The following is a 56,149-nucleotide window of genomic DNA, read 5'->3' as shown; positions in this document are numbered from 1 at the left end:
TAGAACGCCCAGACCATGCCAGCCGAATTGGATGACAGGAACTGCACTTTCACCTGACGCGTTTCATCGATGACTTGCGTGCCCTGATACTGATCGCCGGTCTTGCCATTGATGCCAAACGCCTTGCACATCACGTCGTAAAGCGGCACCAGCGCGAAGCCGAAGGCGAACATGACCAAAGCCATCAGCAGCAGGCGGGTGATGAGTCGTTTGAGAGGCAATGTCTGGTTCATGCGCAACTCACTTCACGTCCGGCGGTGTACTGAAGGTGTGATACGGCGCAGGCGAGGGCAGGCTCCACTCCAGCCCCTCGGCGCCGTCCCAGGGCTTGGCCGGTGCCGGTGCGCCGCCCCGGATGGTTTTGATCACGATAAACAGAAACAGTAGCTGGGTTGCGCCAAAGGTGAAGGCGCCAACCGACGAGAGCATGTTGAAATTGGCGAACTGCAGGTTGTAATCCGGAATACGGCGCGGCATGCCCGCCAGGCCGACGAAATGCATAGGGAAGAACGCTAGGTTCATGCCCACGAAAGACAGCCAGAAATGCAGTTTGGCCAGGGTTTCGTCGTACATGTGCCCGGTCCACTTCGGCAGCCAGTAATACGCCGACGCAAAGATCCCGAAGATCGCTCCGGGCACGAGCACGTAATGAAAGTGAGCCACCACGAAGTAAGTGTCCTGATACTGAAAATCCGCAGGCGCAATCGACAGCATCAGCCCGGAAAACCCGCCGATGCTGAACAAAATCACGAACGCCACGGCAAACAGCATCGGTGCTTCAAACGTCAGCGACCCTTTCCACATGGTGCTGACCCAGTTGAACACCTTCACGCCGGTCGGCACGGCGATCAGCATGGTGGCGTACATGAAGAACAGCTCGCCCACCAACGGCACGCCGACCACGAACATGTGATGCGCCCAGACTATGAACGACAGAAACGCAATGGCCGCAACTGCATAGACCATTGAGGTGTAGCCGAACAGCGGCTTGCGCGAGAACGCCGGGATGATCGAACTGACTGCGCCGAAGGCAGGCAGGATCATGATGTACACCTCGGGATGACCGAAGAACCAGAACACGTGCTGGAACAGCACCGGATCACCGCCGCCTGCTGCGTTGAAGAAACTGGTGCCGAAATGAATGTCCATCAGCATCATGGTCACGCACCCGGCCAGCACCGGCATCACAGCGATCAACAGAAACGCGGTGATCAGCCAGGTCCAGACGAACAACGGCATTTTCATCAGTGTCATGCCGGGCGCGCGCAGATTGAGAATGGTCGCCACCACATTGATCGCCCCCATGATTGAGCTGATACCCATCATATGAATAGCAAAAATGAAGAAAGTCACGCTTTCGGGTGCATAGGTCGTGGACAACGGGGCGTAGAAGGTCCAGCCGAAATTGGGTCCGCCGCCGGGCATGAACAGGGTTGAAACCAACAGCAGGAATGCCGCAGGCAGCAACCAGAAGCTGAAGTTGTTCATGCGCGGCAGTGCCATGTCCGGCGCGCCGATCATTAACGGGATCATCCAGTTGGCCAGGCCGACGAAGGCAGGCATCACGGCGCCAAAGACCATGATCAGGCCATGCATGGTCGTCATCTGGTTGAAAAACTCCGGCTCGACGATCTGCAGACCCGGCTGGAACAGCTCGGCGCGAATCACCATGGCGAACGAACCGCCCAGCAGGAACATGGTGAAACTGAACCACAGGTACATCGTGCCGATGTCCTTGTGATTGGTGGTCAGCACCCAGCGCATCAGGCCCTTGGCAGGACCGTGGGCATGCTCATGGCCAGCGTGGCCATGATCGTCAATCACTGCACTCATGTCGGTCTCCCGAGACAAAGAATGTGCTGAATGGACACTGCTCTTGTGGGAGGCGGCTTGCCGGCGATGAAATCAATGCGGTGTATCAGAAAAATCACGTCATCGTTCATCGCCGGCAAGCCGCCTCCCACAGTCCGGTTTTTGCTGTGCGAGAGCGCTACGTCGAAGACGTGGTGGCGCCTCCCACGGTCTCCTTCGCTGCGAAACGGCACCCCATTCATGGCTGCACCTGCTTGAGCGTCAGCACTTCCCTGGGCGTGACCATGTCGCCCTTGTTGTTGCCCCAGGCGTTGCGCTCGTAGGTCACGACGGCGGCGATATCCACCTCTGACAGCTGTTTGCCGAACGCCGCCATGGCTGTGCCCGGCTTGCCGTTGACGACGATGTTCAAGTGATCGGCAATCGGGCCGGTAGCTATCTTCGAGCCCTTGAGAGCCGGGAACATCGGCGGCAGCCCTTGGCCTTCGGGCTGATGACAGGCCACGCAAACGGTGTGATAGACCTTGTCGCCTTGGGCGATGAGCTCTTCGCGGGTCCAGTCCTTGCTGGTCAGCTCCTTGAGCCTCGCGGCCTCCTGCTTGCGCTCGGCTAGCCAGTTTTCATAATCGGCGGGCGAGCGGGCATCGACCACAATGGGCATGAAGCCGTGGTCCTTGCCGCACAGTTCGGTGCATTGGCCTCGGTAGATGCCGGGCTTTTCGATACGCGTCCAGGCTTCGTGAATGAACCCTGGGACCGCGTCACGCTTGACCGCAAACGCTGGCACCCACCAGGAGTGGATCACGTCCGCTCCAGTGACCAGAAAGCGGATCTTTTCACCGACGGGCAGCACCAGAGGCTGATCCACTTCCAGCAGGTAGTGCTCGCCCTTGTCGTCACGGTTATGGATCTGATGAGTGGTGGTAGCGAGGTTGCTGAAGAACTCGACGTCCTGCCCCAGGTACTTGTAGTGCCATTTCCACTGATAACCGGTGATCTGGATATCGACGTCCGACTCGCTGGCGTCGTACATGCTGATCAGGGTGCGGGTGGCCGGAATCGCCATGGCGACCAGTATCAGGAATGGGACGACGGTCCAGAGGATCTCGACCGTGGTGTTTTCATGGAAATGCGCAGCCTTCTGGCCTGAGGAACGACGATGCGCAACTATCGACCAGAGCATGGCGCCAAACACCACCACGCCGATCACCACGCAGATCCAGAAGATGGTCATGTGCAGATCGAACACAGCTCCGCTGACCACTGACGCGCCGGGTGACATGTTGGTCGTCCAGTCTGCGTGTGTCTGCTCGAACGCTGACCACAGCAGCAGGCCCATCCAGACCCTTGGATGCCGCATTTCGGGCTCCCCCCACACACTCTTGTTCTACGCGGATCACGCCGCGGGCAAGGCAGTGGGCTACCGACTGCAGGACCGTGACCAGAGGCCACAAGCCGACTTCCTCAGACATCGAGTATAGACACGGCACGAGGAACGCAACGCAGCGCCGGATGAGTGCACCGTGCCAGACAGCGGGCGCGGTGACCGGTCGAACCTTCCGAAAACGCTCAAAAAGAGGGTTTTTAGAGCGAAAGCATATAAATGTGAATCGGTTATGACAAAAACGTCTGAGGTATTTAGTTAATCAAGCTAACGTATGACTTTGATCAATAACACCCACCTGGTTATATGCTTTCAGGAGCCCATACCGTCATGAACACGGCCGCATTGCGCGAGCAGATCCAACGAGCACAACAGCACGAGGCCGAGACAGGCCAGCTGCTGCAACAGCTGAAAACTCAGCTTCCGCACCTTCATCCTGCCATCCACCTGCCCGAAGTTGACGCACAGGGCGCACTGACGCGTTTTGTCACCGCTTATATCGACCTGGTCCCCGATCTGCTGGACGCCGCTCACGAAGTGGCGATCGAGGCAGGCATCGAAGGCCAGATCAAACCGGTACTCAAGATTGCCGAGCACTTTTTCACCGCACCCCCTGAAATCATGCAGGGCCACGAAGGACTCGACAGCCTGCTGGATGAGGCCTATCTGGCGCATCGTCTGGTCGAGGAAGTAAACGATCTTTACATCAAGCACTTCGGCCAGCCGCTGATTCCGTCCAATACGACGGTTGCCAGCGTGATTGCTCACCAATTGATCGGCGAACAGTTTGCCAATCAACTGGACGAGGCTGTCCATCACGCGGTTGATCAATTGCTTGATGATGAGGATTTCGCGCTGGACTCGGTCGAAGCCTATCGCGAAAAACTGAGCAGCCCCGACACCGAAGCCGCCTGGAAGCGCTGGCCGAGTCTTTCACGTCAATTGGGTATCGGTCTGGAACTGGAACGTTCCGCGGGCTGATTCGCCACCGAATTCATGTCTTCGCCGCAAAGGAAGGAGCCGGATGATGCTCCGCTGCTACGCGAAGACCCATCCGGCTCCCTTGTGTCGATCAATATTTGCGCCGATCAACAGCAGACTGAATCAGGCGGCGCCTGAGCCAATCCCCGTGTTGGTGTACACCCTTCCTTCGAGTCGACGCTTCAAGCCGCGAGGTTCAATCACCAGCTTCGTCCCGTGAGCGGCATTCGCACGCCCCCAGTCCTCAAGCAGCTCCAGACAGGAGTGATCGATGTAGGACAGGTTGTTCAACGGCACATGCAACGTGGTACCGACCGGAACAGTGCCCAGCACCTGAGTCAGCGCCGGCACTTTCAGGAACGTCGCAGCACCCACCAGACGCAGCTCGTACTCGTTCTTGCCCGGCAGCTCGACCAGATTGATCTTCAGTCGCGACGCCTTGAGCGCCAGCTTGACCAGTGTCAGACCGAAGCCCACCAGAACGCCCGTCAACAGGTCGGTAAAGATGATCGCGCCGGCGGTGGCGGCGTACGTGAACATCGGCATGCGACCGTAGCGACCGAGCCCCTTGAACGTCTTAAGATCGACCAGCTTCAGACCGGTGTACACCAGCACACCTGCAAGGCTCGCGACCGGAATGCTCTGCAGCACGCTGGACAGCAGCAGGACGAACGCCAGCAGCCACAGGCCGTGGAAAATCGTCGAAAAGCGAGTTGTCGCACCAGCCTGAACGTTGGCCGAACTGCGCACGATCACACCCGTCATAGGCAGGGCACCCAACAGGCCGCACAGCATGTTACCCACGCCCTGGGCACTCAGTTCCTTATCGAAGTCCGACCGCACGCCGCTGTGCATGCGGTCCACCGCTGCGGCAGAGAGCAGTGTTTCGGCACTGGCGATGAAGGCCACGGCGATGGCCGCGATCAGGATCGCAGGATCGGCCAGGTTCATCAGGTCGGCAGGGCGCAGCCAGTCGATGGCGTCGGAGAGGTTTTCAGGTACCTGGACCCGCTTGACGTCCAGCGCCATGAACAGGCTGATGGCGGTCGCGATACCAACACCCAGCAGCGCACCTGGAACGAAGCGCAGCGACGCAGGGCGAATCTTGTCCCAGCCCCACATGATCAGGATGGTACCCAGGCCCAGCATACCGGCCTGCATGCCCGATCCCGGCCCAAAGGCCTGGACCAGCGTCGTCGGGAAGCCGATCAGGTTATCCAGCCCGGAGGGTTTCGGTCCACTGTCGAACATCACATGGGCCTGTGACAGCACGATCAGAATGCCGATACCGGCGAGCATGCCGTAGACCACGGCCGGTGCCGTGACACGGAACCAGCAGCCGAGCTTGAAGCGACCGGCCAGCAACTGAAGCAGACCTGCCAACAGCAGAATCGGCCCCAACATCGCCATTCCATGCTCGCGCACCACTTCGAAGACCAGTACCGCCAGACCTGCGGCCGGACCGCTGACCTGCAAGGGCGAGCCGGCCAGCCAGCCGACGACAAGACCACCGATGATGCCGGTGATCAGACCCTTGGCTGGTGGCATGCCGGATGCGATTGCGATCCCCATGCACAAGGGCAGGGCTACCAGGAACACGACCACGGAAGCGAGCAGCTCCCGTGGTAAAACGGATTTCAATGCTGTAGCACCCATGACACTTCTCCGGGATTCTTCAGACGAGGCAAAGCTGGCGGCGCGCTCCATGCGCAGCCGCCACCAGCTAAAGAAGGGTGTGCCGTCAGTCGTGACTGATATCAGTCAGCTGAAAAGCGTGCTTTCGGGGAAGCCATCGGTGTCGGGCCCGAGCCGTCGAGCGGCACGAAGCGGTCACTTTCAGCGTCATAGGCCAGGATTTCACTGGTTTCGATGCTGTAGACCCAGCCGTGAATGAACAGCTGACCGCTGGCCATCTTGGCTGCAACCGAAGGGTGCGTGCGCAAGTGATGCAACTGGGAAATCACGTTTTCCTGAGTCAGGACCTGCATGGTTTCCAGCTCGCCACTGCAACTGCAATTCTGTTCAACGACGGTACGGGCAACCTCAGCGTGGCGCAGCCAGGCTTTTACCGTCGGCATCTTGTCCAGGCTGTCGGGATTGAGCACCGCTCGCATGGCACCGCAGTCAGAGTGACCGCAGACGATGATGTGTTGTACGCCCAGCGCAACGACCGCGTATTCCAGAGCCGTGGATACACCACCGTTCATCTGGCCGTACGGCGGAACGACGTTGCCGACGTTACGGGTCACGAAAAGGTCGCCTGGCGAGCTCTGAGTGATCAGCTCGGGAACGATGCGCGAATCCGCGCAGGTAATGAACATGGCTCGCGGCGATTGCGCGGTAGCCAGTTTCTTGAAGAGTTCTTCCTGTTGGGGGAAGACTTCCTTACGAAAATGTACGAAGCCATCGACGATATGTTTCAACGCTACGTCGGCGCTATCCGAGTGGCTATGTGTGCTGGCCGACGTAGCCGACGGCTGTTTATCCATGTCTCTCATGTCTTCATCCTCTCTGACGGATTGATGTGGATTTCTCATGCGTGCTTAACCAGAGCCGGATGTGATCCCTGTTGTTTGGCCTCACGAACAAATCCTTTGAACGCTACCGCTGGTGTCACTCCGAGTTACAGACTAAACGCCCAAGCTTAAGTGAAACTGAATGCGACCGCTCTGGAATGCGGGTTTGCACGATAGTCCCAAGTTCGTTACAGCAATGACATCTGCCCGCCCGGAGGGCAAAACGCGTCGCAATCGAGCACGAAACTCTCACGCCTGTTCAATCCCAATCGCTTGATCGACATCGCATAACGTTGAGCAAGCAGGTCTGCAAATGGACCTTCACCGCGCATGCGAGTGCCAAACTGGCTGTCGTACAGCGCACCGCCCCGGCTCTGGCGGATCAGACTCAACACATGATCGGCGCGCTGGGGGTAATGCGTCTTCAGCCACTCGTCGAACAAGGGCGCCACTTCAAGTGGCAGACGCAGCATCACATAACTTGCGCTCAAGGCACCTGCCGCTTTCGCCTCGCTCAGCATGGCTTCCAGCTCACTGTCGTTGATCATTGGAATGATCGGCGCGCACAGCACGCCAACCGGCACACCGGCCTGACGCAACACCTTGATCGCCCTCAACCGTGCCTTGGGTGCTGCGGCCCTCGGCTCGAGGATGCGCTTGAGCTCGTCGTCCAGCGTCGTCAGGCTGATGAACACCGACACCAGCCGCAGCCTGGCCATTTCCGCCAGCAGATCCAGGTCACGCAGGATCAGCGAGCCTTTGGTAATGATGCTGACCGGGTGACGATAGCGCAGCAATACCTCCAACGTGGCCCGAGTGATTTTATGCTCACGCTCGATGGGTTGGTAAGGATCGGTATTGGCACCCAGCGTGATTGGCGCGCAGCGGTAACCGGGCTTGGACAGCTGTTGTTCCAGCAACGCCGCCGCGTTGGTCTTGGCGATCAGCTTCGTCTCGAAATCCAGGCCCGGCGACATGTCCCAGTACGCATGGCTGGGCCTGGCGAAGCAGTAGATGCAGCCATGCTCACAGCCTCGATAAGGATTGATCGAGCGATCGAACGGAATGTCCGGAGAGCTGTTGCGAGTGATGATGCTCTTGGCGGTCTCGAACGTGACCGTGGTGCCCTGAGTCATCGGCACTTCCTGATACCAGCCATCATCCTCGGCAACGGAACGACTGGGTGCAAAGCGGTTGTGCGGGTTGGTGGCGGTTCCGCGGCCGCGAATCGGAGAGGAACTGGACATGGATTGACGCCTGAAATACTGTTTTTATATACAGTACAGCACCGCGCAAATGGCCACTCATCAAATACCCGTCACCCTGACAAACGGCACAGCGGGCAGTTGATGGGCGACGCCCGTTTTCAAATCCGGTAACAGGAAAGCGTTTCCCTTGCCGACGCCATTCCGTTATCACTCGTCCCCGGACGGCTTATGGAAAAGCCCGTCCAGTCTCACTATCCGCACTGAAAAGGATTTCAGGCATGCACACTGTTTTTTCCGTAGCGGCCCTGACAGGCGCTTCAATGTTATCGCTCTCCTTCATGCAGGCCCATGCGGCCGGGCTTTCTGACGGCAGCAAGCCATTTGATCAGTACCACTGGGTCACGACCCACAATTCGTACGAAAAAATAAACCAGAACCTCAAGGAAATGCCCCAGCAGTTATCAGATGGCGTGCGGGGCTTCATGCTCGACCTTTACACGGATCACAAGCAGAAGGGTTTCAACCGAATAATCGTGTGTCACAAGAGCCTCGCCTGCTATGGACCTTGGGGCAACCATCTGAAAAATGAATTCATTCCATTCCTCAAAGCCAATCCAGCTGAAGTGGTCACGCTGTTCCTGGAAAGCTACGTAACCCGCGACGACCTTCAGCAGGTCTTCGCCAGCGTTCCTGAACTGGCCGATTACTCATTCGATCCTGACAACTTCGCGAACGAACAGTGGCCGACGCTGGATGAAATGGCGCGTAGCAACAATCGCCTGATTCTGCTGACAGACCGATCGGAACTGGAAGGCAACTACGCCGTGGGGAACAAAGCCGTCAAAGTGCTTTATGACCAGGACTGGCTGGTACAGAACCGCTGGGATACGCTGGGGGCGGTGGCCACAAGTCTGTTGGCTTTTCATGACTTTTCGTGCCCGACACGCTGGAGCGATGTGCCGCTGAATACCCGAACAGTGGCTCGGGAAACAGGCAAGCGCTGGAACCGGCTGTTTCTGATGAATCAGTTCCACACCGCCACCTCCACGACCTTCGACTCTGGCTCCTTCGACAACAACCTGACCTACCTCAGGCACCGCACTGATAACTGTGGCGTCACGCCAAACTTCATTGGCATCAACAACTATCAGAATGGCGACACACTGGCCTACACACAAGCGCTGACCCAGGGCGGGATCTACTTGTGGGAAGGCCATGGTGCCGACAGGACGCAAGACACGGTGTGCGTGATCCCCAACGGTACACAAACACTGCTTCTGCCCGAAATGGGTTGCGAGAACGATGAGGCTCAATCGCTTTCGCTGTCGGGTATCGCAAAAGGCACACGGATTACCGTTTTCGACAGTCCCCACGCCAGCACTGACGACGACTACGCCACGGTCGACGTCAAACGGGACATCGGTATTTCCGAGCACGTTATCGTTCATGAGTTTGAACGTACGCTTGAGACCGACGACTATCGCGTGAACTACTTCAAGTACAACGGGCTTAATGGCAAGGTTTCCCGGGTGGAAATCCAGGTGCCTTGAAGTGGGTGCTGGAACAAAGGCTCGTCTGATCAGGCGAGCCCTTGATACATGAAAACCAGACTGGCAGCCGCGTACATATTGCCACCTGTCACTTTTGTCAGTAGACGTTCTTTTGAATGAGGACTAGCGTAACTGGACGCCAGATTCAATCCGACGCTGGCCCTTTACCTGACAGCGAGGTGGGTAATGGCCAAGTATGAAATTCGCCTGTCTACCGAGAATATCGAAACGCGAGGTTCCGTCAAAATAGCGATCCGGTTTTATGAAGAAGATGAGCTTCAAGACAAAGCCTTGATCACGTTGGTTACCCGAGAAGATTACAAAATAAAAGGCAGTCTGGGCCAGGATGAGCAAGCGCTCATTGATTTGGCGACGGCATTTGAAAGAAAGATTCTTGAGTTGACTGATGGCTGATAAATACACCATCCAATACATTTTATGCTGCAAGACCAGATAACATGGAGAAAAAACTATGGCCAGCCGTGAAGTTCGACTTTCAGTCGAAGATTTTGAAAACGATAAAATCCCGGAAGTCGTTATAGAGTTCTATAAGGAAGACGAGCTTCAGTACGCGGCGTATGTCACTTCGTCTGGCAAGCTCGACACCGTCGGAAGTCCGGCTGATGTAGACGGCCAGGCGGGGACTGATCAACGAGATGACGCCATCCTCATTGAACTGGCCAACGCTTTTATAAAAATGAAGCTCGATTGATGCGTTTACCTGCCATGAACAATGAGCGCTTTTCTTCACGTTTGTTCATGGCAGATACCGTTCCACTCAGCTCGGATCAACCGGCTTCTTCAACTTCGGATTCGGAAAGAACTGCACGCCCTGCACCTTTGGATCAGCCGGCTTGACCACCACCTTGTTGACCCGAGTGCCCAGTTCTTTCGGCACCGAAAGCCCCTGCTCGTTGAGCGTATCGCTATAGCCGCAGTGCACGCACTCGCGGTGCGGCACGTCGTCTTCGCTCCACATCATCAGCTTGTCAGGCTCGCTGCACGCTGGGCAGACAGCCCCGGCGATGAAGCGCTTCTTGGTAACGACCGCAGGTGTATCGGTCATGCTGCCGCGTCCTCACTCAGACCACTGTGGCGCAAGAGTGCGTCAATCGACGGCTCGCGTCCTCGGAAGTCGACGAACAGCACCATCGGTGCCTGTGAACCGCCACGGGCCAGAATGGCTTCGCGGAAAGCACGACCGGTTTCGGCATTGAGCACGCCGTCCTCTTCGAACTTCGAAAACGCATCGGCCGACAGCACTTCAGCCCACTTGTAGCTGTAGTAACCCGCTGCGTAGCCGCCCGCGAAGATGTGCGCGAAGCTGTTCGGGAAACGGTTGTAGGCCGGTGGACGCATGACCGACACTTCGTCACGAATGCCCTCCAGCACCTGCAGCACACTGCGGCCATCGCCGTGGGTGGCGTGCAGTTCGAAGTCGAACAGCGAGAACTCCAGCTGACGCACCATCATCAGGCCGGAATGGAAGTTGCGCGCAGCGAGCATCTTTTCCAGCAAGTCCTGGGGCAGCGGTGCACCGGTTTCGTAGTGACCGGAAATCAGCGCCAGGCCTTCCGGCTCCCAGCACCAGTTTTCCATGAACTGGCTTGGCAGCTCGACCGCATCCCATGCCACACCATTGATCCCGGATACACCCGCGTGATCGATACGGGTCAGCAGGTGATGCAGGCCGTGGCCGAATTCGTGGAACAGCGTGGTGACTTCGTCGTGGGTCAGCAGTGCAGGCTTGCCACCGACTGCCGGAGTGAAGTTGCAGACCAGATTGGCAACCGGGCTCTGCAGAGTGCCCTCAGCGGTGCGACGACGGTCGCGAGCGCCGTCCATCCAGGCGCCGCCACGCTTGTTGGCGCGGGCGTACAGGTCGAAGAAGAAGCGGCCGACGTGCTGACCGTTTTCCTTGATTTCGAACAGACGGACGTCCGGATGCCAGGCGTCGAAGCCTTTCTGCTCGGCGATTTCAATGCCGTACAGACGCTGAACGATGGCAAACAGGCCGCTCAGCACCTTGTCGATCGGGAAGTAGACACGCAGGGCTTCCTGGGAAACGCTGTAACGCTGCTCACGCAGTTTTTCGCTGTAAAAGCCGCTGTCCCAGCTTTGCAGATCCGGGCAGCCCTGTTCGGCGGCGTAAGCCTTGAGCTCTTCCAGATCCTGCACGGCAAACGGCTTGCTGCGCTTGGCCAGGTCGCGCAGGAAGCTCAGCACCTGATCGCTGGACTCGGCCATCTTGGTCGCCAGGCTCAGTTCCGCGAAGTTCGCGTAACCCAGCAGTTGGGCCAGTTCCTGACGCAGGTCGAGGATCTGTTCCATGACCGGGCCGTTGTCGTTCTTGCCGGCATTCGGGCCTTGATCGGACGCGCGCGTGCAGTAGGCCGCGTAGAGTTCTTCACGCAGCGCGCGGTCTTCGGCGTAGGTCATTACCGCGTAGTAACTCGGGAACTCCAGGGTAATCAGGTAGCCGTCCAGATCCTTGGCCTTGGCGGCGGCGGCCATCTGCTGCTTGGCCGAATCGGTCAGGCCGGCGAGGGCGGATTCATCGGCAACCAGCTTGGTCCAGGCTTGAGTGGCGTCCAGCAACTGGTTGGAGAACTGGCTGCCCAGTTCCGACAGCTTGCTCTGCACTTCGGCATAACGTTTCTGCTGCTCGGGCGGCAGGTCGATACCGGACAGGCGGAAGTCACGCAGCGCCTGCTCCAGAATGGTCTTCTGGCCGACGTCAAAATTCGCTGCTTCCGGGCTGTTGGCCAGCGCTTCATAGGCTTGGAACAGCTCGCGGTTCTGGCCCATCTCCGTGGAGTAGGCGCTCAATGCCGGCAGGCAGGATTCATAGGCTTCGCGCAGTTCGGCGCTGTTGCACACGGCATTCAAGTGGCTGACCGGGCTCCAGGCAGCGCCGAGACGATCATTCAACTCGTCCATGGTCAGCACCAGTCCGGCCCAGGTCGGTGTCGATCCCTGTTTGGCGAGAATGTCGGCAATTGCAGCGCGGTTGTCCGCCAGAATCTGTTCGATGGCAGGTTTGACATGCTCGGCACGGATCGCCGAGAAGGGTGGCAGGTCGTACGATTGCAGAAGCGGGTTGTTCGCGCTCACGGTTTTGCACCTTGGCTGGAAGAAACACTCCTGCATCTTAATTACAATCGACGCCGACCGCAGCATCGAAACCCGCTTCACTCACCTATCACTGCCAAAGAAGGAGCCTATCGTGGCCATTCGCAAGTTTCAGGACCACACACCATCGCTCGGCGAACGGGCCTTCGTCGACCATTCGGCGGTGGTGATCGGCGATGTGGAAATCGGTGCCGATAGCTCCATCTGGCCGCTGACCGTGGTGCGCGGCGACATGCACCGCATTCGCATCGGTGCGCGCACCAGCGTGCAGGACGGCAGTGTGCTGCACATCACCCACGCCGGGCCGTTCAATCCCGACGGTTTTCCCCTGCTGATCGGCGATGAAGTGACCATCGGCCACAAAGCCATGCTGCACGGCTGCACCATCGGCAATCGGATCCTGATCGGCATGGGCTCGACCATCATGGACGGCGCAGTGGTGGAAGATCAGGTGATCATCGGTGCGGGCAGCCTGGTGCCGCCGGGCAAGGTGCTGGAAAGCGGCTTTTTGTATGTAGGCCGCCCGGTCAAACAGGTGAGGCCGTTGACCGAAAAGGAAATCGCATTCTTCCCTTACAGCGCGACCAACTACGTGAAACTCAAGGATCAGCACCTGGCGGAAGGCTTTGACCAGCCATGCTGAAGAATCTGCAGTTCGAGGCCCCCATGCATTACCAGAACATTCTTTTCGACCTCGACGGTACGCTGACCGACCCGCGTCTGGGTATCACCCGCTCGATCCAGTTCGCGCTGGCAAAACTGGGTATCGACGAGCCGGATATCACCAGACTGGAACACTTCATCGGCCCACCGTTGTTGCAGGCGTTCATGCAGTTTTACGACATGGACGAAGCGCGTGCATGGGAGGCGGTCGGCTTCTACCGCGAGCGCTTCCGTGTGACCGGGCTGTATGAAAACGAAGTGTTCGACGGCATTGCCGAGCTGCTGGAAACCTTGGGCGGGCAGGGCAGACGTCTGTACATCGCCACGTCCAAACCGTGGGAGTTCGCCCGGGAAATCGCCCGGCACTTCGATTTCGCCAGACACTTCATCGTGATCCACGGCAGCGAACTGGACGGCACCCGCACCGACAAAGTCGAACTCATCGCCCACCTGCTCGCCGAAGAAAAACTCGACCCGGCGCACACCCTGATGATCGGCGACCGCAAACACGACCTGATCGGCGGCATCCGCAACGGGCTGGACGTTGCTGCGGTGGGATACGGGTTTGGCAGCCATGAAGAACTCACGGCGGAAAACCCGACGTATCACTTTGCGACCGTGGCCGAGTTGCATGAGGCCTTTGTGGGCAAGTAAGGCGGCACTGCGCGACTGGCGTTGAAGTGACGCAGATGTGTGCCCAAGCTTCAGCGTTATTCACGTCATGCGCTCGGCTCACTGAATCCTCAGTCTGTGCCATTTGTGACGCGGAGCGTCACGGGAGCATGCCCACGCGAAGCGATGGGCACGATCATTCCTCCATGAGGCCTTGTGCACAACGACGAGTGCGGAGCATGGGCATAATCGGTGTGCATAAGATCCCCGCTCGTTCACACGCTCCAGCGTGGTAACGCCGCTCAGGACGCTCTGCGTCCGGCCGTGATGCGAAGCAGCGCGGCATGGCGCGCTCACGGCATCAATCGCTGCAGAGCCGCCTTGCGTGAATCGGCAGGCAAGCCACCGAGCTTCTCCACTGCCTGGAAGAACGCTTCCCAGTCGCCATTCACTTGCTTGAACAGCGCCTCGAATGCAGGCACCCACTGGTCATAGAGCCCGAAGGGCAGCAGCTTGGCGTTGTTCATCGGGCTGTTGATCCAGCCATCGAAGCGTTTGTCGCCGCCCCATTGCTCATCGCGCAACGTCCGATAGTCACGGCGCATGCGCTCGAACTCGGCCGCCTTGCGTTCGCGCATGACGTCAGGCGCCAACGGCTGGCGATAAAGCGCTTTCAGACGCTCACGCGTATCGAGCACCAGTTGAATGAACTGATCGCGCCGTCTGGACTGCGAAACGCTCTCAGGCGGCAGCCCACGGGCAGCACGCCACTGACGCGTGCCTTCCTGCTCGACGAAGCTGGCGTACGATTCGTTGAATTCCGTATCGTCCTTCACATAGAAACGCTGATGCGCCAATTCGTGAAAAATCAGCGTGGCCAGCCTTTCATCGCCCCAGCCCAGCATCGAACTGAGGATCGGGTCGTTGAACCAGCCCAATGTCGAATACGCTTCTACGCCACTGAGGTACACATCCTTGCCTGCCTGACGCTGCAAGGCTGCTTCACCGCGAGCGCCACCCGGGCTGTAATAGCCGCGATAAGCCACACAACCGGCAATCGGAAAACAGTGGGTCACCGGATCCAGAGAGAACTCATCTGTGGCAAACACGTTCCATACCACGTAAGGACGGCCCAGATCGGCATACAGGCGATAGCTCTTGTTGTCCGGCAGGTGCAGGTGTTCGCTGGCGAAGACTCGGGCCTTTTGCGACTGGGCCAGGTGTGCCCGAAGCGTTGGATCGCGACCGGGATCGGCAATGATCTCCTCAACCGGTTCGCGGGCCTGCAACAGCTGCCATTGCCCCTGCGCCAACTGACCGTAATAGGCCACGCTGGAACAGCCACTCAGCAACATGACCGCCACTACCGGCAAAGCCTGCCAAAGGCGTAAAACAATGAGTCGTGGCATACACAGCCTTAAAGTCGGAACACAGTGCTGTTATGCAGGACAGACAAGACCGACGCAACTATCATCGCCGCCGGTTCAGAAATGGAGCACAGCATGCGCGTCATGACACTGATTCTCGCCCTGACAACCCTTGCAGGTTGCGCCGGTCCATTGCCTGCCGTTGACCCGAACATGGCCTGGGTCGATCTGCGCACCATCACCGGCAAAGTGGTCATGGCCGACAAGCTCGACGGCAAGAACACCTATGACGGTCGCTACTTCCAGGTCACACCCGGCAGCCATTCGCTGCAAGTGCGTTACGACTATGAGTATCGATACGGAAGTCTCGGCCTGATGGGCGACGACTACACCGAAATCACCTGCTTCGTTGAAGTCGACTACGCGCATTTCGCTGCAGGGCAGCGCTACGTCCTCGAGGTGAGGTCACTGACCAACGATGTCGATGCGTGGCTGTACGACGCCGAGCGAAAAACGGTCGCGCAGGAGGGGAATGTTCACTGCATCTGATCAGCGATCATTGCGCTGATAAATGATTTTTTTGGTGCCGTTCTCGCAGCTACCCACGACCATGTTCTGGTCCGTGACTTCGTCATTGGTGACGATTTCCAGCGTGTAGGACGTAACATTGTTCGCCTGGATGCGCGCCTCGATTTCGTCCTTGAGTTCATCACAGGACTTCGGGGCCGCCACAGCATTTACAGCCAGCAGGGTACAGGCCACTGCCAAAGCAAAACGTTTCATGCTTGACCCTCTTCCAGAACACATAACCGGCGAAAGGAACACTGTTGTGGGAGGCGGCTTGCCGGCGAATCAATAGCCCATCCAACCTGGCAACGACTGGAACAACGCTATCGTCGGCCAGCCACCTCACACGAAATCCGAACTACCGAATCAGCTCAGCAGGGTAGCTTCGAGCGTGATGTTGGCGTTCAGCACCTTGGACACCGGGCAGCCTTCTTTGGCTTTAGTGGTCAACTCGTTGAACTGCTCCTGAGTCGCGCCTGGCACCTTGGCTTTCAGTATCAGATGCACAGCAGTGATCGCGAAACCGCCTTCCACCTGGTCGAGCGTGACTTCAGCCTGGGTATCGATGCTGTCGGCTGTGAAGCCTGCGTCGCCCAGAATCATCGACAGCGCCATCGAGAAGCAACCCGCATGGGCCGCGCCGATCAGTTCTTCGGGATTGGTGCCTTTGCCGCCTTCAAAACGAGCCTTGAAGCCGTATGGATGCTCGCGCAGTGCTGCGGTTTCAGTCGAGATGCTGCCGATACCGGTTTTCAGATCACCAGCCCAGTGTGCCGATGCTTTCTTGACGATGCTCATGGTCGCTCCTTGAAGGAATGGATTGAGTCTTTTGCACGTGACAGGATTCTGAGGATAGACGGCACCGGAAAGTTCAAATCGACTAAAGACCTAGTATTTAAGTAGGTTTTTTTCCGCGTCATCTATTGAAACACCAGGCTTGTGCCCGCACTGTTGTTTCATCGTGGGCAGCTCCTTGAGCCGACCCAACACAATTCGAGGAGCTACCCTGGCCTATGAAACGTCTGGCAGATGTAAAGATTTCCACCCTTGATCTGGTGCCCGTGCGCCACGATAAAGGCCCCGCCGACTCTCTGCGCAACTCGCTGAATCTGGCGCAACACGTCGAAAAACTGGGCTACAACCGCTTCTGGGTCGCCGAACACCACAACATGGACGGCATCGCCAGTTCGGCAACGTCGGTGCTGCTGGCGTATCTGGCAGGCGGTACTTCGACCATCCGGGTCGGCGCGGGCGGCATCATGCTGCCCAACCATGCGCCACTGGTGGTGGCCGAGCAGTTCGGCACCCTGGCGAGCCTGTATCCGGACCGCATCGATCTGGGCCTGGGCCGTGCGCCCGGTTCCGATCAGATGACCGCCCGCGCGCTGCGCCGCGAACGTTCCGGCAGTGCCGATGACTTCCCGGATGACGTGACCGAACTGATGGAGTACCTGGGACCGCGTACACCTGATCAAAAAGTGATCGCCGTTCCAGGTTCAGGCACCAATGTGCCGATCTGGCTGCTGGGCTCAAGTCTGTTCAGCGCTCAGCTGGCAGGGATGCGCGGTTTGCCTTACGCCTTCGCCTCGCACTTCGCGCCGCGCTACATGCACGAAGCGATTCGCGTCTACCGCAATCACTTCCAGCCTTCGGCAGTGCTCGACAAGCCTTACGTGATGCTGGGCGTGCCGCTGTCGGCCGCAGAGACGGACGAGAAGGCCGAATACCTGGCGACGTCGGTGTACCAGCGTATTCTGGCGCTGATGCGTGGTCACAGTCTGATGCAGCGTCCACCGGTGGAGTCCATGGACGGCCTGTGGCTGCCGCACGAACGTGAAGCGGTGGCGAGCTTTCTGGGGCTGGCGATGGTTGGCGGCCCGGACAAGATCCGCGCCAAACTGGACGTGCTGCTGGAGCAGACCGATGCCGATGAGCTGATCTTTACCTGCGACATGTACGAGCATGAAGACCGTCTGCGGTCCTACGAGATCCTGGCTCAGGTCGCACACGGCTAAACGCTTGCTGCACAGACACGAAAAAGCCCGCACCATTCGCTGAATCACTGTTCAGCGTAGGGTGCGGGCTTTTTTTTACAGCTTGAACACGGGGTCTGGCACGGGCTGGATTTACATCGAGCCGGCCTGACTATCAACCGCGCTTATAAACGATTTCCTTGGCGCCACCTTCGCAGGTGCCAACCACTTGCAGATCAGCAGCACTGCCTTTCTCGACCACTTCAAGCGTGTAGGAAGAAACACCCTTGGCCTGAAGCTTGGCGTCGATTTCGCTTTTCAGCTCTTCACATGGCTTGCCTGCCGCCAGGGCGGTGCCCGCGATGCTCAACAAACCTACTGCCAACAAAATCTTCTTCATGGGTATCCCCTTTCGTCCGGCCAAATGCAGACGCCATCGGAACAGGCGCCCATTGAACATCCCTACGCCCACCTGTGAGCCATGATGGCTCATGTCAGTGTGTAGCGCAGGTTATGGCAATCGGCCAGCCGAAAGGTTCAAGGACGATCAGCTGCGTTCGATGCGAAAGCCCACTTTCAAGGTGACCTGATAGTGGCCAACCTTGTTGTTGTCCACGATATGGCCGCGGGTTTCGGTCACTTCGAACCATTCAAGGTTCTTGATGCTTTTGCTGGCTTCGGCCAAAGCGTTCTGGATAGCGTCTTCAACGGTGGTGGTGGACGATCCGACGATTTCGACTTTCTTGTACGTGTGATGATCACTCATGGCAGTTCTCCTGAAGGTCTTTGAACACGTCGTTAAAACCAACGCTCCAGACTTCTGTCAGGAAAAAGCAGGTAAAAGTTCAGACTTTGCAAAATGGCATCGCACTTTCCAATGAGCCCGCAGTCGGAATCATCACACGCCCACTCACCATTGCAGGAGAAACACCATGGCTAGTACTTCACTTCGCAAGGCCTCGTTGCAGAGTATGGAAGCGGAGATCGAGAGTCTCTTGAAGTCGCTCGAGGGCCTGAAAGCCGATGCTTCCGACGAGTCGCGCAAAACCCTGAAAAACCTCAAGGCCAATGCTGAAAGTGCTCTGAGCCATTCGCGCAGCCTGCTCAGCGATGTCTACGAAGACGTCAAAGAGAAGACCCGTGAAAATGCGCTGGCCACTCGTGACTACGCTCAGGAACACCCTTGGACCACCGCAGGCGTTGCTGTGGGTGCCCTCGGCCTGCTGGCAGCCTACCTGCTGTGCAAGCGCGGCAACTGATCAGTTTCTGATCGGGTCTTCAGACCGCAGCAGCTCATTTTTCAACCATTGAGCCAACTGCTGTGCGCGGCCATCGGCCATACGTCTGGGCACCCATAACGCCAGTTGCGCCGGGGTTTCGCTGAAACCCCATGGCGCAACCAGGCGTCCGGCCCTGAGGTCATCGACCACCAGCGGCTCGGGCGCAATCGCGATCCCAAGGCCTGCCACGGCCGCCTCCAGCAAATAATACAAATGCTCGAAGCCCTGTCCGAACCGCAATGACTGCGGGTCGATGCCGTTGTGTTGCGCCCAGCTTGGCCATGCCTGCGGCCGCGAGGTGGTCTGCAGCAGGGACTCGTCCAGCAGCGCTTCGGCGGGCGCATTGCACAGGCTGTCGAAACGCGCAAAGCGTGGGCTCAGTACCGGGCCGATTCGTTCGCTGGCCAGCTCGAACACCTGCATGTCGGCAGGCCAGGGCGGTTCGGCGAACACCAGCAGGGCATCCAGACCGGGACGGCGAGGGTCCAGATCGCCCTCGCCTGCCGACAGGTGCAGGCGCAGATCCGGCAACTCCGCATTCAAGCGACTCAGGCGTGGAATGAACCAGCGCGCCAGCAGGCTCCCGGAACATCCGAGCACGAACGGCGCATCGGCGCTGCCCTGGCTCAGCTCGGCACAGACACTGCGCAGCCGGTCGAACGCTTCACCACTGGCGTCACGCAGCCGGATACCCGCATCTGTGAGTTTCAGGCCGCGTCCATCCTTACTGAACAGATTGACGCCCAGGTGCTCTTCAAGAAGCTTCAACTGACGACTGACGGCGCCATGTGTCACGTGCAGATGCTCGGCAGCCTGACTGACACTGCCAAGCCGGGCAGTGCTTTCAAAGGCACGCAAGGCATTCAACGGGGGAAGATCGCGGCTCATGATCTGTGAGTTTTCCTGACAGGTTGTGGCGATCTTATCGGTTTTCATCCGGGCGTGCGCTGGTTAAAGTGGACTCATTGCCAGACCGGCTCACCTCATTCGTTCGATATACCCACTGGAGCACTTCATGACCCAGACCAATTTGCGCAACGGCCCTGACGCCAACGGCCTGTTCGGCTCGTTCGGCGGCCGCTACGTCGCTGAAACCCTGATGCCGCTGGTTCTCGACCTGAACCGCGAGTACGAAGCCGCCAAGGCCGATCCTGAATTCATCAAAGAGATGGCGTACTTCCAGCGCGATTACGTGGGCCGTCCGAACCCGCTGTATTTCGCTGAACGCCTGACCGAGTTCTGTGGCGGCGCGAAGATCTACTTCAAGCGCGAAGAGCTGAATCACACCGGCGCGCACAAGATCAACAACTGCATCGGCCAGGTGCTGCTGGCCAAGCGCATGGGCAAGAAGCGTCTGATCGCTGAGACCGGCGCCGGCATGCACGGTGTTGCCACGGCGACCGTGGCTGCACGTTTCGGTCTGCCTTGCGTGATCTACATGGGTGCGACCGACATCGAGCGCCAGCAGGCCAACGTATTCCGCATGCGGCTGCTGGGTGCCGAGATCGTTCCGGTCACTTCCGGCACCGGCACCCTGAAAGACGCCATGAACGAAGCTCTGCGTGACTGGGTAACCAACGTCGACGACACCTTCTACCTGATCGGTACTGTGGCTGGCCCACACCCGTACCCGGCGATGGTGCGTGATTTCCAGGCCATCATCGGCAAGGAAACCAAAGAGCAGATGCTGGAGAAGGAAGGGCGCTTGCCCGACAGTCTGGTCGCCTGTGTTGGCGGCGGTTCCAACGCGATGGGCCTGTTCCACCCGTTCCTGGATGACGCCAGCGTGGAAATCATCGGTGTGGAAGCGGGCGGTCATGGTGTCGAGACCGACAAGCATGCGGCCAGCCTGAACGGCGGTGTGCCGGGCGTGCTGCACGGTAACCGCACTTACCTGCTGCAGGACAAGGATGGGCAGATCACTGATGCACACTCCATTTCCGCAGGCCTGGACTACCCGGGCATCGGCCCGGAGCACGCGTTCCTGCATGAAGTGAAGCGCGTCGAATACGTCAGCATCACCGATGAAGAAGCCCTGGACGCTTTCCATCAGTGCTGCCTGCTCGAAGGCATCATCCCGGCGCTGGAAACCGCCCACGCCCTGGCTGAAGCCATGAAGCGCGCCACCAACCTGCGCGACGATCACTTGATGGTCGTGTGCCTGTCCGGGCGCGGCGACAAAGACATGCAGACCGTCATGAGCCACATGGCCGCTGCCGAAAAGACTCAGGAGATGCTGGTATGAGCCGCCTTGAACAACGTTTCGCCCAGCTGAAAACCGAAGGTCGTGCGGCGCTGGTCACCTTCGTCACTGCGGGCGATCCCGGCTATGACACCTCGCTGAAAGTCCTGAAAGGCCTGCCGGCTGCCGGTGCCGACGTGATCGAACTGGGGATGCCGTTCACCGATCCGATGGCCGACGGCGTTGCCATTCAGCTGGCGACCCTGCGTGCGCTGGATGCAGGTCAGACGCTGCCGAAAACCCTGCAGATGGTTCGTGAGTTTCGTGTCGACGACCAGACCACGCCTATCGTGCTGATGGGTTACTACAACCCGATCCACCGTTTTGGCGTCGAAGCGTTTGTGGCTGAAGCGAAGGAAGCAGGCGTAGACGGTCTGATCATCGTCGACCTGCCGCCTGAGCACGACGCCGAGCTGGCAACGCCTGCACAGGCTTCGGGCATCGACTTCATTCGTCTGACCACGCCGACCACCGACGACGCGCGCCTCCCGCGCGTGCTGGAACGCAGTTCTGGCTTCGTTTACTACGTGTCGGTTGCAGGTGTGACGGGTGCAGGTTCGGCGACCACTGAACACGTGACCGAGGCCATCGCACGCCTGCGTCGTCATACCGATCTGCCGATCAGCGTCGGGTTTGGTATTCGTACCCCTGAACAGGCAGCGGCCATTGCACGTCTGGCAGACGGCGTGGTGGTGGGTTCGGCACTGGTCGACCAGATTGCCAACGCAGGATCGCCGGAGCAGGCCGTCGATGGCGTACTGACCTTGTGCGCGGCGCTGGCCGAAGGCGTACGTAACGCCCGCGTCAGCTAAGGGTAAAGTTTCTGGTACAGAGGAATCAAAGCGCCAGCAGCGGTTCTATCATGCAGTAAGACACGAGGGGTTCATGACCAGGTCATGAACCCCTTTTTGCTGCATCGCGTAGTGCTGAGGAGCACCCCCATGAAACTGCCAAACCGCATCATCACAGGCTTGGGCATCCTGATGATCAGCGCCAGTCCGCTGCTCCAGGCCGCGCCGCCCGATCAGCGCGGCAACGGCCCGGACGACAACCGTGGCGGCCACCAGCAAGGCCCGCGCGACAATGACGGCCCGGGCAATCGCGGCAACGGCAAAGGTCCGGGGCCATCCCATCAGGACAATCGCCGTGGCCCGCCTCAGGACTTCGGACCGGTGCGCGAGACGTTCCAGCAACACCGTGACGTCATTGGCCGTGGTCAGCCGTTGCCGCCGGGTATTCATATCGTCAAAGGCCGGCCATTGCCACCGGGTTACGGCAAACGACTGGACCGTCGCTCGCTGCAATATCTACCGCATTACGAGGGATATGAGTGGCGTCGCCTTGGCACCGATGTCGTGCTGATCGCCGTCGGCACAGGGATTGTGTACGCGATTCTGGATGGCGTGCTGAATTGATTATCGCCTTGCCGGATTGCCGCTCAGAATAAGTCGGCTATCGACAAGCCCTGCGCAAACCTGTTGAAAATCGCGGTTTTTGTGGGAGGCGGCTTGCCGGCGATTCGGTTTTCTCAGGCGCCATCTCAGCGACTGACATGCCGCCATCGCGGGCAAGCCCCCTCCCACAGTTTGGTGTTTGCTGCCCGACTGCGGGGTGTCGGAAACGCAGAGACTTTAAGCCGTCCTCTGATGCAACCCGGCCAGAAACGCCATCAGGGCACCTGACACAAACTCCGGGTTTTCCAGATTGGCGATATGCCCGGCCTCGGGCACCAGCACATAGGGGCAGCCAATCAGGCGAGCCATCTCGCGGGTTTCCGTTGGCGGCCTTGGAATGTCGGCATCGCCGCACATGATCAAGGTGGTGTCGGCGTCCAGTTGATGCAGAAGCCCAAGCCGGTCCTCGCGTCCGAAAATGATGCGACCGACCGGCACAACAGTCTGGCGCAATTGTTCGGAGCTCATGCTGGCCAGCGCCGTTCGCAGTCTCTGGCAGACAGGTGACTGCGGGTCGATGCCGGGACGGAAGAAGATCGGCACCACCACGTCCAGCAGCTGTTCGGAAAATCCTCCTGCGGCTTCCACCTTGTCGAGCAGAGAGAAATAGTAGGCTTTCATGGCCTCTGATTCATTGCCCAGATAGGTGTCCATCAGCACCAGCCCGTTGATACGTTCAGGCGCGGAAAGCGCAGTGATTGCGCCCCACATGCCTCCGACTGACAGGCCGATGATGGTGCAGCGTCTGATGTTCAAGTGGTCGAGCAACGCCAGCGCGTGGCGGGCGAAATCGCTCAGGTTCCGGGTTTCGTCAGGAAACGCACCGGATTCACCATGCCCCCAAAGGTCCGGCACGATCACACGATAATGGCTGGCAAGAAGGTCAATCTGCGCGCTCCACATGTTTCGGTCCCAGAGATAGCTGTGTCCGAGTAAAAGAACCGGCCCGCTGCCCTGATCAGAATAGTGAAGCTTCTTGCCTTCGATGATTAGATCCGGCATCTCTCATGATCCTCTGTCTTGGTCTCTCAGCATTCAGTGCAAGCCCGAAAACGCGAGCTGCGACTGCATCTGATGCCTGATATTCAGGCAAATGAATGATCACTTTTCGCTGATCTGCACTTCAACGGACCAATCGGTCACGTTTTGGCGGGGCAATGTTACACCGCTGATTTTGCCTGTCGTTCGACATAGCATCATGCGGAGGAGGCTGGGTGAGGCTTGTCAGTCTTAGAAGACACTCCCTGAATACCCGACATGAGGTCCTCACTGACCTGGAAATAATCCGATCACACTGCAATGGACGGTAATGGTCTGCCCGCCAGTGAAACGCCGCTCAACGCCTGCTCGCTGGCCAGCCAGTCGACAAACTGCTGAACGATCTGCACGCGGCGTTTACGCTGGGGCAGCACCACGTAATACCCGTAACCGGAAACTGCCGAAGCTGCGACAGGACGGCACAGAAGGCCTTGCTCGAGCAGATCATCGACCAGATGCCGCCAGCCGATGGCCACGCCCTGACCGCCGATCGCAGCCTGGATCAACAGCGTGTAATTGTCGAAACGCAATTGTCCGGGTGCCGGTGACTGAGGAATGTCCAGCGCCCGAAATACGCCGCCCCAGTCGAACCAGTTATTGTTGCTTTCACCGCGCAAGTGCAGCAGCGGAAACTCACGCAAGACATCGTTGGGCAACGGCAGTGCTCGCCCCGCAGTCAGTTGCGGACTGCACACAGGAAACACTTCTTCGCTGAACAGCCAATGGCTTTCGCCCTGCTTGAAGCGCCCGTCCCCAAACAACACCGCGACGTCGATATCCGGGCGCAGCATGCTGTGGGTGCGCTCGCTGGTCACCAGGCTGACGTCCACATCCGGGTTGAGCTTGTGAAAACGGTGCAGCCGGGGCATCAGCCAGTAGGAAGCAAAGGCAAAATCCGTGGCGACCTGAAGCACCTCATGCTGGCGCTGGTCGGTGATCGCCACCAGACCGCTCTCGATGGACTGCAGGCCGGTCTGCACATGACTGAACAGGACCTCGCCCGCTTCGGTCAGCTCGATACCCCGGTAGATGCGGTCGAACAGCCGCGTTGCCAACTGCTCCTCAAGCCGCTTGATCTGCTGGCTGACGGCGGGCTGCGTGGTGCCCAGTTCGATGGCCGCTGCCGTGAAGCTGCGCAAGCGGGCAGCCGCCTCGAACGAGCGCAACAGATCCAGTGACAGCTCACCGAGGGATTCATACATAAGCGCAGCTTATCCTAGGTATTTCTTCATATGGGCTTTACCACAGCTACTATGGCCTTCATTCTCGTTACCAGCACTTTCGCATAACTGTTCACTATGGGATGCCGCGATTACATGAAGCGCAAAAATATTCTGTTCATCATGGCCGATCAAATGGCCGCGCCAATGTTGCCGTTCTACGCCCCCTCTCCGATTCTGATGCCGAACCTGTCCCGCCTTGCCGCTCAAGGCGTTGTGTTCGATTCGGCGTATTGCAACAGCCCGCTGTGCGCACCCTCGCGGTTCACGCTGGTCAGCGGCCAGTTACCCAGCAAGATCGGTGCGTACGACAACGCCGCCGACTTTCCGGCGGACATTCCGACCTACGCTCACTACCTGCGTGCCGAGGGCTACAAGACTGCACTGGCCGGCAAGATGCATTTCTGCGGCCCTGACCAGTTGCACGGCTACGAAGAGCGCCTGACCAGCGACATCTACCCGGCGGATTACGGCTGGTCCGTAAACTGGGACGAGCCGGACGTACGCCCGAGCTGGTACCACAACATGTCGTCAGTGCTGCAGGCAGGGCCATGCGTGCGCACCAATCAGCTGGATTTCGATGAGGAAGTGGTCTTCAAGGCCCAGCAGTACCTGTACGACCATGTTCGCGAAGACGGTAATGCGCCGTTTTGCCTGACGGTCTCGATGACTCACCCCCACGATCCGTACACCATCACCCGACCGTTCTGGGACCTTTACGACGACGTCGAGATCCCGATGCCGCCCCTGCACGCCAACCAGAACGCGCTGGACCCGCACTCGCAACGTCTGCTCAAGGTCTACGATTTGTGGGACAAGCCCATGCCGACGCACAAGATTCGTGATGCGCGGCGTGCGTACTTCGGCGCCTGCAGCTACATCGATCTGAACGTCGGAAAACTGATGCAGACGCTGTCTGAAGTCGGACTGGCCGAAGACACCATCGTCGTGTTCTCCGGCGATCACGGCGACATGCTGGGCGAGAAGGGCCTCTGGTACAAAATGCACTGGTTCGAGATGGCCGCACGTGTGCCGCTGGTGGTTTACGCGCCGGGCCAGTTCAAACCGCGTCGCGTGAAGGCCTCAGTGTCCACCGCCGACCTGTTGCCGACCTTTGTCGATATGGCCAATGGCAAGCTGGACAAAGGCCTGCCGCTGGACGGCCGCTCCCTGATGCCGCATCTGAAAGGCAAGGCCGGTCACGATGAAGTCTTTGGCGAGTACATGGCCGAAGGCACGACGAGCCCGCTGATGATGATCCGCCGCGGCGCCTACAAATTCATTTATTCGGAGCAGGATCCCTGCCTGCTGTTCGATGTGAAGAACGATCCGAAGGAACTGGAGGACCTGAGCCAGTCACCCGACTATCAACAACTGTTCAACGACTTCCTGGCCGAGGCTCGGGCCAAATGGGACATACCGGCGATACACCATCAGGTGCTCGCCAGCCAGCGCAGACGGCGCTTCGTCGCCAAATCGCTGGCAACCGGCAAGCTGAAGAGTTGGGATCACCAGCCACTGGTCGACGCCAGTCAGCAATACATGCGCAACCACATTGATCTGGACGATCTGGAGCGCAAGGCACGTTATCCACAACCCTGACACTGCCCACACCAAAAAAACCAAAAGGGGTAAACCGAATGAGAAAGCTATTCACCGCACTGGCGGTCAGTGTCATGACGTTGGGCAGCGTTGCGGTACACGCCGCAGATGCCAGTTGCAGCACCGTGCGGATGGCAGACCCGGGCTGGAGCGACATCGCAGCCACTAACGCAATCACCAGCGTTGTGCTCGAAGGCCTAGGCTACAAGACCAAGATCGACACCCTGGCGGTGCCGATTGCCTACGGTGGCCTGAAAGACGGGCAGCTGGATGTGTTTCTGGGCAACTGGATGCCGGCGCAGCAGGGCTTCTACGACAAATTTGTAGCCACCGGTGACGTCACGCAACTGGCGAAAAACCTGGAAGGCACCGAATTCACTCTGGCAGTGCCGGACTACGTCTGGGACGCGGGTGTGCACACCTTTGCCGACCTGAACACATTCGCCGACAAGTTCAGCAAAAAGATTTACGGCATCGGCTCCGGCGCGCCCGCCAACCTGTCGTTGCAGGAAATCATCAAGAAGAACGAGTTCGATCTGGGCGGCTGGAAGCTGGTGGAGTCCAGCGAGCAGGCGATGCTGGCCGAGGTCAATCGCAACGTGAAGCGTAAGTCCTTCGTGGTGTTCCTGGGCTGGACGCCACACCCTATGAACGTGCAGATCAAGGGCATGCATTACCTCAAGGGCGGCGAGAAATACTTCGGTGACACCGGCTCGGTCTTCACCCTGACCCGCAAAGGCTACGCCGAAGCCTGCCCGAACGTGGGCAAGCTGCTGACCAACCTGAGCTTCACCCTGGACATGGAAAACACCATCATGGCCGATGTGGTGAACAAGAAAGTCAGCAATAACCAAGCCGCCAAGGCGTGGATCAAGGCCAACCCGGCGGTGCTGGAGAAATGGCTGGATGGGGTGAAAACCATCGACGATAAGGAAGGGTTGGCAGCGGTGAAGGCGAAGCTTTAAGCAGGGGTTTTCGCTGCGTCACAAGGCAGGTAGCGACAGATTAAGTTTTCCTCACGTTTCTTCAGCGTGCGCGGGTACGTGCTAAATACGGTCGTCGCTGTACTCCATGGACACTCATGAGCCGTACGGCACCTAACGGCTGAACTGGAGAATACTGATGAATAAACTACTGATGTCGCTTCCGCTGGCTTTGGTCCTGATCACGACTTTTGCCTCGGCAGCGGGCTGGCCGCCAGAGACCGGGGCCAAAGTGGTGGGCAACGCACTGGAAGTTCCGACCAAGCTGGAAGCGACCGACGTTTCGCTGGAGAAGATGCTCAATGACGGCGCCCACGTGGTCTCTTCCTACGTAGCACAGGACGGCCCGGTGGTGACGGTGCTCAACAAGAAACACTATGCCATCTGCATGCTCAAAGGTGCCGGCATGGGCTCGGACCAGAACGTCGCGACGTCGAAGTGCTATGTGATGAATTAGGTTGTGGCAGTTGCTACCCGTCCACGGTTTATGAAACATAGGAGCGGACCGGGCGGCGTTCCGCTTGTCCGCGAAGAGGCCGGTACATCCGACGCATATGCAGTGGCTGAAATACTGCATTCGCGGACAAGTCCGCTCTTATCAAACAACCTGTAAGCCACTGAAGAAACTGGATTTTGTGGGAGCGGACTTGTCCGCGAAAGGCCAGTACATCCGACGCATATGCGGTGGCTGAAATACTGCATTCGCGGACAAGCGGAACGCCGCCCGGTCCGCTCCCACCTAGTTTGCTGCGCGACAGCGCTACGTCGAAGACCTGGTGAGGCATCCCACAGGCTCCGCAGTCATGCACTGAAAACGAACACAGGATATGGGTACAACCGGGTCCAGCCACAGACGTGTAATCTGACGGCAACCCACCAATCACGAGGGACCGATGCGCTGGCTCAACCGCCATAAATTCCTGCCTTTTCTGGCCTGGCTTCCTCAGCAGACCCGCGCCAGCGTCGGACGTGATGCGCTGGTGGGGTTGAGCGGTGCCATTCTGGCCCTGCCGCAATCCATCGCCTACGCGCTGATCGCCGGATTGCCTCCCGAGTACGGTCTGTATGCCGCTATCGTTCCGGTGATCATCGCCTGTCTGTGGGGCTCTTCCTGGCATCTGATCTGCGGCCCGACCGCCGCTATCTCAATCGTGCTGTATGCCAGCGTCAGCCCGCTTGCGGTTCCGGCCAGTCAGGACTACATCACCCTGATCCTGTTGCTGACGTTCATTGCCGGGGTCTTCCAGTTGTTGCTTGGCATGGTGCGCTTTGGCGCACTGGTGAATTTCGTCTCGCACTCCGTTGTGATCGGATTCACGCTGGGGGCCGCTGTCGTGATTGCGCTGGGGCAGATGCCTAACCTGATGGGCATCGACCTGCCCAGCCAGACCACCGCCCTCGACAGTCTCACAGCGCTGCTGGAACACCGGGGCGAGGTTGACACGGTGTCGCTCGCGCTGGGCCTGATGACGCTGACACTGGGCATCGTGCTGAAATCGCTGGTGCCGCGCTGGCCCACGCTGTTGATCGCGCTGGTCGCGAGCAGCCTGCTGGTCTGGTTGTGGCCTGCAATGTTCGGCCACGTCAGGCTGGTCAGCGCCTTTGCCGGAAGCCTGTCACCCTTCGCCCCTCTGCCGCTGGATGCCGAGTTGATCCTCAAACTGCTGCCGACGGCCGTGGCAGTCGGCATGCTCGGGCTGGTCAACAGCCTGTCGATTGCCCGCTCGCTGTCGACGCGCTCGCAGCAGATGCTCAACGCCAACCAGGAAGTTCGGGCACAGGGTCTGTCGAACATGATCGGTCCGCTGTTCTCGGGCTATCTGTCGGCAGGCTCGTTCACCCGCGCGGCACTCAACTACGAAGCCGGTGCCCGCTCGCCACTGGCCGGTGTGTTTTCGGCTTTGTGGGTCGCGTTGTTTGCAGTGGTCGGGGCCTCGGTGATCGCGCACATCCCGATCCCCAGCATGGCGGCGTCCATTCTGCTGATCTGCTGGGGCCTTGTTGATCGTCGCGGCATTGCGGCGCTGTTCCGGGTCAGCCGGTCGGAGTTCTTCGTGATGGCGCTGACTTGTCTGGCCACCTTGCTGCTGGAGCTGCAGACCGCGATTTATGCAGGCGTGCTGGCGTCGCTGTTCTTCTACCTCAAACGCACTTCACAACCTCGCGTACAGCAATTGCGTGAAGGTGACGAGGACATTCTGCGGGTCGGTGGCTCGATCTTCTTCGGCGCCAGCCACTACCTGCAAACCCGCCTGCAACGCACCCAGGGCCAGCGCGTGGTTATCGAAGCGCAACAGATCAACTTCATCGATTACTCGGGCGTTGAAATGCTGCATCAGGAAGCGCGTCGACTGAACAGACAGGGCAGGGCGCTGGTGCTGCGCCACGCAAGACCGCAAGTGATCGAGGAACTGCACAAGCTGGAAGGGGCTGATCAATGCCCGATTGTGTTTGAGGACTGAAGTCGATTCGTGTCGGGATCATTACGTGCCTCAGCCCGCCAACTGCCTGCGCAACTCAGCCAGCACCGGTGCTGAATCCGGGCGCACACCGCGCCACAGCAGAAAGGCTTCGGCAGCCTGTTCGACGAGCATCCCCAGGCCATCGACCGACTGCGCAGCGCCCTGCTCGGTGGCCCAGCGGCAGAATGCGGTAGGCTCCTTGCCGTACATCATGTCGTAGCAGAAGGTCTTGCCCGGCTCGATCAGGCTGGGCGAGATCGGCGGCAGTTCACCGGCAAGGCTGGCGGAGGTGGCGTTGATGATCACGTCCACCGACTCCTGAAGCCAGTCGAAACTGCTGGCAAACACCGGGCCGAGGTCCGCGAATTCCTGAGCCAGTCTTTCGGCTTTTTCCACCGTGCGATTGGCGATTACCAGCGCCAGCGGCTGCTGTGCAAGCAGCGGCTCCAGCGCGCCTCGAACGGCCCCGCCCGCGCCCAGCAGCAGAATACGCTGCCCGCGCAGAGTGACGCTGCAATTGACGGTCAGATCGCGCACCAGACCGGCGCCGTCGGTGTTGTCGCCCAGTACCGAGCCGTCGTCGAGCTTGCTCAACGTGTTAACCGCGCCTGCCCGCTGGGCACGCTCGGTCAGACTGTCGGCAAGGCGAAAGGCTTCCTCCTTGAACGGCACCGTGACATTGGCGCCACGTCCCTGCTGAAAAAAAGCCTGGGCAAACGCAGTGAAATCGTCCAGCGGTGCAAGCGACGCCTGATAGTCAAGCGCCTGCCCGGTCTGCTCGGCAAACAGACGATGAATCAGCGGCGACTTGCTGTGGCCGATGGGATTACCGAAGACGACGTACTGGTCCATTGGGGTTCCTGTTGATGTATTGCAGCGCTCGATCTGGCAAACCACGTCCAGCCTGCTGAAGAAACGCTATCTGACGTGGGAGGCGGCTTGCCGGCGAAGGCGTCGTGTCAGTCACTGAAGGGGCGCCTGGAGATTGCATCGCCGGCAAGCCGCCTCCCACATTTTCTGTTTGCTGCCAGACACCGCTATGTCAGAGAAAAAGAGGCATGTTCCACAGTCTTTCACTCACTGCACCGTGCAATCACTCGTCCGCCAGCCAGTCCCGATCCGTCAGGAAGTACTCGGTCAGGCGAGCCTCTTCGCTGCCCGGCGCGGCTTTCCAGTCGTAGCCCCAGCGCACTTGCGGCGGTAACGACATCAGGATCGATTCGGTACGACCGCCTGATTGCAGACCGAACAATGTGCCGCGGTCGTACACCAGGTTGAATTCCACATAGCGCCCACGGCGGAATTCCTGAAATTCGCGCTGCTGCACGGTGTAGGCGTTGGCCTTGCGGCGACGCACGATCGGCAGATAGGCGTTGATGAACGCATCGCCAATCGCCCGGATGAACGCAAAACTGGTGTCGAAATCCCATTGGTTCACATCATCGAAGAACAGACCGCCAATCCCGCGCGGTTCATCGCGGTGCTTGAGGTGAAAGTAGCTGTCGCACCAGGCCTTGTAGCGCGGGTAGACGTCTTCGCCAAACGGCGCACAGGCCCGCTCGGCAACCCGGTGCCAGTGAATGCAGTCTTCTTCGACGCCGTAGTAGGGCGTCAGGTCGAAACCGCCACCGAACCACCAGACGGCCTCTTCGCCTTCTTTCTCGGCGATGAAAAATCGTACGTTGGCGTGGGACGTTGGCACATGCGGGTTGTGCGGATGGATGACAAGTGACACACCCAACGCCTCGAAACCACGTCCGGCCAATTCGGGACGATGCGCGCTCGCCGAAGGCGGCAGGTTGCTGCCAAAGACGTGGGAGAAATTCACGCCGCCTTTCTCGATGACCGCGCCGTTTTCTATCACACGCGTACGGCCACCGCCGCCTGCCGGGCGAGTCCAGGCGTCTTCGACGAAGTGCGCGTTGCCATCTTCCTGCTCAAGCGCAGTACAGATGCGATCCTGCAGGTCGAGCAGGTAAGCCTTCACGGCCTCGGTACGGGTACTCATGGCGATCCCTTACGGCTGACTTCAAACGGCTGAGCCCATGGAACACAAGCGGCGCAGGCAAATTGGCGCGTAGCATACCATCGGCGGGCGGGCGTGGCAGTTGACGAGGGTCTGGGGAAGGAGTTGGATAGGCGCTTTGCAGTCAGTTTAATCATCATGGAGAGAACAATGGCAAAGCGTATCCAGTTCAGCACCGTCGGAGGACCCGAGGTACTTGAATACATCGACTTCGAGCCCGAAGCGCTCGGTCCGAAGGAAGTGCTTGTGCGCAACAAGGCCATCGGCCTGAACTTCATTGATACCTACTACCGCAGTGGTCTGTACCCGGCGCCCGAATTGCCATCTGGCCTGGGCACCGAAGGGGCTGGCGTGGTCGAGGCCGTGGGCGATGAAGTGACGCGCTTTGCGGTCGGTGACCGGGTTGCCTACGGCACGGGACCGCTCGGCAGTTACAGCGATGTTCATGCGCTGCCGGAAGCCAATCTGGTGAAGCTGCCCGACGCGATCAGCTTCGAACAGGCCGCCGCCGTGATACTCAAGGGACTGACCGTTCAATACCTGCTGCGCCAGACGTATCAGGTCAAACCGGGCGAGATCATTCTGTTCCATGCAGCCGCTGGCGGCGTGGGCTCGCTGGCCTGCCAATGGGCCAAGGCGCTGGGCGCAAAACTGATCGGCACCGTCAGCACGCCGGAGAAAGCGGCGCACGCCAAAGCGCTGGGCGCCTGGGAAACCATTGATTACAGCCATGAAGACGTTGCCAAACGGGTATTGGAGCTGACCGATGGCCAGAAATGCCCGGTGGTCTACGACGGCGTGGGCAAGGACACTTGGCTGACGTCGCTGGATTGCGTTGCACCGCGCGGCCTGATGGTGAGCTTCGGCAATGCCTCGGGAGCGGTCTCCGGGGTGAACCTGGGCATTCTCTCGCAGAAAGGCTCGCTCTACGTCACGCGCCCGACGCTGGGCAGCTACGCCAACAACGCGCAGAACCTCCAGACCATGGCCGACGAACTGTTCGACATGCTCGCCAGCGGCAAACTCAAGGTTGGCGAGATCAAGCAGTACGCGCTCGCTGATGCTGCCCAGGCGCACATTGAGCTGTCTGCCCGCCGCACCACGGGATCGACCATTCTGATCCCGTAAAACGTACCGCCGTTCGTGCCCGGCTCAGCCTGCGCGAACGACCTGCGCTGTCGCAATATCGCGAATCACGCTGGGGTTTCGGCGGCCGCCCAGGCTGCCGCCGAGCACCAGATCGATCTGGCCACGGAAATACTGCTCAACGCGCAGCCGCGACTTGGCAGCAGGCCGACCCGCAGGGTTGGCGGACGTAGAGATCAACGGACCGACCAGCGCACACAGCTCACGCACCGTAGGGTGATCCGTCACGCGCAAGGCGACAGTTTCATGAATACCAGTGATCCACTCCGGCAACAGATTCTGATGGGGAACCAGCCAGGTGTTCGGCCCGGGCCAGGTGCTGGCCATGCGGTCCAGCCACAGTTCGGGAAAGTCTTCGAACAGAAAGTCGAACTGGCGAATGTTGTCGGCGATCAGAATCAGGCCTTTTTCCACAGGCCGTGACTTGATTGCCAGCAGGCGATAGACCGCCTCTTCGTCCCACGGGTCGCACCCCAGCCCCCAGACTGCCTCGGTCGGGTAGGCGATGACCGCTCCGGCTCGAATATCACGAGCGGCTTGTTGCACACGCCAACTGCTGACCATTGTCATCTCTCCACGAAATCCTGGCGGCAGTTTAACCTCAGGGCGCTCTGGCGAACCATCGTCCGGCTTCACTGCTGATCCGTCCGTCGAGTTCAAGCTCGGTCAGTGCCGCCAGCACCTTGGGCAGCGGCCAACCGATCGAGACCGACAAGCCTTCGCTGGTGTGAGGAGCCGCATGCAGCAAATCGAGCAGGGGATGATCGCAAACGGGGAGCGAGGCAGACTCAGCGGTGTCGGGTGCGGTCACATGCCAGTGCTGCAAGCCTTCCAGAATGTGATCGACCGTTTCGACCAGTGTCGCGCCATCCCGAATCAACTGGTGACAGCCTTTGGCACCCGGGTGATGGATCGAGCCCGGAATCGCATAAACCTCGCGCCCATGTTCCGCCGCAAGACGTGCCGTGATCAGCGAGCCGCTGGCGACACTGGCTTCGACCACCAGCACACCAAGAGACAAACCGCTGATGATCCGGTTGCGCCGCGGGAAGTTGCTGGGCTGCGGTCCCGCGTCCAACGGAAACTCGGAAATCACCGCCCCGCCCTGCGCGGCCATCTGCGCGGCGAGTGTCCGATGCTGCTGTGGATAAAGTTTTTCGAGTCCCGTGCCCAGGACGCCGATTGTAAGGCCTCCGACATCCAGCGCGCCCTGATGCGCGGCACCGTCGATGCCACGTGCCAGACCGCTGGTGATCACAAAACCGGCGCCGGCCAGACTTCGGGCAAACGCGGCGGCGGTGTCCAGCCCAGGTCTGGACGCACGCCGACTGCCGACCATTCCCAGCTGCGGGCGATCAAGGATCGAAGGGTCTCCAACAATGAACAGCAGAGGCGGCGGATCAGCGATCTGCGCCAGCAGGGCGGGGTAGCCAGGGTCGTCCCACATCAGTAAATGCTGGCCGGGACGCTCCAGCCAGGCCAAAGCAGCGCTTGCACCATCGCGTACCGACGGGTCGCGGCGAGCCTCCGCGCTGGCGGTAGGAAGACCCAGTGCCCGCCATGCGCTGGCCGGTGCAGCGAGTGCCGCTGAAGCACTGCCGAAGGCATCAATGAGGCGGGAGAAGCGCTTCAGCCCGACCTCTGGCAAGCGATGCAGGCGAAGACGCGCTTCCAGCTCCGAGGGCGACGGAACGGCTTTTTCGAACAGCGGCATGAGATCGTCCTTGATCAATTGTGCGCCTCAAGCAGCGCACAAAACCTGTGGATAACTCTGTTGACAACAATTTGATAAGTGAGCGCCTCTCAGGAAAATTCCGTATCAAAACTGCAACATGGCGCTATGGGTTACGGACCTTGTCCATAATGGCCAAAGATCGGTTCGCGTGCAGGACCAAGGCGTAACTAAGCTTGTCGTAGGTGCGGAACACCATCAGCAGCCCCGACCGCTCGTCCGGGATTTTCACCGACTCGCCGGTTACCCGGTCACGTACCTTTTCGCCGGTCTTGTAGATCGCCAGCACGTTGCCTTCGGTCAGGCCGTCGCGCCGTCCTCTGTTCAACGTAACCACGTCCATGACACCGATCTGGGTCACGCCGCGTGGCACATCCAGAATCAATCCTTCGACCTGCGTTTGCGGCGCGCTGGGCATGAAGGTCGAATTGATCGCGCGCTCTTCGCTGGCAAACAGACGGTCACCCAGCCTCACTTCCTGCGTTGAACGCTGAAGCATCAGGGTGGAGACATCGCCCTCGGTGGCCACGACTTCGCCGCCGCCGATGTCGTCGGCGTTGATGCCCAGCACTTCGTCAGTATCCGGGTCGGTGTAGACCTTGCCCTGACGAAAAATGCCGTAAACGGTATGGGCCGGATCCAGCGTGCCGCGTGCGTAAACCCGGTCGCCACTGCCGCTGAGCACACGCTCGGCGTTACCGGCAACAATGTAAGGGGCCTGCTGGAACTGCTCGGCGTTATCGACGATCCGGTTGCTGATCAAAAAGGCATTGATGGCGCCCAACGGGATGCTGGGGATCGCTTCGACCACGGGCGTGCTGCGCACACGCGGTGACAATTTGATCGTGCCGCGGGATTCGCCCCGGTTCAGAGTCACGCGTGGCTGACCATCGACGTAGGAGAGCGACAGCGTGTCGCCCGGATAGATCAGGTCAGGGTCACGCACCTGCGGGTTGGCGCGCCAGATCTCGCGCCATTTCCACGGTTCACGCAAAAACTTGCCGGAGATATCCCAGAGCGTATCGCCTGCGGCGACGGTATAACTCTGCGGATGGCCTTCCCTGAGCTGCACCTGCGCCTGGACAAGACCGCTGGCGGTCAACAGCAGCAAGGCGAGTAGTGATTTCCTCATGCGGTGAATCCCTTTATCATGTTGCCTCGCGTGAACAATAGAGTCCCATCATGGGCTGCCCGCTTTGACGTCCGAGCCCGCAGCCGACATTGACTTTACCTTAACAGTGCAGCTCTTACGTATATGGCTATTTTAAACATCCTCGAATTTCCCGATTCGCGCCTGCGCACCATCGCCAAACCTGTGGCGATAGTAGACGACGGCATTCGCCAGTTGGTCGACGACATGTTTGAAACCATGTACGAAGCGCCAGGCATCGGGCTGGCAGCGACCCAGGTCAACGTCCACAAGCGTGTGGTCGTCATGGACCTGAGCGAAGATCGCAGCGAACCCCGCGTGTTCATCAACCCTGAAATCGAAATGCTGACCGATGAAATGGATCAGTATCAGGAAGGCTGCCTGTCGGTGCCCGGTTTCTACGAGAACGTCGACCGTCCGCAGAAGGTTCGCGTCAAGGCGTTGGGCCGCGATGGCGAGCCTTACGAACTGGTAGCTGAAGGTCTGTTGGCGATCTGCATTCAGCACGAGTGCGATCACCTGAACGGCAAGCTGTTCGTCGACTACCTCTCCAACCTCAAGCGTGACCGGATCAAGAAGAAGCTGGAAAAGCAGCACAAGCTCAACGCCTGATCCGTCATCACCCCGAAAAGGCCTGTCGAAGGCCTTTTTCTTTTTTCAGAACGAGAAAGTCCATGACTGAGCCACTGCGCATCGTCTTCGCCGGCACTCCGGAATTCGCCGCCGAACACCTCAAGGCCCTGCTCGACAGCCCTCATCGGATCGTTGCGGTCTACACCCAGCCTGATCGCCCGGCCGGTCGCGGACAAAAACTGATGCCCAGCCCGGTCAAGCAGCTGGCGCTCGAGCACAACGTGCCCGTCATGCAGCCACCGACGCTGCGAGCCCCCGAAGCTCAGGCAGAACTGGCGGCCCTCAAGCCGGACCTGATGGTGGTGGTCGCCTACGGCCTGATCCTGCCGCAGGTGGTGCTGGATATCCCGCGTCTGGGCTGCATCAACAGCCACGCTTCGCTGCTGCCACGCTGGCGCGGTGCCGCGCCTATCCAGCGCGCCGTTCAGGCGGGTGATGCCGAAAGTGGCGTGACGGTGATGCGCATGGAGGCCGGTCTCGACACAGGCCCCATGCTGCTCAAGGCCGTCACGCCGATTACGGCGCAGGACACGGGCGGCACGCTGCATGATCGTCTGGCTGAGCTTGGCCCGCCTGCGGTGCTGCAAGCCATTGCCGGTCTGGCAGACGGTTCGCTGATCGGCGAGGTTCAGGACGACAGCCTGGCCAACTACGCCCACAAACTGAACAAGGACGAAGCGCGTATCGACTGGACCCGTCCGGCCGATGAGCTGGAGCGTCTGGTGCGTGCATTCAATCCATGGCCGATCTGTCACAGCACGTTGAACAGCGAAGCGCTGAAAGTCCTGGCCGCCGATCTGGCTGAAGGGCAGGGCGCACCGGGCACGATTCTGAGCGCCAGCAAGGACGGTCTGATCGTCGCCTGCGGCGAGAACGCCCTGCGCCTGACCCGTCTGCAACTGCCGGGCGGCAAGCCATTGAGCTTCACGGATCTGTTCAACAGCCGACGCGAGAAATTCGCCGTTGGCACGGCGCTCGGTCAATGAACCCGCGTCTGGCCGCCGCCAAGGCTCTGGCTGCCGTACTCAGCGGCAAGGCATCGCTCAACAGCTCGCTGCCCACGCAACTGGACAAGGTCGAGTTGCGTGATCGCGGCCTGACTCAGGATCTGGCATTCGGCACCGCACGCTGGCAGCCACGCCTGTCGGCGCTCGCGGCCAAACTGCTGCAAAAGCCGTTCAAGGCTGCCGATGCTGATGTCGAAGCCTTGCTGCTGGTCGGCCTGTATCAACTGTTCTACAGCCGCATACCTGCTCACGCCGCCATTGGCGAAACCGTGGGCTGTGCCGACAAGCTGAAAAAGCCTTGGGCGAAGGGTCTGCTCAACGCGGTATTGCGCAACGCCCAGCGCGAAGGCGAGGCGCTGCTGATCGAACTGGAACACGACCCCGTCGTCCGCACCGCTCACCCGCGCTGGCTGCAGAAAGCCTTGAAAGCCGCATGGCCCGAACAGTGGGAAGCGATCTGCGCTGCCAACAACGCGCATCCGCCGATGATCCTGCGCGTCAATCGTCGCCACCACAGCCGCGATCAATACCTTGAGCTGTTGAAGGCAGAAGGTCTTGAAGCCAGCGCCTGCACGTTCAGTCAGGACGGCATCGTGCTGGCCGAGCCTTGTGATGTGCGTTCACTGCCCGGTTTTGCCGAAGGCTGGATCAGCGTTCAGGACGAAGCCGCGCAACTGGCCGCCGACCTGCTGGAACTTGCGCCCGGCCAACGCGTGCTCGACGCCTGCTGCGCACCGGGCGGCAAAACCTGTCACATGCTGGAAGTCCAGCCGCAGTTGAGCGGCGTGGTCGCCGTGGATCTGGAGGCCAAGCGTCTGGTGCGTGTTCGCGAGAATCTCGACCGCCTCGGTCTGGATGCCGAATTGATCGCCGCCGATGCGCGGGAAACCGCGCAGTGGTGGGACGGCAAGCCGTTCCAGCGCATCCTGCTCGACGCGCCCTGTTCGGCAACCGGCGTGATTCGTCGCCATCCGGACATCAAGCTGACGCGTCAGCCAGACGACATCGTCGCCCTCGCGACACTGCAAGGCGAGCTGCTCGACGCCCTGTGGCCTACGCTTGAGGTGGGCGGCATGCTGATCTACGCGACCTGCTCGACATTGCCGACGGAAAATACCGAAGTGGTCGAAGCCTTTCTGGCACGCACCTCAGGGGCAAGGGAGCTGGACATCGCCAGCGAGGCAGGTATCAAGCAGCCGCATGGTCGCCAACTGCTGGCCCAGCAGGGCGGTCATGATGGTTTCTACTACGCCAAACTGATCAAGATCGCCGCAACGCGGGCTTGAAGATGCAACGGGCAACAGTGCCCAGGAATTTCCACGGAGTGAACGGTTGAAAATCATCATCCTGGGTGCAGGTCAGGTCGGCGGCACGCTGGCCGAGCATTTGGCAGGCGAAGCCAACGACATTACCGTGGTCGACACGGACGGTGACCGGTTGCGCAACCTGGGCGACCGGCTGGACATTCGGACCGTGCAGGGCAAAGGCTCGTATCCGGCCGTGTTGCGCCAGGCCGGGGCCGACGACGCCGACATGCTGGTTGCCGTGACCAGCAGTGATGAAGCCAACATGATTGCCTGTCAGGTCGCGTACACGCTGTTTCATACGCCGACCAAGATCGCCCGAGTGCGTGAAGCCGCGTACCTGACGCGCTCTGAACTGTTCGACAACAGCGCCATTCCGGTGGACGTGCTGATCAGCCCGGAGCAGGTGGTCACCAATTACATCAAGCGTCTGATCGAGTACCCCGGCGCGCTGCAAGTGATCGACTTTGCCGGGGGCAAGGCTCAGCTGGTCGCGGTCAAGGCGTACTACGGCGGGCCGCTGGTAGGTCAGCAACTCCGCCAGCTCAAGGCGCACATGCCAAACGTCGAAACCCGCGTCGCCGCCATTTTCCGCCGCGACCGTCCGATCCTGCCGCAGGGCGACACCGTGATCGAAGCCGACGACGAAGTGTTCTTCGTTGCCGCCAAGGCTGACATTCGTGCGGTGATGGGCGAGATGCGCCGTCTGGACGAGAGCTACAAACGCATCGTGATCGCGGGCGGCGGCAACATCGGCGAGCGCCTGGCAGAGGCCATCGAGAGCCGCTATCAGGTCAAGATCATCGAGATGAACCCGGCACGCTGCCGTTACCTCTCGGAGAACCTGGACAACACCGTCGTGCTGCAGGGCAGCTCCTCGGATCGCGATCTGCTGATCGAGGAGAACATCGGCAATACCGACCTGTTTCTGGCCCTGACCAACGACGACGAAGCCAACATCATGTCATCGCTGCTCGCCAAACGGCTGGGCGCACGCAAGGTGATGACCCTGATCAACAACTCGGCGTATGTGGATCTGGTGCAGGGCGGGGAGATTGATGTCGCGGTAAGCCCGCAACTGGCAACGATCGGCACCCTGCTGGCCCACGTGCGACGCGGTGATATCGTCAGCGTCCACTCCCTGCGCCGGGGTGCAGCCGAAGCCATCGAGATCGTGGCCCACGGCGACTCGAAATCCAGCAAGGTCATCGGCCGCGCCATCAAGGACATCAACCTGCCGACCGGCACCATGATTGGCGCAATCATCCGCAACGAAGAGGTGCTCATCGCCCACGACATCACCGTGATCGAATCCGGCGATCAGGTGATCATGTTCCTTGTGGATAAAAAGTACATCCGCGACGTAGAGCGGCTGTTTCAGGTGGGGTTGAGCTTTTTCTGATCTGGCAGATATTTCGCTGCAGATGTCGCCGGGACGCGGAGCGTCCCAAGCTTCATTCCCACGCTGGAGCGTGAGGAACGATCACCTATCCTCCGAACACTGATCGTGCCCATGCTCCGCGTGGGCATGCCGCCCGGGACGCTCCGCGTCCCAGTGGGTCGGATCACGCAAATCTGCGAAGTTGAAGCGCCAGATCAATACCAGCGCTTCTCACCCTCAGGACGCTTCTTGAAGCGCTTCATGGTCCACATGTACTGGCTCGGGTAGGCGCGCACGTACTTCTCGACCACTTTGCTCATGGCCGCTGCCGAGGTTTCGGTATCAGTGCTGTACATGGCTTCAGGGGCAGCTTCCAGGACGACCTTGTAACCGGAGCCGTCCGGCAGGCGCATGGCGTGCAGGAAAACACCAACGGCCTTGCCGCCTGCCAGCATGTTCGGCACGAACTTGCTGGTCAGCGCCACGGTGCCGCAGAAGGGCACGAAGATGCCTGCGGACTCTGCCGGTTCAGGGTCAGCCGGAATACCCACCGATCCGCCCTTACGGACTTCCTTGATGACGCTGAGGATGCCTTCCTTGGTGGACGCCGCCACGCGGTTGCCCAGCTGAACCCGCTGTTTGCGCAGCAGGTCATCGACGGCCTTCAACTTTGGCGGACGGTAGAAAATGATCGGTTTGCACTGGCTGCAGTAGAAGTGATTGAGCACTTCCCAGTTGCCCAGGTGGCTGGTGATGCCGACCACGCCCTTGCCGGATGCCAGCGCGTCCTTGAGCACGTGGAGGCCTTCGACCTCGCGCACCAGATTGATGGATTTCTGAGCAGGCCAGATCCACGCACAGGCGCTTTCGGTCAGCGTCTTGCCGATGTCCATGAGGCTTCTGCCCACCAGCTTTTCAAGCTCGGGCTCGCTCAGTTCGGGAAAACACTTGGACAGGTTGATCCGCGCCACTTCGCGCGAACGGTTGGGAAGCTTCCACATCAGCCAGCCGATGGCGGTGCCGACCCACTGCACGGCACGCCAGGGCAGGAGGGCAAACAGGCGTAACGCCCCGACCATCATGGCGCCTTTGAACTTTTCCACAGATCACTCCCGGATTCTTGAGGCAGGCATTGTACCGTCAGCGGCTCAGGATCGCGTACCGATCACAGTCAACGGTGTGGTCCATGACCATTCCACTGGCCTGCATATAGGCATAACAGATGGTCGGACCGACGAAGGTGAAGCCGGCTTTTTTCAGTGCCTTGCTCATGGCTTCGGCTTCAACGGTGATGGCGGGCACCTCGCTGCGGTCCTTGAAATGGTTGATCTTCGGCTGACCGCCGACAAACGACCAAAGCAGATCAACCGGGTCCTTCAGCGCCAGCCAGGCTATGGCGTTGGTGCGCACGGCCCTGAGCTTGAGGCGATTGCGGATGATGGTCGGATCAAGCATCAATGCATCGATTTCAGTGTCGGTCAGTTGCGCCAGACGCTCGGCATCGAAACCGAACAGCACCTCGCGATATCGGGCCCGGCGTTTGAGAATCGTGATCCAGGAAAGGCCGGCCTGGAACCCTTCGAGCAAAAGCAACTCGAAGAGCTTCTGCGCATCGCGCAGCGGCACGCCCCACTCCTGATCGTGATAAGCGATGTAAAGGGGGTCTTCGTTGCACCAAAAGCAGCGTGTCATAGGGCTCCCAAGGGTGGACGTGCAGCCGAATCGGGTATACTCCCGCTCTTTGAATCGCAGCCCAGCACAGGTGAAATTTGTGAGCCAGCCTACGCCAGCCGTGCGTACCTTCCAAGACTTGATCCTCGCCCTCCAGCAATACTGGGCAGAACAAGGTTGCGTGGTACTTCAGCCCTACGATATGGAAGTAGGCGCCGGCACCTTCCACACCGCCACGTTTCTGCGCGCCGTAGGCCCGGAAACCTGGAATGCCGCCTACGTTCAACCAAGCCGTCGTCCTACAGACGGCCGTTATGGCGAGAACCCCAACCGCCTGCAGCACTACTACCAGTTTCAGGTGATCCTGAAGCCGAACCCGGACAACTTCCAGGAACTGTACCTGGGCTCGCTCAAGCACATCGGCCTCGACCCGCTGGTGCACGACGTACGTTTCGTCGAAGACAACTGGGAATCGCCGACGCTGGGTGCCTGGGGTCTGGGCTGGGAAATCTGGCTCAACGGCATGGAAGTGTCGCAGTTCACTTACTTCCAGCAGGTCGGCGGTCTGGAATGCTATCCGGTGACCGGTGAGATCACCTATGGTCTGGAACGTCTGGCCATGTATCAGCAGGGCGTGGACTCGGTCTACGATCTGGTCTGGGCTGACGGTCCGTTCGGTAAAGTCACCTACGGCGATGTGTTCCATCAGAACGAGGTTGAGCAATCGACCTACAACTTCGAACACGCCAACGTCGACAAGCTGTTCGAGCTGTTCGATTTCTACGAAAGCGAAGCGGCCCGCCTGATCGAACTCGAGCTGCCATTGCCGGGTTACGAGATGGTCCTCAAGGCCTCGCACACCTTCAACCTGCTGGATGCCCGTCGCGCCATTTCCGTGACTGCGCGTCAGCAGTACATCCTGCGCGTGCGCACACTGGCTCGCTCGGTGGCTCAGGCTTATCTGCAAGCCCGGGCAAAACTCGGCTTCCCGATGGCGCCGCCCGATCTGCGCGACGAAGTGTTGGCTAAGCTGGAGGCTGCACAATGAGTGCTCAAGATTTTCTCGTAGAACTGGGCACCGAAGAGCTGCCGCCCAAGACCCTGAGTTCGCTGGCCGACGCGTTTCTGGCCGGCATCGAAAAGGGCCTGCAGAGCGCTGGCCTGACTTACAGCGCCAAACAGGTCTACGCCGCACCGCGTCGTCTGGCTGTGCTGATCACCGAGCTGTCCACACAGCAACCGGATCGTGCAGTCAATCTGGACGGCCCGCCACGTCAGGCGGCGTTCGATGCTGATGGCAACCCTACACAGGCTGCCCTGGGCTTCGCCAAGAAGTGCGGCGTTGACCTGAGCGAAATCGATCAGAGCGGCCCGAAGCTGCGTTACAGCCAGAACATCGTCGGCAAGCCGACCGTGTCGCTGCTGCCAACCATCGTCGAAGACTCGCTGAATGACCTGCCGATTGCCAAGCGCATGCGCTGGGGTGCTCGCAAGGAAGAGTTCGTGCGTCCGACCCAGTGGCTGGTGATGCTGTTCGGCGATCAGGTCGTCGATTGCACAATCCTGGCTCAAACCTCGGGTCGTCATTCGCGTGGCCACCGCTTCCATCATCCGGAAGACGTGCGCATCTCCTCGCCTGCCGGCTACCTTAGCGACCTGCGTGCAGCCAATGTACTGGCTGACTTCAACGAGCGTCGTCAGATCATCAGCAAACGCGTCGAAGAGCTGGCCACCCAACAGGAAGGCACAGCCATCGTGCCGCCAGGCCTGCTGGACGAAGTGACCGGTCTGGTCGAATGGCCCGTGCCGCTGGTGTGCTCGTTCGAGGAACGTTTCCTTGAAGTGCCTCAGGAAGCGCTGATCACCACCATGCAGGACAACCAGAAGTACTTCTGCCTGCTGGATGCCGACGGCAAGCTGCTGCCGCGCTTCATCACGGTCGCGAACATCGAGAGCAAGGACCCTGCACAGATCATCGCCGGTAACGAGAAGGTGGTTCGCCCACGCCTGACCGACGCCGAGTTCTTCTTCAAGCAGGACAAGAAGCAGAAGCTGGAGACGTTCAACGAGCGTCTGAAGAACGTCGTGTTCCAGGCTCAGTTGGGCAGTGTCTATGACAAGGCCGAGCGCGTTTCCAAGCTGGCCGCCTACATCGCACCACGCATCGGCGGCGACGCTCAGCGTGCAGCGCGTGCGGGTCTGCTGTCCAAGTGCGACCTGTCGACCGAAATGGTCGGCGAGTTCCCCGAGATGCAGGGCGTGGCGGGTTACTACTACGCCAAGGCCGACGGTGAAGCCGAAGACGTGGCTCTGGCGCTGAACGAGCAGTACATGCCGCGTGGCGCAGGTGCCGAGCTGCCGACCACCCTGACCGGTGCCGCCGTTGCCATCGCTGACAAGCTCGACACGCTGGTGGGTATCTTCGGTATCGGTATGCTGCCCACCGGCAGCAAGGACCCCTATGCACTGCGTCGCGCAGCGCTGGGTATCCTGCGCATCCTGATCGAGAAGAAGCTGGACCTGGACCTGATCGAGACCGTGAAATTCGCAGTCACTCAGTTCGGTGCCAAGGTGAAGTCGGCCGGTCTGCCGGAGCAGGTGCTGGAGTTCATCTTCGACCGTCTGCGTGCGCGTTACGAAGACGAAGGCGTCGAAGTGGCCGTGTACCTGTCGGTGCGTGCGCTGCAGCCAGGTTCTGCGCTGGACTTCGATCAGCGTGTGCAGGCGGTTCAAGCCTTCCGCAAACTGCCACAGGCGGCCGCACTGGCAGCGGTGAACAAGCGCGTATCGAACCTGCTGAGCAAGGCTGAGGGCAACATTGCCCAGACCGTCGAGCCGAAGTACTTCGACAACGCCAACGAGTTCTCGCTGTACTCGGCGATCCAGCAGGCCGACCACGCTGTGCAGCCAATGGCCGCCGAGCGTCAGTACAGCGAATCGCTGGCGCGTCTGGCCAGTCTGCGTGAGCCGGTCGATGCGTTCTTCGAAGCGGTGATGGTCAACGCTGAAGACGCCAACGTACGTGCCAACCGCTATGCGTTGCTGGCCCGCCTGCGGGGCCTGTTCCTCGGCGTTGCCGATATCTCGCTGCTGGGCTGACAAGGAGTCCATGGTGAAACTGCTAATACTGGATCGGGACGGGGTGATCAACCAGGACTCCGACGCTTATATAAAGTCGGTGGAGGAGTGGATTCCAATTCCCGGCTCGATCCAGGCGATCGCAGCGCTGAGCAAAGCCGGCTGGACAGTGGCGATTGCCACCAACCAGTCCGGCATTGCCAGAGGTTATTACGACCTGGCCACTCTGGACGCCATGCACGCGCGATTGCGCGAGCTGGTGGCAGAGCAGGGTGGCGAGGTTGGTTTGATCGTCTATTGCCCGCACGGGCCAGACGAAGGCTGCGACTGCCGAAAGCCACGGCCCGGCATGTTGCAGACCATCGCCCGACATTACGCAGCCGACCTGAAGGGTCTATGGTTTGTGGGCGACAGCAAAGGTGACCTGCAGGCGGCTTTGGCCGTCGATTCTCAGCCTGTTCTGGTGAAGACCGGCAAAGGTCAGAAGACCCTGGCCGGTGGAGTGCTGACCGGCACTCTTGTTTTTGACGATCTGGCGGCGGTTGCCGCAGAACTTATCCACACCAGCGTTGCGCAGAACAACCACTGAGTTCGGTCCGCAGCGCTCAAGGAGCGGGCACCTGCCCGTACGGTAAACGTAACTATGTCGATCATGCAGGCAATCAGGACTTTCTTCTTCTACCTGTTGCTGGGCACCAGCTCGCTGCTGTGGTGCACCTTGAGCTTTTTCATCGCACCGTTCCTGCCGTTCAAGGCTCGTTATCGATTCATCAACGTCTACTGGTGCCGCTGCGCTATCTGGCTGACCCGTGTGTTCCTCAACATCAAGGTTGAAGTCACTGGCGCCGAGAACGTCCCGAAAACCCCGTGCGTGATCATCTCCAACCATCAGAGCACATGGGAAACCTTCTTTCTGTCGGCGTACTTCGAGCCACTGAGCCAGGTGCTCAAGCGCGAACTGCTCTATGTGCCGTTCTTTGGCTGGGCCATGGCCATGCTTCGTCCTATTGCGATTGACCGTGATAACCCCAAGGCTGCGCTCAAGGCAATCGCCAAGAAGGGCGACGAACTCCTCAAGGACGGAGTCTGGGTCCTGATCTTCCCGGAAGGCACCCGCGTGCCGTATGGCCAGGTCGGCAAGTTCTCCCGTGGCGGCACGGCGCTGGCAGTCAATGCCGATCTGCCTGTACTGCCGGTAGCTCATAACGCAGGCAAATACTGGCCGAGAGACGGTTGGGCGAAAAAGCCTGGAACGATACAGGTTGTGATCGGCGAACCCATGTACGCTGAAGGCACAGGCCCCCGCGCCATCGCCGCACTGAATGAGCGCGTTCAGACGTGGAATGAAGAGACTCAGCGTGCACTGGGTTCGCCGGCTGCACCGGTATCGAGCGGCGAAAAAGTCCCGGCCTGATTTTGTGGATAACCTGTGTACGCTTTTTCGAGAAACGGCAAAAAACGCACGTAACGTATTGATCGGGCTATTTATTTCTTTAAGCCATTAACAACCCCAAAACGTGCATAAGTTTTGGTGATATAAAAAAACCGACCTGTTTCAGGTCGGTTTTTTATTGCCTTTCAAATGACGATTTTCATAAAAGCCAAGCGTCCCTGGTTTCTGCAAACAGTTGCCGACTTTCGCCTCGAATGACGCCTGTGTACTATCCCACACAGGCCGATGCTGCCCGCCGCTCGCTCCGCAAGGAAAGGTGAAAGCATTGCGACTCCCAACTCCACTGCATCGTTATCGACCGGTCGAGGCTTGGCAACGCGGGCACCAGCATGCTTCGACTCAGGGAGAAATGATGTCATCCATCGAGAACGCCAAACAGCTGGCCAAGGCGCTACGTACCGCGCTGGCAGCGCACGATCAACACGTGTCCCACTCTGAAGCACTGGAACTGGTTTCCCGGCAACTGGGCTACAAAGACTGGAACACAGCCTCGGCCCTGCTGCCACGTGAAACGCCTCAGCCCACAGCCATTACCTTCAAAAGCCCCATACCGATATTGCGGATGTTCGACGAAGCCAAGGCCCGTGAGTTTTACCTGGACTTTCTAGGCTTCAGCGTCGAGTTCGAGCATCGCTTCGAAGCTGATCTGCCGTTGTACCTGGGCATCATCAGGGACGGTTTGCGGCTTCACCTCTCCGAGCACCACGGCGATAGCAGCCCTGGCTCGACAGTGTTTGTCCCCATGCAGAATATCGAAATGCTGCGCGATGAGTTACAGGCCAAACGTTACGGGTATGGACGTCCCGATATCGTGGAGCAGGGGTGGGGGAGAGTGCTTGAGGTTTATGATCCGTTCGGGAATCGGATTCGGTTTTGTGAGAGTTGAAGTGGCGCTTGCCTGATCCTGTAACCCCGTAACCCGTCCAGAACGCGTACAAACAAAAACCCCGGCTTTCGCCGGGGTTGATGGTGAAGCATGCGTTCTGGATGTCGAGGGGGGCATATTAAGTGCCGTGGCTATTCTAGGTGGAAGCAGGGTTCCACGTGGAACATGTGCGCCATAAATGTTGGAGATGATCCGCAACTAGTGTCGCACTGAAGGTTTTGAGCTTATTAAAAGCCCAGAGGGTCTTTGGAGCGAGATGACAGTTCGGCACGATGTTCGCTAATAATTTCGATCAAATTCCCCGAGCTTGATGCAGACATTACTGCGTAATCGCAGCGAAGATCACTCCTAGAAATGTTGTTCTAGTATGACGGTAGATCACATAGGCATCAGGGGAGGTGCTTATGCATCGCATCGCATCGCAGGACGGATTTTATACTCAACCCCAGCTCTGTGGGCCGAAATTTGAGTCACGGTGGATGACGACAGCATTTGTGCCGTAGGTGATTTCGAGCGCATGACCCTTCAATGCTGCCCGCAGATCGTCCTGAAATGCATCCTTGATACGCTCACGGGAAGCAACCTCGTAAAGCTGGGCCCAGGGTAATGTCCACACATTCAACGTTTTCTTTTTCATAAAACCGTCAATATCGGTGGCAATAACATGAGCACTTTTAGCCATTTCCAAGCGTTCCTTTGCGATTGATTTTTTTCGTATCGATTTCTAGGTGATCGTACTGGCATTATCAGGAGACCTCAATATGCCATCAAAACTATAAAGGTGATCGAGTTCTACAAGCGCTGGTCGCTTCCTGACATTGAATAGCCTAAAGTCTGATGGACCGGACAAAAGCCTCATTACAAACACAGGAAGGAATCATGTGTAATGCATGGAATCATCCAAAAAACTGCAGTTGCGGATGGGGTGGTGATGGACACACAGGGCGATCCCCTAATGCTATTGGCGCGGCTGTGATCCAGAATAGCTGGTTGATTTCGCTTACAAATACCTACCACAGCTACGTCGATCCCAACGCCAGCTGCCCGGTGTGTGGGGGTGCAGTATTCTTCTATCAATCGGCCACGGGTGGCCGAGTTTTCTTCGACGAATTGGGCCCACCCTGGCCAAAACATCCCTGCACCGACACTACCAGTCGACCTAGGAAAGCTCCTCCCGTTTCGAGGGAGAAAAGTCAGTTGGACGGGTATGCTTGGCAGCGTGCCGGCTGGCAACCGTTCGTTATCGAATCGGTTGTAGGCATCGACAAAGACTATCTCAAGCTAATCGGTGTGAAGCAGGGACAGGGACTGCGCCTATCCCTCTACTTGCGTCGAGTCGTAACCCACCATCAACACCAGCAGGTGCTATCCGAGCATAACTTGGCGCATATTAGGGCCCTAAGCGGTAGCCACTTTCAGCTGTCGATCCTGCTCCCACAGGGCTCATCGACCACTCTCGACGCGCACAGTCTGCTTGCGCAAGCTAGAGATGCGCAAAGTACACCGGCTGATTCGACGAAACCCAACCGTTCAGGTGGCCAAACCGCCCCGTCAATTAAGTCACCCAATCCGCGCCGGGACAAAGCTCAGCGTGAGCCGAAAAAACCATCTGGGCGTGTGGCAGCGACCACGATCATGGCCCTCGCCTTTCGCAAAGCTCAGGACATCCAAACTGACCCCTGATCGATCTGCTGCTTAAACTGCGCATAAATCTGTTGATATGTTAAACGATCAACGGCCCCGCATTCGTAGCCAATGGGTAATAGGTAATCTGAGAACCAGGCGTATTCCTGGCAACAAAACTAATAAAGCCTCAATGAATTCGACGTTCAGCAGGATAAAATCAGCTGGAATCGTTGAGGAAGTACAAGAGCAAACATCGCCTTACTGATGTCTTTTGTGTCTGACTGGCAAGCTGATCAGTAGCTCAGACGATCATCTAGAACGAGAAAGCCCCTGCTGAATTACATCAGCAGGGGCTTTCTATTTCAGGTTATCGCACAAATGACTCTGTCCGCACCCTTTAACTCCGGCCGAAAGGGCAAATAACTTTGCCCCCGCCTACAGCTGGCTGGCTCAGCATGCAGTTTGTCTTAATGAATCCGCAAGCGTATCTCAATAGACCGCCCATCAACGGTGGTTTAGGGGGCTGATGGGCGATGCTGTTTTGATTGCCATAAATTGCCTCGTCTCAGATACCCCTAAATCTCCCAGGTTTTTTGCCTTTATCAACACGAGATTTTCCGAACAACCCTTGTAGCTTCGCTACAAAATGGACTCGACGGATACCGCCCAGCCATCCCTATAGCTCTCAGCCAGAAAGAAAAACCCCGGCGCTAAGCCGGGGTAGTGACGTTTTTTGTCATGACAATAATCTGCCACTTGCGACACTTAAAGCGCCCATCGATGACTGGATCAGAAATCCAGGTTCGAAACCGCCAACGCATTGCTCTCGATGAAGTCACGGCGTGGCTCGACCGCATCACCCATCAGGGTGTTGAAGATCTGATCAGCGCCAATGGCGTCTTCGATGGTGACCTTGAGCATGCGGCGCACGCTTGGGTCCATGGTGGTTTCCCACAGCTGATCCGGGTTCATCTCGCCCAGACCTTTGTATCGCTGGATGGTGTGGCGCTTCGTGCTTTCGGCCATGAGCCAGGCGAGGGCGTCCTTGAACTCCGTAACCTGCTTCTTGCGCTCGCCACGTTGCACGTAGGCGCCTTCTTCCAGCAAGGAGCTGATCTGCAGGCCCAGGGCAGTGACGGTCTTGTAGTCGTTGCTGCCGAAGAAGTCGCGGTTGAAGGTGACGTAGTTCGACAGACCATGGGAGATCAGTTCGACCTCTGGCAGCCAGACGTTACGTTCACGGTCTTCGCGCAGGCTGGCCTTGTAGACCAGACCCGACTTCTCACCGGTGCGCAGGCGCGCATCGAATAGGTCTAGCCAGGACTGCATGGCAGCGTGGTCGGAAAGCTGTTCCAGCGTGACAGGAGGCAGATAGACGAAGTGCTCGGTCAGTTCCTGAGGGTACAGGCGCGACAGACGCTTGAGCGTCTTCATAACCATGCGGAAGTCATTCACCAGACGCTGCAGCGCCTCACCGGAGATACCCGGAGCAGACTCGCTGAGGTGCAGGCTCGCGTCTTCCAGAGCCGACTGGGTCATGTACTCTTCCATGGCCTCGTCGTCTTTGATGTACTGCTCCTGCTTGCCTTTCTTAACCTTGTAGAGCGGCGGCTGGGCGATGTAGATGTAGCCACGCTCGATCAGCTCAGGCAACTGACGGAAGAAGAAGGTCAGCAGCAGGGTACGGATGTGAGAACCGTCGACGTCAGCATCGGTCATGATGATGATGTTGTGATAACGCAACTTGTCGATGTTGTACTCTTCGCGGCCGATGCCACAGCCCAGCGCAGTGATCAAGGTGCCCACTTCCTGCGAAGAGATCATCTTGTCGAAACGCGCTTTTTCAACGTTCAGGATCTTGCCCTTGAGCGGCAGGATGGCCTGGGTTTTACGGTTACGCCCCTGCTTGGCTGATCCGCCAGCAGAGTCCCCTTCCACCAGGTACAGTTCGGAGAGGGCAGGGTCTTTTTCCTGGCAGTCAGCAAGCTTGCCTGGCAGACCGGCGATGTCCAATGCACCTTTACGGCGGGTCATCTCACGGGCCTTGCGAGCAGCTTCACGCGCGCGCGCAGCGTCGATCATCTTGCCGACGACAGCCTTGGCTTCGTTCGGGTTTTCCAACAGGAAGTCGGAGAAGTACTTGCCCATTTCCTGCTCGACAGCAGTTTTGACTTCGGACGAAACCAGCTTGTCCTTGGTCTGCGAGCTGAACTTGGGATCAGGCACTTTCACCGAGATGATCGCTGTCAGACCTTCACGCGCATCATCACCGGTGGTGGCGACCTTGTGCTTCTTGGCCAGGCCTTCCTGCTCGATGTAGTTGTTCAGGTTACGGGTCAGCGCAGAGCGGAAGCCCACGAGGTGAGTACCACCGTCGCGCTGCGGAATGTTGTTGGTGAAGCACAACAGGTTTTCGTTGAAGCTGTCGTTCCACTGCAACGCGATCTCGACACCCACACCGTCATCACGCTGGACGTTGAAGTGGAACACTTCGTTGACCGGCGTCTTATTGGTGTTCAGGTATTCAACGAACGCACGCAAACCGCCTTCGTACTTGAACAGCTCTTCCTTGCCGCTGCGCTCGTCTTTCAGCATGATGCCGACGCCAGAGTTCAGGAAGGACAGTTCACGAATCCGCTTGGCCAAGATGTCCCAGCTAAAGTGGATGTTCTTGAACGTGTCTGCAGAAGGCTTGAAGTGGATCTGAGTACCCGTGGTATCGCTCTCGCCTACGATCTTCATCGGTTCCTGTGGAACACCATGGACATAGGTTTGCTCCCAGATCTTCCCACTGCGACGCACAGTCAGTAGCAGAATTTCCGAGAGGGCGTTTACTACAGAGACACCCACGCCGTGCAGGCCGCCGGACACCTTGTACGAGTTGTCGTCGAACTTACCGCCAGCGTGGAGCACGGTCATGATGACCTCGGCTGCCGACACGCCTTCTTCTTTGTGCACGTCTACCGGAATACCGCGACCGTTGTCGCGGACGGTGATCGATTCATCAGGATGGATGATGATACTGATGTCGTCGCAATGGCCTGCCAATGCTTCGTCGATCGAGTTATCAACCACCTCGAATACCATGTGATGCAGACCGCTACCGTCGTCTGTATCGCCGATATACATTCCGGGACGCTTGCGTACGGCATCAAGTCCTTTCAGCACTTTAATGCTGGACGAGTCGTACGTTTGATTTTCGCTCATGCAATCACTCCCGATGGTCGTGGGTCTGGGTGATACGGCCTTGTTCCACGTGGAACAAAGCGACTGGCGTTTCCGTCTGCCAGCCTTCCCTCAAAAATTCTTGGTCTACACAGGTGATAAATACCTGGCAGCGTAATTCTTCCAGCAAACGGCAAAGCGCCCGGCGATGGTTGTCATCCAGTTCGGAAGGCAAGTCATCGACGAGATAGATACACTGGCCGCGCCGGACCTGACTAACCAGATGTCCTTGCGCGATGCGTAATGCACAAACCACAAGCTTCTGCTGACCCCGGGACAAAATATCCGCGGCGTTGTGTGCGCCCAACCTAAGACGCAAGTCAGCGCGTTGTGGTCCGGCCTGTGTATGGCCCATCTGCTGATCGCGATTCAGGGAAGAAGCGAGCACTGTGCTCAGCTCTTTTTCCTTGTCCCATCCTCGGTAGTAGCTCAGGGTCAATCCTTCAAGCTCAACAAGTTCGCTCAAAGTTTGTTCAAAGACTGGCTTCAATGCCTTGATGTATGCCCGACGAAACTCGTCGATCTCATCACTCGCCAAGCACAGTTCACGGTCCCATGCCGCCTGCGAAGCGGCGTCAAGTGTACCATGCCGGAGCCATGAGTTTCGCTGCCTCAAGGCCTTCTGGAGCCTCTGCCAAGTGGCCATGAAACGAGGTTCCACGTGGAACACTCCCCAGTCCAGAAACTGTCTGCGAATCTTCGGTGCGCCTTCAAGCAATCTGAAACTGTCCGGATTGATGAGCTGCAACGGCAGAATTTCAGCAAGCTGTGCAGCACTGCGCGCATTCTGCCCATCGATGCGGATCTGGAATTCACCTTGTCTGTCACGCGCTACACCCAGACTGCTATGACCGCCTTGGGCAAGCTCGACTTGACCGAAGACCGTGCAAGACGGTTGCTCGTACTGGATGACTGGAAGCAGACGGCTGCTGCGGAACGAACGAGCGATGCCCAGCAGATGGATAGCTTCCAGTACGCTGGTTTTGCCGCTGCCGTTGGCGCCGTAAAGGATATTGATACGCGGAGAGGGGGAGAGGGTCACCGGGTGCAGATTGCGCACCCCGGTGACCGAGATGCGGCTGAGAGACATCTAGGTTGCGCTGTACATGGTTACAGACGCATCGGCATGACAACATATGCCGAGTCATCATTGTCTGACTCTTGCACCAGCGCACTGCTGTTGGAGTCAGACAGAATCAGACGCACTTGCTCGGTGGTCATTACGCCCAGAACGTCGAGCAGGTAGCTGACGTTGAAACCGATTTCCAGCGAGTCACCGTTGTACTCGACGCCGATTTCTTCTTCCGCTTCTTCCTGCTCAGGGTTGTTTGCCTGGATCTTGAGTTGACCGCTGGCCAGTTGCAGACGAATACCACGGTACTTTTCGTTGGACAGAATTGCGGTACGGCTGAAGGCTTCACGCAGCGCCTGACGATCGCCCAGCACCAACTTGTCACCACCTTTTGGCAGCACGCGTTCGTAGTCAGGGAATTTACCGTCGACCAGTTTCGAGGTGAAGGTGAACTCGCCTGTGGTTGCGCGGATGTGATGCTGACCCAGTACGATGCTGACCATGCCGTCCTGCTCGGTAAGCAGACGAGCCATTTCCAGAATACCTTTGCGCGGCACGATAACCTGATGGCGGTCAGCATGTTCGATGTCGGCAGTCATCGAACACATTGCCAGACGGTGGCCATCGGTCGCGACAGCACGCAGTACGCCTGCGCTGACTTCAAGCAACATGCCATTGAGGTAATAACGCACGTCCTGCTGAGCCATGGCGAAGCTGGTGCGCTCGATCAAACGGCGCAGCTTGCTCTGACCCAACTGGAACGTCAGCGAACCCGGACCTTCTTCCACGGTAGGGAAGTCGTTGGCAGGCAGCGTGGACAAGGTGAAACGGCTACGGCCAGCCTTGACCACCAGCTTGGCGTCGTCGACCTTGATATCGATCAACGCGTCATTGGGCAGGCTTTTGCAGATGTCCATCAGCTTACGCGCAGGGACAGTAATTTCCCCAGGCTCGGCCGGCTCTTCCAGCTGCACGCGTCCAACCAGTTCGACTTCAAGATCGGTACCGGTCAGCGACAGCTGCTGGCCTTCGACGACCATCAATACGTTGGATAGCACCGGCAAGGTCTGACGGCGTTCAACCACGCCGGCCACCAATTGCAGGGGTTTCAACAGGGCTTCGCGTTGAATGGTGAAATGCATGGTCTAGTCCCTTGCCTTAATAAGCTGCACTGGCGTCATCACGTAGTCAGAGTGCGCAGCAGGTTCTTGTAGTCCTCGCGGATATCCGCGTCGGATTCCTTGAGCTCGTTGATCTTTCGGCACGCGTGCAGAACGGTTGTATGGTCGCGGCCGCCAAACACATCACCGATTTCCGGCAGACTGTGGTTGGTCAGCTCTTTGGACAACGCCATCGCAACCTGTCTTGGACGGGCTACAGAGCGGGAACGACGCTTGGACAACAGGTCGGAGATCTTGATCTTGTAGTACTCGGCAACGGTGCGCTGAATGTTATCCACACTCACCAGCTTGTCTTGCAGAGCCAACAGGTCTTTCAGCGACTCACGAATCAGTTCGATCGTGATGTCACGTCCCATGAAGTGCGAGTGCGCGATGACTCGCTTGAGCGCACCCTCGAGTTCACGGACGTTGGAGCGAATGCGTTGCGCGATGAAAAATGCAGCGTCATGGGGCAGATCGACCTTCGCCTGGTCTGCCTTCTTCATGAGAATCGCCACACGGGTTTCCAGTTCGGGTGGCTCGACCGCTACGGTCAGACCCCAGCCGAAACGCGATTTGAGACGCTCTTCGAGACCTTCGATCTCTTTCGGATAACGGTCGCTGGTGAGGATGACCTGCTGTCCGCCTTCAAGGAGCGCGTTGAACGTGTGGAAAAACTCTTCCTGCGAACGTTCCTTGCGGGCGAAGAATTGAATGTCATCGATCAGCAGCGCATCGACCGAGCGATAGAAACGCTTGAACTCGTTGATCGCGTTGAGCTGCAGCGCCTTGACCATGTCGGCCACGAAACGCTCCGAATGCAGGTAGACGACCTTGGCGTTCGGGTTTTTCTTGAGCAGATGGTTACCCACAGCATGCATCAAGTGCGTTTTACCCAGACCGACACCGCCATAAAGGAACAGCGGGTTGTAGCCGTGCTTCGGATTATCTGCGACCTGCCAGGCAGCAGCACGCGCCAGCTGGTTGGATTTACCCTCTACAAAATTCTCGAACGTGAACGTACGGTTCAGGTAGCTGGTGTGCTTGAGCGCACCTTCGACCTGCACGGTACGTTGTTCAGCGCGCGCTGGTGCCTGTTGAGAACTCGCACCGGCCATGGGATCGAAACTGTCACGCGATGGCTCGTTGTGAGCTGGCAGTTCCTGAGCAGGAGAGGGCGACGCTGCCTGGGCAACGGGCGCGGCAACCGGGGCGGGAGCCTGAACGCTGCTGGCCGAATTCGCAGACAAGGCTTGCGAAGCAGCTGCGGCGAGCGGTGCGTTAGGTGCGGCACGCGGCGCAGAGCTGCGTTTGCTTCCTATTAATAAGGAAAGCGCAGGCGCCATCCCTTGACCGTGTTCGCCAAGAAGCTCGAGCAATCGGCCCAGGTATTTTTCATTCACCCAATCAAGCACGAAGCGGTTCGGTGCATAGACACGCAACTCGTCGCCTTCGGCTTCGACCTGTAGCGGACGGATCCAAGTGTTGAATTGCTGGGCAGGCAGCTCATCGCGCAAAAGCTCCACGCACTGCTGCCAAAGTTCCACTGACAC

54 protein-coding genes (1 of these 54 cut by a window edge) are annotated in these 56,149 nt (G+C 58.8%); 26 read left to right on the top strand and 28 right to left on the bottom strand.

Going from position 1 to position 56,149, the window contains the following annotated elements; genetic code table 11:
• The 3 genes from CFBP1590_RS00280 to coxB all read right to left on the bottom strand — a co-directional run.
• Positions 1–233, bottom strand: the start of a protein-coding gene (locus CFBP1590_RS00280; protein WP_029243071.1) for a cytochrome c oxidase assembly protein. 346 nt of this gene lie to the left of the window's left edge; 233 of the gene's 579 nt are visible here — the first part of the coding sequence; the start codon lies at positions 231–233; its stop codon lies beyond the left edge, outside the window.
• Positions 234–240: 7 nt separating this feature from the next.
• Positions 241–1,833: a cytochrome c oxidase subunit I gene (gene ctaD, locus CFBP1590_RS00275; RefSeq protein ID WP_069142638.1), complete on the bottom strand. Its 1,593-nt coding sequence runs from the start codon at positions 1,831–1,833 to the stop codon at positions 241–243.
• A gap of 217 nt (positions 1,834–2,050) precedes the next feature.
• Positions 2,051–3,172: a cytochrome c oxidase subunit II gene (gene coxB, locus CFBP1590_RS00265; RefSeq protein WP_088234258.1), complete on the bottom strand. Its 1,122-nt coding sequence runs from the start codon at positions 3,170–3,172 to the stop codon at positions 2,051–2,053.
• 354 nt (positions 3,173–3,526) lie between these two features.
• Here coxB and CFBP1590_RS00260 point away from each other — a divergent pair, with 354 nt between their 5' ends.
• A complete protein-coding gene (locus CFBP1590_RS00260; RefSeq protein WP_025996479.1) occupies positions 3,527–4,177 on the top strand; it encodes a hypothetical protein in 651 nt (216 codons plus the stop codon).
• A 123-nt stretch (positions 4,178–4,300) separates the two neighbouring features.
• On the opposite strand, the gene CFBP1590_RS00255 is transcribed toward CFBP1590_RS00260, so the two are convergent.
• The 3 genes from CFBP1590_RS00255 to CFBP1590_RS00245 form a co-directional block, all read right to left on the bottom strand.
• A complete protein-coding gene (locus CFBP1590_RS00255; RefSeq protein WP_025996480.1) occupies positions 4,301–5,833 on the bottom strand; it encodes a SulP family inorganic anion transporter in 1,533 nt (510 codons plus the stop codon).
• 101 nt (positions 5,834–5,934) lie between these two features.
• Positions 5,935–6,675 carry a carbonic anhydrase gene (locus tag CFBP1590_RS00250; RefSeq protein ID WP_025996481.1) on the bottom strand — a complete coding sequence of 247 codons (741 nt, stop codon included), beginning with the start codon at positions 6,673–6,675 and terminating at the stop codon, positions 5,935–5,937.
• A gap of 206 nt (positions 6,676–6,881) precedes the next feature.
• The gene (locus CFBP1590_RS00245; RefSeq protein WP_029243075.1) at positions 6,882–7,940 is read right to left on the bottom strand and encodes a PA0069 family radical SAM protein; all 1,059 of its coding nucleotides are present in this window, start codon (positions 7,938–7,940) and stop codon (positions 6,882–6,884) included.
• A 239-nt stretch (positions 7,941–8,179) separates the two neighbouring features.
• Between CFBP1590_RS00245 and CFBP1590_RS00240 the strand changes: the two genes are divergently transcribed.
• The 3 genes from CFBP1590_RS00240 to CFBP1590_RS00230 all read left to right on the top strand — a co-directional run bounded on the left by CFBP1590_RS00240 (position 8,180) and on the right by CFBP1590_RS00230 (position 10,163).
• A complete protein-coding gene (locus tag CFBP1590_RS00240; protein WP_058430484.1) occupies positions 8,180–9,451 on the top strand; it encodes a phosphoinositide-specific phospholipase C-related protein in 1,272 nt (423 codons plus the stop codon).
• 186 nt (positions 9,452–9,637) lie between these two features.
• Positions 9,638–9,865: a hypothetical protein gene (locus CFBP1590_RS00235; protein WP_029243077.1), complete on the top strand. Its 228-nt coding sequence runs from the start codon at positions 9,638–9,640 to the stop codon at positions 9,863–9,865.
• Between the two features lie 58 nt (positions 9,866–9,923).
• A complete protein-coding gene (locus CFBP1590_RS00230) occupies positions 9,924–10,163 on the top strand; it encodes a hypothetical protein (RefSeq protein WP_029243078.1) in 240 nt (79 codons plus the stop codon).
• A gap of 66 nt (positions 10,164–10,229) precedes the next feature.
• Here CFBP1590_RS00230 and CFBP1590_RS00225 read toward each other — a convergent pair whose 3' ends face one another.
• Together CFBP1590_RS00225 and prlC are read right to left on the bottom strand one after the other, a co-directional pair.
• Complete coding sequence (locus tag CFBP1590_RS00225; RefSeq protein WP_004882506.1) at positions 10,230–10,517, bottom strand: YheV family putative zinc ribbon protein; 288 nt, start codon at positions 10,515–10,517, stop codon at positions 10,230–10,232.
• Positions 10,514–12,601, bottom strand: coding sequence for an oligopeptidase A (gene prlC, locus CFBP1590_RS00220; protein WP_162999701.1), 2,088 nt, complete (start codon positions 12,599–12,601; stop codon positions 10,514–10,516). The genes CFBP1590_RS00225 and prlC overlap by 4 nt, the downstream gene beginning before the upstream one ends.
• Before the next feature lie 76 nt (positions 12,602–12,677).
• On the opposite strand from prlC, the gene CFBP1590_RS00215 reads away from it, so the two are divergent.
• Together CFBP1590_RS00215 and CFBP1590_RS00210 are read left to right on the top strand one after the other, a co-directional pair.
• Positions 12,678–13,226: a gamma carbonic anhydrase family protein gene (locus CFBP1590_RS00215; protein WP_029243080.1), complete on the top strand. Its 549-nt coding sequence runs from the start codon at positions 12,678–12,680 to the stop codon at positions 13,224–13,226.
• 23 nt (positions 13,227–13,249) lie between these two features.
• A complete protein-coding gene (locus tag CFBP1590_RS00210; RefSeq protein ID WP_029243081.1) occupies positions 13,250–13,900 on the top strand; it encodes an HAD family hydrolase in 651 nt (216 codons plus the stop codon).
• Between the two features lie 311 nt (positions 13,901–14,211).
• Here the strand turns inward: CFBP1590_RS00210 and CFBP1590_RS00205 are convergent, their stop codons facing one another.
• The gene (locus CFBP1590_RS00205; RefSeq protein WP_088234256.1) at positions 14,212–15,267 is read right to left on the bottom strand and encodes an aminopeptidase; all 1,056 of its coding nucleotides are present in this window, start codon (positions 15,265–15,267) and stop codon (positions 14,212–14,214) included.
• 93 nt (positions 15,268–15,360) lie between these two features.
• Here CFBP1590_RS00205 and CFBP1590_RS00200 point away from each other — a divergent pair, with 93 nt between their 5' ends.
• Positions 15,361–15,774, top strand: coding sequence for a PA0061/PA0062 family lipoprotein (locus CFBP1590_RS00200; protein ID WP_058430488.1), 414 nt, complete (start codon positions 15,361–15,363; stop codon positions 15,772–15,774).
• Here CFBP1590_RS00200 and CFBP1590_RS00195 read toward each other — a convergent pair whose 3' ends face one another.
• A complete protein-coding gene (locus CFBP1590_RS00195; RefSeq protein WP_004882498.1) occupies positions 15,775–16,008 on the bottom strand; it encodes a DUF1161 domain-containing protein in 234 nt (77 codons plus the stop codon).
• Positions 16,009–16,158: 150 nt separating this feature from the next.
• Positions 16,159–16,590, bottom strand: coding sequence for an OsmC family protein (locus CFBP1590_RS00190; RefSeq protein ID WP_088234255.1), 432 nt, complete (start codon positions 16,588–16,590; stop codon positions 16,159–16,161).
• A 215-nt stretch (positions 16,591–16,805) separates the two neighbouring features.
• On the opposite strand from CFBP1590_RS00190, the gene CFBP1590_RS00185 reads away from it, so the two are divergent.
• A complete protein-coding gene (locus CFBP1590_RS00185) occupies positions 16,806–17,807 on the top strand; it encodes an LLM class flavin-dependent oxidoreductase (RefSeq protein WP_004882496.1) in 1,002 nt (333 codons plus the stop codon).
• Positions 17,808–17,940: 133 nt separating this feature from the next.
• Here CFBP1590_RS00185 and CFBP1590_RS00180 read toward each other — a convergent pair whose 3' ends face one another.
• Together CFBP1590_RS00180 and CFBP1590_RS00175 are read right to left on the bottom strand one after the other, a co-directional pair.
• Positions 17,941–18,165 (bottom strand): DUF1161 domain-containing protein, encoded by a 225-nt coding sequence (locus tag CFBP1590_RS00180; protein WP_004882495.1) that lies wholly within the window; start codon positions 18,163–18,165, stop codon positions 17,941–17,943.
• Positions 18,166–18,312: 147 nt separating this feature from the next.
• Positions 18,313–18,531, bottom strand: coding sequence for a dodecin (locus CFBP1590_RS00175; RefSeq protein ID WP_004882494.1), 219 nt, complete (start codon positions 18,529–18,531; stop codon positions 18,313–18,315).
• A gap of 166 nt (positions 18,532–18,697) precedes the next feature.
• On the opposite strand from CFBP1590_RS00175, the gene CFBP1590_RS00170 reads away from it, so the two are divergent.
• On the top strand, positions 18,698–19,024 hold the full coding sequence (locus CFBP1590_RS00170; RefSeq protein ID WP_004882493.1) for an ElaB/YgaM/YqjD family protein: 327 nt from the start codon (positions 18,698–18,700) through the stop codon (positions 19,022–19,024).
• Here CFBP1590_RS00170 and CFBP1590_RS00165 read toward each other — a convergent pair whose 3' ends face one another.
• Positions 19,025–19,981: a LysR family transcriptional regulator gene (locus CFBP1590_RS00165; RefSeq protein ID WP_088234254.1), complete on the bottom strand. Its 957-nt coding sequence runs from the start codon at positions 19,979–19,981 to the stop codon at positions 19,025–19,027. It abuts the gene before it with no gap.
• 79 nt (positions 19,982–20,060) lie between these two features.
• On the opposite strand from CFBP1590_RS00165, the gene trpB reads away from it, so the two are divergent.
• From trpB to CFBP1590_RS00150, 3 genes are all read left to right on the top strand, one after another.
• Positions 20,061–21,290, top strand: a complete 1,230-nt coding sequence (gene trpB / locus CFBP1590_RS00160) for a tryptophan synthase subunit beta (RefSeq protein WP_029243085.1) — start codon at positions 20,061–20,063, stop codon at positions 21,288–21,290.
• Entirely contained in the window at positions 21,287–22,099 is an 813-nt protein-coding gene (gene trpA, locus CFBP1590_RS00155; RefSeq protein ID WP_004882490.1) for a tryptophan synthase subunit alpha, read from the top strand. Before trpB ends, trpA begins: the two co-directional genes overlap by 4 nt.
• Positions 22,100–22,228: 129 nt before the next feature.
• Positions 22,229–22,702: an anti-virulence regulator CigR family protein gene (locus CFBP1590_RS00150; protein WP_029243086.1), complete on the top strand. Its 474-nt coding sequence runs from the start codon at positions 22,229–22,231 to the stop codon at positions 22,700–22,702.
• 216 nt (positions 22,703–22,918) lie between these two features.
• Here CFBP1590_RS00150 and CFBP1590_RS00145 read toward each other — a convergent pair whose 3' ends face one another.
• Both CFBP1590_RS00145 and CFBP1590_RS00140 read right to left on the bottom strand, forming a co-directional pair.
• Positions 22,919–23,743: an alpha/beta fold hydrolase gene (locus CFBP1590_RS00145; protein ID WP_029243087.1), complete on the bottom strand. Its 825-nt coding sequence runs from the start codon at positions 23,741–23,743 to the stop codon at positions 22,919–22,921.
• A 287-nt stretch (positions 23,744–24,030) separates the two neighbouring features.
• The gene (locus CFBP1590_RS00140) at positions 24,031–24,981 is read right to left on the bottom strand and encodes a choline sulfate utilization transcriptional regulator (protein ID WP_029243088.1); all 951 of its coding nucleotides are present in this window, start codon (positions 24,979–24,981) and stop codon (positions 24,031–24,033) included.
• Between the two features lie 114 nt (positions 24,982–25,095).
• On the opposite strand from CFBP1590_RS00140, the gene betC reads away from it, so the two are divergent.
• From betC to CFBP1590_RS00120, 4 genes are all read left to right on the top strand, one after another.
• Positions 25,096–26,601: a choline-sulfatase gene (gene betC / locus CFBP1590_RS00135; RefSeq protein WP_029243089.1), complete on the top strand. Its 1,506-nt coding sequence runs from the start codon at positions 25,096–25,098 to the stop codon at positions 26,599–26,601.
• A gap of 38 nt (positions 26,602–26,639) precedes the next feature.
• On the top strand, positions 26,640–27,566 hold the full coding sequence (locus CFBP1590_RS00130) for a choline ABC transporter substrate-binding protein (protein ID WP_088234253.1): 927 nt from the start codon (positions 26,640–26,642) through the stop codon (positions 27,564–27,566).
• A 157-nt stretch (positions 27,567–27,723) separates the two neighbouring features.
• On the top strand, positions 27,724–28,041 hold the full coding sequence (locus CFBP1590_RS00125; RefSeq protein ID WP_057409863.1) for a hypothetical protein: 318 nt from the start codon (positions 27,724–27,726) through the stop codon (positions 28,039–28,041).
• Between the two features lie 436 nt (positions 28,042–28,477).
• Positions 28,478–30,046, top strand: a complete 1,569-nt coding sequence (locus CFBP1590_RS00120; RefSeq protein WP_058430495.1) for a SulP family inorganic anion transporter — start codon at positions 28,478–28,480, stop codon at positions 30,044–30,046.
• Between the two features lie 30 nt (positions 30,047–30,076).
• Here the strand turns inward: CFBP1590_RS00120 and aroE are convergent, their stop codons facing one another.
• Together aroE and hemF are read right to left on the bottom strand one after the other, a co-directional pair.
• On the bottom strand, positions 30,077–30,898 hold the full coding sequence (aroE, locus tag CFBP1590_RS00115) for a shikimate dehydrogenase (RefSeq protein WP_088234252.1): 822 nt from the start codon (positions 30,896–30,898) through the stop codon (positions 30,077–30,079).
• A gap of 241 nt (positions 30,899–31,139) precedes the next feature.
• Positions 31,140–32,054, bottom strand: a complete 915-nt coding sequence (gene hemF / locus CFBP1590_RS00110; RefSeq protein ID WP_004882481.1) for an oxygen-dependent coproporphyrinogen oxidase — start codon at positions 32,052–32,054, stop codon at positions 31,140–31,142.
• A 168-nt stretch (positions 32,055–32,222) separates the two neighbouring features.
• Between hemF and CFBP1590_RS00105 the strand changes: the two genes are divergently transcribed.
• The gene (locus tag CFBP1590_RS00105) at positions 32,223–33,200 is read left to right on the top strand and encodes an NADPH:quinone reductase (RefSeq protein WP_088234251.1); all 978 of its coding nucleotides are present in this window, start codon (positions 32,223–32,225) and stop codon (positions 33,198–33,200) included.
• Positions 33,201–33,224: 24 nt separating this feature from the next.
• Here CFBP1590_RS00105 and tsaC read toward each other — a convergent pair whose 3' ends face one another.
• The 3 genes from tsaC to CFBP1590_RS00090 form a co-directional block, all read right to left on the bottom strand.
• Positions 33,225–33,782 carry an L-threonylcarbamoyladenylate synthase type 1 TsaC gene (gene tsaC / locus CFBP1590_RS00100; protein WP_004882479.1) on the bottom strand — a complete coding sequence of 186 codons (558 nt, stop codon included), beginning with the start codon at positions 33,780–33,782 and terminating at the stop codon, positions 33,225–33,227.
• A gap of 37 nt (positions 33,783–33,819) precedes the next feature.
• Positions 33,820–34,932 carry a DNA-processing protein DprA gene (dprA, locus tag CFBP1590_RS00095; protein ID WP_088236338.1) on the bottom strand — a complete coding sequence of 371 codons (1,113 nt, stop codon included), beginning with the start codon at positions 34,930–34,932 and terminating at the stop codon, positions 33,820–33,822.
• Positions 34,933–35,056: 124 nt separating this feature from the next.
• On the bottom strand, positions 35,057–36,082 hold the full coding sequence (locus tag CFBP1590_RS00090; RefSeq protein WP_029241187.1) for a LysM peptidoglycan-binding domain-containing protein: 1,026 nt from the start codon (positions 36,080–36,082) through the stop codon (positions 35,057–35,059).
• A gap of 123 nt (positions 36,083–36,205) precedes the next feature.
• Between CFBP1590_RS00090 and def the strand changes: the two genes are divergently transcribed.
• The 4 genes from def (at position 36,206) to trkA (ending at position 40,446) form a co-directional block, all read left to right on the top strand.
• Positions 36,206–36,712, top strand: a complete 507-nt coding sequence (gene def / locus CFBP1590_RS00085; protein ID WP_004882476.1) for a peptide deformylase — start codon at positions 36,206–36,208, stop codon at positions 36,710–36,712.
• Positions 36,713–36,774: 62 nt separating this feature from the next.
• A complete protein-coding gene (gene fmt, locus CFBP1590_RS00080) occupies positions 36,775–37,719 on the top strand; it encodes a methionyl-tRNA formyltransferase (protein WP_088234250.1) in 945 nt (314 codons plus the stop codon).
• Positions 37,716–39,026, top strand: coding sequence for a 16S rRNA (cytosine(967)-C(5))-methyltransferase RsmB (gene rsmB, locus CFBP1590_RS00075; protein WP_088234249.1), 1,311 nt, complete (start codon positions 37,716–37,718; stop codon positions 39,024–39,026). Before fmt ends, rsmB begins: the two co-directional genes overlap by 4 nt.
• A 46-nt stretch (positions 39,027–39,072) precedes the next feature.
• Positions 39,073–40,446, top strand: coding sequence for a Trk system potassium transporter TrkA (gene trkA / locus CFBP1590_RS00070; RefSeq protein ID WP_004882473.1), 1,374 nt, complete (start codon positions 39,073–39,075; stop codon positions 40,444–40,446).
• A 194-nt stretch (positions 40,447–40,640) separates the two neighbouring features.
• On the opposite strand, the gene CFBP1590_RS00065 is transcribed toward trkA, so the two are convergent.
• Together CFBP1590_RS00065 and CFBP1590_RS00060 are read right to left on the bottom strand one after the other, a co-directional pair.
• The gene (locus CFBP1590_RS00065) at positions 40,641–41,528 is read right to left on the bottom strand and encodes a lysophospholipid acyltransferase (RefSeq protein ID WP_025996512.1); all 888 of its coding nucleotides are present in this window, start codon (positions 41,526–41,528) and stop codon (positions 40,641–40,643) included.
• Positions 41,529–41,565: 37 nt separating this feature from the next.
• Positions 41,566–42,117 carry a DNA-3-methyladenine glycosylase I gene (locus CFBP1590_RS00060; protein ID WP_088234248.1) on the bottom strand — a complete coding sequence of 184 codons (552 nt, stop codon included), beginning with the start codon at positions 42,115–42,117 and terminating at the stop codon, positions 41,566–41,568.
• 79 nt (positions 42,118–42,196) lie between these two features.
• Between CFBP1590_RS00060 and glyQ the strand changes: the two genes are divergently transcribed.
• The 5 genes from glyQ to CFBP1590_RS00035 all read left to right on the top strand — a co-directional run bounded on the left by glyQ (position 42,197) and on the right by CFBP1590_RS00035 (position 47,513).
• Entirely contained in the window at positions 42,197–43,144 is a 948-nt protein-coding gene (gene glyQ, locus CFBP1590_RS00055; protein ID WP_004882469.1) for a glycine--tRNA ligase subunit alpha, read from the top strand.
• The gene (gene glyS / locus CFBP1590_RS00050) at positions 43,141–45,195 is read left to right on the top strand and encodes a glycine--tRNA ligase subunit beta (protein ID WP_025996514.1); all 2,055 of its coding nucleotides are present in this window, start codon (positions 43,141–43,143) and stop codon (positions 45,193–45,195) included. Before glyQ ends, glyS begins: the two co-directional genes overlap by 4 nt.
• A gap of 10 nt (positions 45,196–45,205) precedes the next feature.
• Positions 45,206–45,763 carry a D-glycero-beta-D-manno-heptose 1,7-bisphosphate 7-phosphatase gene (gene gmhB, locus CFBP1590_RS00045; protein ID WP_162864221.1) on the top strand — a complete coding sequence of 186 codons (558 nt, stop codon included), beginning with the start codon at positions 45,206–45,208 and terminating at the stop codon, positions 45,761–45,763.
• A gap of 54 nt (positions 45,764–45,817) precedes the next feature.
• Entirely contained in the window at positions 45,818–46,588 is a 771-nt protein-coding gene (locus CFBP1590_RS00040) for a lysophospholipid acyltransferase family protein (protein WP_004882466.1), read from the top strand.
• A gap of 391 nt (positions 46,589–46,979) precedes the next feature.
• Positions 46,980–47,513 (top strand): glyoxalase superfamily protein, encoded by a 534-nt coding sequence (locus CFBP1590_RS00035; protein WP_122848167.1) that lies wholly within the window; start codon positions 46,980–46,982, stop codon positions 47,511–47,513.
• 439 nt (positions 47,514–47,952) lie between these two features.
• Here CFBP1590_RS00035 and CFBP1590_RS00030 read toward each other — a convergent pair whose 3' ends face one another.
• From CFBP1590_RS00030 to dnaA, 5 genes are all read right to left on the bottom strand, one after another.
• Entirely contained in the window at positions 47,953–48,195 is a 243-nt protein-coding gene (locus CFBP1590_RS00030; RefSeq protein WP_029241180.1) for a hypothetical protein, read from the bottom strand.
• A gap of 1,733 nt (positions 48,196–49,928) precedes the next feature.
• Positions 49,929–52,346: a DNA topoisomerase (ATP-hydrolyzing) subunit B gene (gyrB, locus tag CFBP1590_RS00020; protein ID WP_004882454.1), complete on the bottom strand. Its 2,418-nt coding sequence runs from the start codon at positions 52,344–52,346 to the stop codon at positions 49,929–49,931.
• A gap of 4 nt (positions 52,347–52,350) precedes the next feature.
• Complete coding sequence (gene recF / locus CFBP1590_RS00015) at positions 52,351–53,454, bottom strand: DNA replication/repair protein RecF (protein WP_004882453.1); 1,104 nt, start codon at positions 53,452–53,454, stop codon at positions 52,351–52,353.
• A gap of 20 nt (positions 53,455–53,474) precedes the next feature.
• Positions 53,475–54,578: a DNA polymerase III subunit beta gene (gene dnaN / locus CFBP1590_RS00010; protein WP_004882452.1), complete on the bottom strand. Its 1,104-nt coding sequence runs from the start codon at positions 54,576–54,578 to the stop codon at positions 53,475–53,477.
• 38 nt (positions 54,579–54,616) lie between these two features.
• Entirely contained in the window at positions 54,617–56,149 is a 1,533-nt protein-coding gene (gene dnaA, locus CFBP1590_RS00005) for a chromosomal replication initiator protein DnaA (protein ID WP_004882451.1), read from the bottom strand.

Source organism: Pseudomonas viridiflava, assembly GCF_900184295.1.
Classification (GTDB): domain Bacteria; phylum Pseudomonadota; class Gammaproteobacteria; order Pseudomonadales; family Pseudomonadaceae; genus Aquipseudomonas; species Aquipseudomonas viridiflava.
This window is presented reverse-complemented; position numbering and strand designations above follow the sequence as displayed.

Bases quoted from the DNA above. Each gene is read 5' to 3' on its own strand.
- ctaD (WP_069142638.1), bottom strand. From the start codon at position 1,833: ATGAGTGCAGTGATTGACGATCATGGCCACGCTGGCCATGAGCATGCC.
- coxB (WP_088234258.1), bottom strand. From the start codon at position 3,172: ATGCGGCATCCAAGGGTCTGGATGGGCCTGCTGCTGTGGTCAGCGTTC.
- CFBP1590_RS00260 (WP_025996479.1), top strand. From the start codon at position 3,527: ATGAACACGGCCGCATTGCGCGAGCAGATCCAACGAGCACAACAGCAC.
- CFBP1590_RS00255 (WP_025996480.1), bottom strand. From the start codon at position 5,833: ATGGGTGCTACAGCATTGAAATCCGTTTTACCACGGGAGCTGCTCGCT.
- CFBP1590_RS00250 (WP_025996481.1), bottom strand. From the start codon at position 6,675: ATGAGAGACATGGATAAACAGCCGTCGGCTACGTCGGCCAGCACACAT.
- CFBP1590_RS00245 (WP_029243075.1), bottom strand. From the start codon at position 7,940: ATGTCCAGTTCCTCTCCGATTCGCGGCCGCGGAACCGCCACCAACCCG.
- CFBP1590_RS00240 (WP_058430484.1), top strand. From the start codon at position 8,180: ATGCACACTGTTTTTTCCGTAGCGGCCCTGACAGGCGCTTCAATGTTA.
- CFBP1590_RS00235 (WP_029243077.1), top strand. From the start codon at position 9,638: ATGGCCAAGTATGAAATTCGCCTGTCTACCGAGAATATCGAAACGCGA.
- CFBP1590_RS00230 (WP_029243078.1), top strand. From the start codon at position 9,924: ATGGCCAGCCGTGAAGTTCGACTTTCAGTCGAAGATTTTGAAAACGAT.
- CFBP1590_RS00225 (WP_004882506.1), bottom strand. From the start codon at position 10,517: ATGACCGATACACCTGCGGTCGTTACCAAGAAGCGCTTCATCGCCGGG.
- prlC (WP_162999701.1), bottom strand. From the start codon at position 12,601: ATGCAGGAGTGTTTCTTCCAGCCAAGGTGCAAAACCGTGAGCGCGAAC.
- CFBP1590_RS00210 (WP_029243081.1), top strand. From the start codon at position 13,250: ATGCATTACCAGAACATTCTTTTCGACCTCGACGGTACGCTGACCGAC.
- CFBP1590_RS00205 (WP_088234256.1), bottom strand. From the start codon at position 15,267: ATGCCACGACTCATTGTTTTACGCCTTTGGCAGGCTTTGCCGGTAGTG.
- CFBP1590_RS00200 (WP_058430488.1), top strand. From the start codon at position 15,361: ATGCGCGTCATGACACTGATTCTCGCCCTGACAACCCTTGCAGGTTGC.
- CFBP1590_RS00195 (WP_004882498.1), bottom strand. From the start codon at position 16,008: ATGAAACGTTTTGCTTTGGCAGTGGCCTGTACCCTGCTGGCTGTAAAT.
- CFBP1590_RS00190 (WP_088234255.1), bottom strand. From the start codon at position 16,590: ATGAGCATCGTCAAGAAAGCATCGGCACACTGGGCTGGTGATCTGAAA.
- CFBP1590_RS00185 (WP_004882496.1), top strand. From the start codon at position 16,806: ATGAAACGTCTGGCAGATGTAAAGATTTCCACCCTTGATCTGGTGCCC.
- CFBP1590_RS00180 (WP_004882495.1), bottom strand. From the start codon at position 18,165: ATGAAGAAGATTTTGTTGGCAGTAGGTTTGTTGAGCATCGCGGGCACC.
- CFBP1590_RS00175 (WP_004882494.1), bottom strand. From the start codon at position 18,531: ATGAGTGATCATCACACGTACAAGAAAGTCGAAATCGTCGGATCGTCC.
- CFBP1590_RS00170 (WP_004882493.1), top strand. From the start codon at position 18,698: ATGGCTAGTACTTCACTTCGCAAGGCCTCGTTGCAGAGTATGGAAGCG.
- CFBP1590_RS00165 (WP_088234254.1), bottom strand. From the start codon at position 19,981: ATGAAAACCGATAAGATCGCCACAACCTGTCAGGAAAACTCACAGATC.
- trpB (WP_029243085.1), top strand. From the start codon at position 20,061: ATGACCCAGACCAATTTGCGCAACGGCCCTGACGCCAACGGCCTGTTC.
- trpA (WP_004882490.1), top strand. From the start codon at position 21,287: ATGAGCCGCCTTGAACAACGTTTCGCCCAGCTGAAAACCGAAGGTCGT.
- CFBP1590_RS00150 (WP_029243086.1), top strand. From the start codon at position 22,229: ATGAAACTGCCAAACCGCATCATCACAGGCTTGGGCATCCTGATGATC.
- CFBP1590_RS00145 (WP_029243087.1), bottom strand. From the start codon at position 23,743: ATGCCGGATCTAATCATCGAAGGCAAGAAGCTTCACTATTCTGATCAG.
- CFBP1590_RS00140 (WP_029243088.1), bottom strand. From the start codon at position 24,981: ATGTATGAATCCCTCGGTGAGCTGTCACTGGATCTGTTGCGCTCGTTC.
- betC (WP_029243089.1), top strand. From the start codon at position 25,096: ATGAAGCGCAAAAATATTCTGTTCATCATGGCCGATCAAATGGCCGCG.
- CFBP1590_RS00130 (WP_088234253.1), top strand. From the start codon at position 26,640: ATGAGAAAGCTATTCACCGCACTGGCGGTCAGTGTCATGACGTTGGGC.
- CFBP1590_RS00125 (WP_057409863.1), top strand. From the start codon at position 27,724: ATGAATAAACTACTGATGTCGCTTCCGCTGGCTTTGGTCCTGATCACG.
- CFBP1590_RS00120 (WP_058430495.1), top strand. From the start codon at position 28,478: ATGCGCTGGCTCAACCGCCATAAATTCCTGCCTTTTCTGGCCTGGCTT.
- aroE (WP_088234252.1), bottom strand. From the start codon at position 30,898: ATGGACCAGTACGTCGTCTTCGGTAATCCCATCGGCCACAGCAAGTCG.
- hemF (WP_004882481.1), bottom strand. From the start codon at position 32,054: ATGAGTACCCGTACCGAGGCCGTGAAGGCTTACCTGCTCGACCTGCAG.
- CFBP1590_RS00105 (WP_088234251.1), top strand. From the start codon at position 32,223: ATGGCAAAGCGTATCCAGTTCAGCACCGTCGGAGGACCCGAGGTACTT.
- tsaC (WP_004882479.1), bottom strand. From the start codon at position 33,782: ATGGTCAGCAGTTGGCGTGTGCAACAAGCCGCTCGTGATATTCGAGCC.
- dprA (WP_088236338.1), bottom strand. From the start codon at position 34,932: ATGCCGCTGTTCGAAAAAGCCGTTCCGTCGCCCTCGGAGCTGGAAGCG.
- CFBP1590_RS00090 (WP_029241187.1), bottom strand. From the start codon at position 36,082: ATGAGGAAATCACTACTCGCCTTGCTGCTGTTGACCGCCAGCGGTCTT.
- def (WP_004882476.1), top strand. From the start codon at position 36,206: ATGGCTATTTTAAACATCCTCGAATTTCCCGATTCGCGCCTGCGCACC.
- fmt (WP_088234250.1), top strand. From the start codon at position 36,775: ATGACTGAGCCACTGCGCATCGTCTTCGCCGGCACTCCGGAATTCGCC.
- rsmB (WP_088234249.1), top strand. From the start codon at position 37,716: ATGAACCCGCGTCTGGCCGCCGCCAAGGCTCTGGCTGCCGTACTCAGC.
- CFBP1590_RS00060 (WP_088234248.1), bottom strand. From the start codon at position 42,117: ATGACACGCTGCTTTTGGTGCAACGAAGACCCCCTTTACATCGCTTAT.
- glyS (WP_025996514.1), top strand. From the start codon at position 43,141: ATGAGTGCTCAAGATTTTCTCGTAGAACTGGGCACCGAAGAGCTGCCG.
- gmhB (WP_162864221.1), top strand. From the start codon at position 45,206: ATGGTGAAACTGCTAATACTGGATCGGGACGGGGTGATCAACCAGGAC.
- CFBP1590_RS00040 (WP_004882466.1), top strand. From the start codon at position 45,818: ATGTCGATCATGCAGGCAATCAGGACTTTCTTCTTCTACCTGTTGCTG.
- CFBP1590_RS00035 (WP_122848167.1), top strand. From the start codon at position 46,980: ATGTCATCCATCGAGAACGCCAAACAGCTGGCCAAGGCGCTACGTACC.
- CFBP1590_RS00030 (WP_029241180.1), bottom strand. From the start codon at position 48,195: ATGGCTAAAAGTGCTCATGTTATTGCCACCGATATTGACGGTTTTATG.
- gyrB (WP_004882454.1), bottom strand. From the start codon at position 52,346: ATGAGCGAAAATCAAACGTACGACTCGTCCAGCATTAAAGTGCTGAAA.
- recF (WP_004882453.1), bottom strand. From the start codon at position 53,454: ATGTCTCTCAGCCGCATCTCGGTCACCGGGGTGCGCAATCTGCACCCG.
- dnaN (WP_004882452.1), bottom strand. From the start codon at position 54,578: ATGCATTTCACCATTCAACGCGAAGCCCTGTTGAAACCCCTGCAATTG.